We start from the raw sequence: 57,100 nt of genomic DNA, 5'->3' as shown, positions 1-57,100 counted from the left end.
AGGTGCACCGCTACGGAGCCCACCTCTTCCACACCTCGAACGAGACGGTGTGGGAGTACGTCAACCGCTTCACGACGTTCACGAACTACGTGCACCGCGTGTACTCGAACCACGCCGGCGTCGTGTACCCCCTCCCCGTGAACCTCGGCACGATCAACCAGTTCTTCCAGGCGGCCTACTCGCCCGACGAGGCCCGCGCGCTGATCCACGAGCAGGCCGGCGAGTTCGACGTCGCGACCGCCAAGAACTTCTACGAGAAGGGGGTCGCCCTCGTCGGGCGTCCGCTGTTCGAGGCGTTCTTCGCGCACTACACGGCCAAGCAGTGGCAGACCTCGCCCGAGAAGCTCTCCGGCGACATCGTGAGCCGCCTCCCCGTGCGCTACAACTACGACAACCGGTACTTCAACGACACGCACGAGGGCCTGCCCACCGACGGCTACACGGCCTGGCTCGAGCGCATGGCCGACCACGCCAACATCACGGTGAAGCTCGACACCGACTTCTTCGACGAGTCGCAGCCCTACAGCAAGAAGGCCGCGGTCGGCCAGGTGCCCGTCGTGTACACGGGGCCCGTCGACCGGTACTTCGACTACGCCGAGGGCTTCCTGCAGTGGCGCACGCTCGACTTCGAGCAGGAGGTGCTGAACGTCGGCGACTTCCAGGGCACCCCCGTCATGAACTACCCCGACGCCGACGTGCCGTTCACGCGCATCCATGAGTTCAAGCACTTCCACCCCGAGCGCGCCGAGACGTACCCGGGCGACAAGACGGTCATCATGCGCGAGTTCTCGCGCTTCGCCGAGAAGAACGACGAGCCGTACTACCCCGTCAACACCGACGACGACCGCGCGGGTCTCCTGGCGTACCGCGAGCTCGCGAAGGGCGAGAGCGACGTGCACTTCGGCGGCCGCCTCGGCACGTACAAGTACCTCGACATGCACATGGCCATCGGGTCGGCGCTCTCCATGTGGCGCAACGACTTCGGCGGATCGAACGACTGACGAGATCGGGATCGCGCGCGGTGAGCGAGCAGACGCCGCAAGGTGAGCGCCTCGGGGTGCGTCGCGTCGACGACGCCCTCGTGGTCCCCACGGTGCGCGATCCCGATGACGCCTCGATCCTCCGGGGCGGCGTGTACGGTGCCGACGGCTACGTCGCCGGCACCGCGATCAACCGCCGCTCGGGAGATCACGGGGAGCCGCTCCCCGCATCGCGCGTGCCCGCGACCGCGCGGGACGGCTCGGTCGTCGAGGGCGTCTTCGGCGGTCCGCTCACCAATCACTTCGGGCACTTCCTCCTCGAGTCGCTTCCGCGTCTCTGGTACGCGGCTCGGCACCCCGAGCTTCCGGTCGTCTGGGAGAACTCGGTCGACGCCCCGGGCGGCGTGGAGCTCCTCGGCTGGCAGCGGGAGATCCTCGACATCATCGGCGTGCGCAACGCTCACGTGGCCGTCGCCGAGCCCACGCGCTTCCCGATCCTGCACGTGCCCGACATCGGGTATCGGTACGACGACTGGATCCATCCGCAGCACGCGGCCTTCCTCGCGCAGTACGAGGGGCCCGCGCCGGAGCCGGGGCGCCGTGTGTGGCTCTCGCGCGGCTCGCTCGAGCGTGGGGCGCGTGACGAGTCGTCCGCGGTCGCCGAGCGCCACCTCGCCGACGCCGGCTGGCGGATCGTCGTCCCGGAGGCCCTGACCGTGGCCGAGCAGCTCGACGAGCTCTCGCGCGCCGAGACGATCGCGGGCGAGGAGGGGTCCGCCTTCCATCTCCTGCTGCTCATGCGCTCGGTCGCGGGGCGCCGCTTCCGGGTGATCCGCCGCCGCGGCCCCGAGCATCGCAACTTCCGCACGATCGGCGACGCCCGCGGCGTCGACCAGGAGTTCTTCTCGCTCGCCGGCGAGCGCATCGTCGAGGCCGAGGGGCGCGTCGTGCGCAAGTTCTCCCGTAACGCCGTCGCCCTGCTCGACGCCCTCGAGGTGCCGGTCGCGGCGCGGCGGCACCCGATCCGCGGAGACAAGGCGGCCGTCGCGCTCATCCGCTCGACGGGCGTCGACCGTCTCCTCGACATCGGCGCACGGCGCCTGTACGCGGCGCAGGTCTCCGGGGTCCAGACGGCGCTCGTCGTCTCGACGCGCCTCGAGGACGACCCGCGCGCCGTGGCGAAGCTCGCGGGGCGCGTCGACGAGCTGCCGTACGCGCTCTACGTCGAGACCTTCGTGACGGGGGATCGGCCGACCTACGGCATGATCCGGGTCGACGGCGGATCCGCCGCCGACATCGCGCGCGACGTCGCGGCCGCCGAGCCCAACGCGACGCCGGACACCGTGTGGGTGCTGCCCGACACGGACGACGGGCGAAGCGTCGCGTTCGACCTCGGTGAGCGAGTGGGACAGCGCGTCCAGCTCATCCGCGAGGGCGACGACGCTGCCATCGCCGTCGCGGGCGCCGACCTGGGGGAGCCGATCGAGCGGCCGGCTCCGGCGCCCTGGTACCGCGGCATCGTCTCGCGCCTGCGCCGCCGGTAGGGCGACGCGGCACATCACAGATCCACAAGCCGGGGCAACGACGCGCATACGGTCCTCCGGTTGCATGGCATGCATGCCCGCCTCATCTCATGAAGGGGCAGCGCCCGAGCTGCTCCTTCCCGAACGTTCTCGCCTGCTCCATATCGGCCTGCCCAAGACCGGCACGACGGCGCTCCAGCGCACCGCCGTCGCGCGGCACGGCGCGCTCAAGCGCGCGGGGGTCCTGTACCCGCGGGGCCTCACGAACCGCCACGACCACCTCATGCCCGTCGCCTCGCTCATGGGCATGCGGCTCGCCGAGACCGACGGCGTTCCGGGTCCCGAGCACTGGTCGGACCTGCGCCGGCGCGTCGACTCCGAGACCGAGCGCCGCGTCTGGATCTCGCACGAGTGGATCGCCGAGAGCGACGACGACCAGGCGCGGCGATTCCGCGACGAGCTCGGAGAGGACCTGCACGTCGTCGTCTCGGTCCGCCAGTTCGGCTCGATCCTGACCGCGACGTGGCAGGAGTTCCTCAAGACGACGATGCTGCACACCTTCGACGACTGGCTCGCCTACACGCTGACGGATCGCCCTGCGCCCGACCCGCACACGCGGTGGCAGGTGAAGCACGTCGCGATGCGCGCCGAGCAGGGCGCGATCGTCGAGCGCTGGGCGCGCGTCGTCGGCGCCGACAACGTCACGGTCGTCGTCGTCGACCCGGCGCACCGCGACAACCTGACGGGTGCGTTCGAGGGCATGCTCGGCCTGCCCGCGGGCATGCTCGACGTCGCCGACGACGGCGGCGTCGCGAACCGCGGCATGACGGTCGGCGAGGCCTCGCTCATGCTCGCGCTCAACGAGGCGTACGAAGCGCCGGAGACCTCCTTCGAGAAGCGGAAGGGGCGCCTGCCGATCGCGCTGCCGCAGGCGATCCTCGAGCGCCGGCCGCGCGGCGACGAGGCGGTTCTCGCGCTCCCGGGGTGGGCGGCCGACCTCGCCGACGCGGCGAGCCGGCGCCACGCGGACGAGATCGCCGCGACCGGCGTGCGGGTGGTCGGCGATCTCGACGCCCTGCGGATCGCGAGCCGGGCGACTGACGCGCCCCATCACAACGACGCGACCGACGTTCCCGTCGACGTGGCCGTCGCGGTCGCACGCGGGATCGTCCGCGACCACCGCGCGGAGCAGGCCGCCGCGGCGGCCGTGGCCACGACCGCCCTCGCGACGGCGCAGCGCGAGCAGGCGCGGCTCGCGGCCGAGCGCGACCGCCTGCGCCACGAGCTGCGGCTGCGCGAGGGCCCGCTCGTCGGCGAGCTGCGCGCCGCCGACCTCGTTCGGGAAGCGGCGCGGCGCGTCGCGCGGAGGCTTCGCGGCGGCTGAGCGGCCCCGATTAGGATCGGGGGAGGGCGCGCGCCGGACCGCGCGCCGCCGCCTTCCTCGAGAAAGACCCGCACGCCGCATGTCGACGCCCCCCGTGATCGCCGCGATCGTCCCCTGCTACAACGAGGAGGTCGCCGTCGGTCAGGTGATCGCCGACCTCCGCGCGGCCGTGCCCGAGATGGCGATCTACGTCTACGACAACAACAGCTCGGACCGCACGGCCGCGGTCGCCGCGGCCGCCGGCGCGATCGTGCGGCGCGAGGAGCGCAAGGGCAAGGGCAACGTCGTGCGCCGCGCCTTCGCCGATATCGACGCCGACATCTACGTCATGATCGACGGCGACGACACCTACGACGCCGCGGCGCTGCCCGAGATGATCCGCACGCTCCAGGACGGCCCGTACGACCACGTGCTCGGCGTGCGCACGCAGCCCGAGGGCGTCGAGTCGGCGTATCGATCGGGCCACGAGCTCGGCAACAAGGGCTTCAACCTGCTCGTCGGCAGCGTTTTCGGCGACGAGGTCGGCGACATGCTGAGCGGGTACCGCGTCATGTCGCGCCGCTTCGTCAAGAGCTTCCCCGCGGCGTCCCGCGAGTTCGAGATCGAGACCGAGCTCACGGTCCACGTGATGAGCCTGCGCGTGCCGCAGGCCGAGGTCGCCGTCGGATTCAAGGACCGCCCGGCCGGCAGCGAGAGCAAGCTCCGCACCTACCACGACGGCTTCCGGATCCTGAACCTCGTGATCCAGCTGATCCGCCACGAGCGCCCGCTGTTCTTCTACGGCATCGTCGGCGCCGTGTTCCTGCTCGTCGCCGTGATCCTCGGGATCCCGCTCATCGTCGAGTTCGCCCAGACGGGTCTCGTGCCGCGCTTCCCGACGGCCCTCGTCACGGTCGCGCTCGGCGTCGCGGGCGGCCTCGCCTGGGCGGTCGGCCTCGTGCTCGACGGTGTGCTCAAGGAGCGCCGCGAGGCGAGCCGCCTCGCGTACCTGCGCTACTCGGCCGCCTCGCGCTGACGCGCGGCCGGCGTCTCGTCGACGGCCTCGGGCTTCGGGGTGTGGGGGAAGACCCAGCGGTCGTACGCGACGTAGCGGAACGCCGTCGCGAGGATCTGGCCGATGAACGTGCCCGAGATGTTGTCCGAGATCGGGTCGTGCAGCCCGAGCACGTACCGCGAGACCCACAGCGGCGCGAGCTGCAGGAGGACCGCGAAGCCGTTGACGACGACGAAGATCACGTAGCGCGAGAGCTTGTGCGGCAGGTGCCGGTCGTTGAACGTCCAGTACCGGTTGCCGACGTAGGTGAAGAGCGTCGCGACGACGATCGCGATGATCTTCGCCCAGATGGGGTGCTCGAACATCGGCCCGTGCCCGGTGACCCAGAAGACGAGTCCGTTGTACGTCAGGAAGTCGATCACGAAGGCGATGCCGCCGATCGCGAGGAAGGCTCCCGCCTGACGAACCTTGGCGAAGAGGCCCTTCTTCGGCATGCGGATCTCCGGATCGTGGACGGGGGCGGACGACCCCGCCATCCTAATGACCGCCCTGCTGAGGATCCTGCGGACGCGGGAGCGGAGCCTCGCCCTGCTCCTGTCGGCGTGCGGGGGTCATCATGAGGCCGACGGCGAAGATCGCGCCGGTGACCATCGGGAGGATGTACCGGGGCAGGGCGACGGGGCTCGCGACGAGGAACAGGAGGGTGACGAACATCGGGATCGTCGCGAGAACGTGGAGTCCGCTCCGCCGGCGGATCGCCCAGGCGAGCAGGAGGAGGGGGATCCACGAGGAGAAGATCGCCTTGGAGAACAGGGGGTTCCCGTCTGCCGCGAGCGTGTAGAGCCCGTTGGCCGTCTCGCGCGCCCCGTCCAGGGCCTGAGGCTGGCTGAGACCGTCGACGAGCACCTGGACGTCGTCCGTCGTGACCTCGTCGTAGCTGCGCGACTCCCAGAAGTCGACGTACCGATCCAGGACGTCGGTCATCTGCATCGTCATCGGCGTCACGGGAGAGAAGTACTCGTATGTGTTCGCGGCGGTCGCCGACAGGTACGTGCCGGGGTAGCGCAGGAGCTCGGCGAACCAGACGCGGAGATAGGCGAGCTTCTCGCCGACCGGACCGTCGGCGTCCCAGCGGCCCTTGACGTTGTCGGATCGGGTCGGGTCGTACGCCTCACCGAGGCCGTCGTACCGCAGCACGGCGTCGATCGCTTCGCGCTCGTCTTCCGGCAGCTCGTCCCCGTGTTCCTGGACCGTGCGCGCCGTCTGCTGGACGAACACCGTCATGATGTCGGTCGACGTCGCGTCCTTGACTCCGATGGCCGGGAGGACGAGCATCGGCCAGACCCCGACGGTGACGACGAGGACGCCGACGGCCCCGGCCGCGAGGCGCAGCCGCACGCCGCGCGCGACGACGAACAGGAGGACGACGGCGCAGATGACGAGGAGGTAGACGTTGGTGCGCTTCGCCAGCACGAGGAGGGTGATCGCCGCGATGCCGCCCGCCGAGACCCACGGGCGCCGGAGGACGGCGCCCCGGGTGCGCACGATCTCGGTGAGGAACACGAGCGTCGGGAGCCAGAACACGTTGGCGAACGCGTCCTTGCTCATGACCGACGGTGCGAGAGCGAACACGGGGAAGACGGCGGCGACGACCGTCAGCGCCCACTGCGCGCACCTGGCGAGGCCGATGCGGCCCAGATAGGCGATGGCGAGGCCGACGCCCGCGGCGGTCGCGATCTCCTGGAGGACCAGGTAGGCGAACAGGCCGACGCGGTCGTCGCCCAGCGCACCGCCGAGACCCCAGAACCAGCCGAACACCATGGTGTCGAACCACGGGTGGTGGTTGACGGGCTCGGCGTACCCGATCCACTGCAGCCGCTGCGTCATCGTGTCGGAGTCGATGTTGCCCGGGTAGTGCACGAGGAGCCACGGCAGCCAGCCCGCGAGGACGACCCCGCCGTATGCGAGGAGTCGTCGTCCCAGGCGCACGGGTTCCTCAGCGGGGCGCGACGGGTCCCACATGCGGTCGAGGCCGCGGAACAGCAGCGACACGACGAGATAGAGGGCGATCGCGAGGAGCACGACGGCGATCGCGCTCGAGATCGCGCCTCCCCGGGATCCCGCGAACCAGGCTGCGCTCGCGGAGTCGTCGTACGAGGCGCCGAGGACCGTGAGGACCGAGAGAGTGAGCGAGAGAGAAGCCGCGGCCCAGTCGATCCGTTTCACGAGGTAAACCCTATTGGCGATCTCCTGCGACCACCCTGCGGATGGGCCCCTCGAGGGTCGTGGCGAACGTCTTCGTCATGTGATTGGTATCCCACCAGACGATGACGCCGCCGACGACCGACCGACAGACGTCGTCGGGGCAGATCCACGGGGTCGGATCGAAGATCGACACGTCGCGGCCGGAATCGGCGAGATGCTGGGCCGCGTCTGCCTCGGGGTCGGGCACCTCGGCGTCCGAGAGCGGCCTGTCGCACGCCTCGCCCGGCCCGTTCGCGGCGACGCACTCCGGCGCCGTCGACTGCTCGGCATCGCGGCGCGGGTCGTCGCGGAAGACGACGATCCGCGCCCCGGCGTCGCTCCACCGCGTCAGCACGCGGCCGTACGCGTCGACCTGCTGCTGCTGGTCGGCGTCGACCTGATCGTCGCCCTCGTATCCCGCGATGGGTCGCTGCGTGCGATTGCTCGTGAGGACGAGGTCGTAGCCGCCGTCCTCGACCGCCGGGATCGCCCAGTCGTTCCACGCAGTGCACCCCGCCGTGCGGTCGGCTTCGTCGAACACGATCGTGCGATCGACGGTGTGGCATTCGTAGGTCAGATAGGTCGTGATCGCGAGGTTCTCGTCCTTCGCGATCCGCTCGAGCGGCGGCAGATACTGCGCCGCGTGCGAGTTGCCGATCAGCGCGACCTGGGTCGCGTTCGGGTCGTCGCTGCCGTAATGGCACACGGTGTGCTCGGCGAAGTCGTCGGCCGACATGCAGTCGGTGTCGTACACGTCGGGCATGTCCTGCGCCGCGAAATCGGGGGGTGTGAGCAGGTCGTCCGTCGCGGGGTCGCAGCCGTCGTCGCCGACCGACGACGCGCCGAGGCACTCGGGCGGGTCCTCGAGCATCTGCTCGATCTCCTGAGCCGCGTGGTCCGAGTCGTAGCGCTGGACCTGCGCCCCGCCGAGCGACGCCGCGAGGACGCAGGCCATGCCGGCCGCGCTCACGATCGCGATCGTGCGGGGGCGCCTGCCCTTCAGGAGTCTTGGCGACTGCCGGACGAGGTCCTCGAGGTAGGTCGTGGAGAGCCAGGCCAGCAGGAGGCTCGCCGCGATGATCACGAGCTTGTCGAGGGTCGTGAGCGGGCGACCCGTGACGTACGGGAGGATCACGACGAACGGCCAGTGCCAGAGGTAGACGGCGTACGACACGCGGCCGAGGAATGAGACGGGGGAGAAGCGTCCGAAGCGCTCGAGCGGCGACGACGCTCCGCCCCAGATCGCGAGGGCCGCGCCGACGACGGGCAGCAGCGCCGTCGCGCCGGGGAAGGGGGTCGAGCCCGTGTAGGCGACGTCGGCGACGAGGATCGCGGTGACGCCGACGACGGCGGCGGTCGTCGCGCGGGCTCTGCTCGCCAGGGGCGGCGCGAACGCGAGGATGGCCCCGAGCCCGAACTCCCACGCGCGGGTGAAGGTGGAGAAGTACGCCTCGCTCGGGTCGGCGTGCATGAGCCACAGCGAGAAGGCGAAGGACGCGAGCGTCGCGGCGCCGATCACGAGGAACGCGACGCGGCGCCAGGCGAAGCGGCGGAACGTCCAGAACGCGGCGACCAGCAGGAGCGGGAGCATGACATAGAACTGCTCCTCGGCCGACAGCGTCCAGAAGTGCTGCACGGGCGAGGCGTTCTGATCGGACGCGAGGTAGTCGACGGCCTGCGCCTGCAGGTTCCAGTTCTGGACGTAGAGCGCCGACGCCGTGACGTCGCCGAGGAACTGCTGCCACGCCGTGCGCGGAACCCACACGATGACGGCGACGGCGGTCACGAGCAGCGTCGTGAGCGACGCAGGCAGCAGACGCGATGCCCGGCGCGCCCAGAACGTGCCGAGCGCGATGCGCCCCGTCTTCTCCCTCTCGCGGAGCAGGTGCGACGTGATGAGGTAGCCGCTGATGACGAAGAAGACGTCGACGCCGACGAAGCCGCCCGTGAGGCGGTTGGGCCAGAGGTGATACAGGAGGACGCTCGCTACCGCGATCGCGCGAAGTGCCTGAATATCAGCTCGGAAACCCGAACGGGGCCCGCTGGTGCGGGCCCCGTTCGGGTTCTGCGGCTTCTGCGCCATGGTGCTCAGCGTGAGAGCCCCCGGCGGATCCTGCGCGCGGCCCGCGACGGAAGCCCGCCGAGGGCGTCGTTCGCCTTGCGCGCGACGCGGCCCGCGGCACCGCCGGTCGCGCCGTTGGCGCGGCGAGCGATCTGCCGCGTGAGGGTGACGCCGCGCAGGTCGGCGGCCTCGGCCTCGGCGGCCTCAGCGCGCTTGGTCATGCGCCAGAGGTCCTTCTCAAGACGCGCGACGATCGGGTCGACGCGCACGATGCGCTGGTCGAGATCGTCGTGGTCGCGGAGGTCCGAGATCTTCGCCTCGTCGCCAGCGGCCCACTCGAAGCCCGACACGTCGGCGACGGCGTCGATGAGCGTGCGCTCGCCCGTCACGTACTTCGTCGCGCGGGCGACGGCGTAGGAGTTCCAGATCGTGACGGCCTCGTCGTTGCCGTGCCCGGGGGTGAAGTAGCGGACGGCGCCGTGCTGCTCCTGGTCGATCTTGCGGTACATCGCCTGGAGGCTCGTGCTCTCGAGCGCGACCGTGATCGGCATGTCGATGCGGAACGGCGATGGGAAGACCGTCTCGGGGCGCTCCTCGACGAACTTCACGCGGTTGTCGGTGCGGAACCACTCGCGGACGAGGTACAGCTCGTTCAGCGGATCCGCGAGCATGCGGCGCCGACCCTCGTGCAGCTCGCTCCACGGGCCGACGAGCACGACGTGGACGTCGGTCTGCGTGTTGTTGAGGATGCGGTCGATCGCGGGCCGCGCCCACTTCGCCGTCTCGGCGGTGACCTCGGTCACGACCGTGAGGAGGGGCACCTCCCAGATGCGGTTGTCGGCCGTGCGGCGGTAGCGGGGGATCGGCATGCGCTGCGCGAAGTGCACGTTGTTGTGCCACGCGACCTTCTCGCCCTGGTGCTGCACCGTGCCGGGGCCCATGTGCCAGGCGAGCGCCTCGTGCACGGGGATGAACACGGCGCCGGCCTGCCACAGCTGGTAGGCGATCTCGGTGTCCTCGCCGAGGTGGAGGCGCGTGTCCTGGCCGAAGGTCCGGTCGTACACCTCGCGCGTGACGGTCGCGGTCGCGCCCATGTGCGTCGAGTAGTTGCGGCCGTTCGAGTCGTTGAGCTCGTCGGTGCTGCGGTAGATCTCCATCGACCAGTGCTCGTACAGTTCGGCGGGGTCGTAGTCGTCGCGGATCGAGTCGTCGCGCACCTTCTCGAAGACCTGCTCGGGCGTGTAGTCCCAGGTCTCGATGAAGCCCTTGTCGCCGATCGTCGCCGCCTCGGGGATGAAGTGGGCCCACTTGGCGTGCTGGCGCACGTTGTCGCGGAACAGGATCATGTCGGAGTCGACCCAGTAGATGATGTCGCCCGTCGTGGCCTTGATGCCGATGTCGGTCGCGTTCGACCGGCCCCAGCCGTCGCTGACCTCGTGCACCCGGATGAGCCGCGTGTTCGGGTGGGCGTACTCGCCGATCTCGACGGGCTCCTCGCCGCCGCCGTCGTCGAGCACGACGACCTCGAGGAGATGCTCGGGGTAGTCCTGCGCCGCGAGCGACGCGAGCGTGAACTCGAGCGTCTTCGACTTGTAGGCGGGGATGATCACCGACACCGACAGCGTGGGCTCCCAGTCGTCGGGAACCGTGCCGTCGAAGACGTCTCGCCAGTGGTTGCGGAAGACGATGGGCTGCGCGTCGGCGTGCTGGCCAGGTCGAGTCACCCGGGAAGTCTATCGTCGCCGGTTTTCGCCTCGTTGAGGAGACACACGGGTCCGCGGCCCGGCGAATCGCAGAGTCCGTGGGGCGCGGATCCCTAGACTGGCGGGGCACCACTCGTCGAGACGACCAGGAATGACACCCATGCCGCTGTTCTCCCGTGGCCAGTCGGCCGACATCGCTCCCAGCCTCTGGAACGAGCGCGGGCCGTGGCCGGAGCTCGAGACGCCCGAGCAGGTCGCCGAGACCGCGGGATCCGATGACGCCGAGCGCACCGTCGCGCAGGTCGTCGTCAAGGACGTCGACATCCTGCGCCACCTCGCCCTCCCGCGCGAGGGCGCCCCGACGACGACCGACCTCACGGTGCGCATCGCGGTGTGGGAGGCCCCGACGCCGAGGTGGCGCGGATCGCTCGGCCAGGTCCGCGGGCTCGACCGCGTCGACGTGTCGTTCGACCCCGGGCGGCGCAAGGCGCTCGCGCGGGTCCTGACCTCGTCGCCCGTCCCGATCTTCGAGATCGCGAACGCCCTGATCCCGCTCTTCGCCCCCGCGACTCCGTTCGCGGGCGCAGGGTTCCCGCTCGTCGCCGTCGCCCCGGGCGCGGGCGACGCGGTTCTGCCTCTCCTCCCGAACCGCACGGTCCCTCCCGTCGAGCCGATGGTCGAGCGGCTGCAGGGCGTGGGGCTGCGCCGCGCCGACCTGCTCCTCGACGCCGAGCACGGCGTCGCCGACGCGGAGGACCTCGCGACGCACCGGCTCACGGTCGCCGAGGCGGCGCACGCCGTGCCGCGCACCGAGCGCCCCGTCATCGACCTCGCGGTCCACAACCCGATCGGCCGCGAGCTCGTCTTCAAGCCGTCGCGCTCCGCGGCCGCGCTCGTGATCGACGGCCGCACGGCGCGACTCGAGACGACGGAGGCCGACGTCCCCGCCTCGGACGCCGGCGACTTCGACGCGCCCGAGCCGTTCGCGTTCGACGTCGAGCGCCCGCTCCCCGCCGCCGCGGTCCGCCGCCTGCGCGGCATCGAGGACATCGATCTCTCCGGGCTCGGGTCGGTTCCCGAGGGCCTCGCGGCGCGCTTCGCCGAGATCGCCGCGACCGACACGATCCTCCACTCGCTCCCCGCGGGCGCGACGATCGCCGAGGAGGCGCTCGCCCCGGAGATCACGGACGCGATCCGCCGGCCCTACCGCCAGACGATGGGGCTCGAGCGCGAGCTGCGCTCCGTCGAGCTGCGCCGCGCGGCGATGCGCGAGCACGGCGGGTTCTTCCGCCTCGCGGAGGCCGCCCGGGCGACGACGGGCTATCGCCTCCTCCCGCGGGTGAGCGTGATTCTCTCGACGATGCGCCCCGAGCTGATCCCAGGCGTGCTCGAGATGATGGCGAAGCAGACCTACGCCGAGATGGAGGTCGTCGTCATCGTGCACGGCGTCCCCGCCCCCGACCTGTCGGGCGCCGACCTCGGCGACCTCGAGGTCCGGATCGTCGAGGTCGCGGGGGACGTCATGTTCGGCGCGGCGCTCGCCGAGGGCGTGCGGCGTTCGACGGGCGATCTCATCACGAAGCTCGACGACGACGACTGGTACAGCGAGCACCACGTGTCCGACCTGGTCCTCGCGCACCTCTACTCGCGCGCCGACATCGTCGGCAAGACGACCGAGTACCTGTTCTTCGAAGAGGTGAATCAGACGGTCCACCGCACCTTCGCGACCGAGCGCTACCACGACCAGGTCGCGGGCGGCGCGATGCTCCTCACGCGCTCGGCGTTCGACGCGCTCGGCGGGTGGCGGCCCACGCCCAACTCGACCGACCGATCGGTTCTGATCCGCGTCGAGACCCAGGGCGGCGTCGGCTACCGCACGCAGAGCCTCGGCTACATGTACATCCGGCACGCCGCGAAGCACACGTGGCCGCAGACGGGCAGCCAGCTCGTGCGCGGATCCTTCGAGCAGTGGCGCGGCTGGCGCCACCCCGAGGTCGGGTACTGAGCGCGCGCCGACGCTGAGGCGCCCCGACCCGCGGCGTTTCCTCGGCGCGGGTGCGGCATGATCGACGTGTGATATTCCGAATGCCGCGCGGCATCTCCTGGGCCGCGGCGAGCATCGGCGCGTTGGCCGCCGCCCTGGCTTTCGCGGCGGGCGGGAGCCCCGAGACCCTGCGCACGGCGTTCGACGACGCCGGAGGCGCCGGCCTCCTCCTCTTCGTCGCGGCCCTCGCCTCCGGCCGGTGGGTCCTCGCGCGGGCCTCGGCCGGAACGTGGGCATGGGCGGCCCCGCTCGGCGGCGCGTTCGCGCTGGCCGAGACAGCCGGGATCTCGCTCGCTCAGCCCGGCGCGGGCTTCGCCCCGATCGCGACGGCGGGGTCCGGGACCCTCGCCTGGTGGGCGCTGCACCTCGTCGGCGTCGGGTGGGCGGCGTCGTGCGCCGTGGCGGCGCTCCTCATCGCGCGCGATCGCGCCCGCGCGCGGGACACCGCGGGCCGCTCCGCCGACCGGTCGCGGCTCGGCCGCGCCGTGGGCGCCGTCGCGTCGGGCCGCCCAGCGGCTCTCGCGATCCTCGCCGGCGTGATCGCGGCCTCTCGCGTACCCGTCTACCTCCTGTGGTTCCCGGGCATCGTCCCGTTCGACACCTTCCGGTCGTTCGCCTCCGTCCGCACGGGGGAGTGGGAGCTGTACGAGCCCCTCGGCCACTCGATCCTCGTCGCGGGCATGGACTTCCTCGGCACGACCCTCGGCTGGGGCGACACGGCCGCCGTCGCGATCGGCGCGGCCCTCCAGATCCTCACGAGCTCGCTCGCCTGCGCCTTCATGCTCTGGCGCGTGGCCGCGTGGGGCGTCCGCCCGGGAATCTGGGCGGGCGCGTCCGCGTGGGTCGCCCTCTCGCCGGTCCTCGCCCTGTTCTCCGTCACGATCATCAAGGACTCGCCCTTCGCGAGCGTCCTCGTCGTCTTCCTCACCTGCGTCGGCGACCTCACGATCGCCCGCGGGGCGTCTGCGCGCCGGCGCCGCGTCATGTGGATCCTCCTCGGGGCGTCGGGCGCCCTCGTCGTCATGGCGCGGAACAACGGCGTGTACGTCGTCGTCCTCGGGCTCGTGATCCTCACGGCGCTCGCGTGGCGCCGTCGCCCCGCGCGCCCGATCGCGGTCCTCGCCGGCGTCCTCGTCGTCTTCGCCCTCTACTCGGGGCCGCTCGCCCACGCACTCGGGGCGCGGCCGGGCCCCGCCGCGGAGGCGTGGTCGCTGCCCGTGCAGCAGCTCGCCCGCATCGCGGCCGACGACCAGGATCGCCTGACCCCCGACGAGCGCGGCTTCCTCGACCGGATCTTCCCCGCGAACGGCGCCGACGGCATCGGCGCCCGGTACGACCCGTCCATCTCGGACTCCGTGAAGGCCGACGCGCATCACGGCTGGGCGCACGTCGGCACCGGCCCCGCGCTCGCGGGCTGGCTGCGCCTCGCCGCCGCGCACCCCGTCCCGGCGATCGAGGCGACGCTCGCCGGAACCGTCGGCTACTGGGCGCCCTCGGCGCCGTCGTACGACGGGATCCCGCTCCTCTCGAGCAACGACGTGCGCGACGTGCACCTCGACATCCCGTCGGGCCTTCCCGACGCCGGCGCCGTCCGTGCGGTGTACGAGTCGGGGATGCTGGGCGACGGCCTCCGCCGGATCCCGGTGCTCGGACTCCTCGTCTCGCCCGGCTTCGTGACCTGGGCCTGGATCGTGTGCGCCGCGATGGTCCTCCGCGAGCGCCGCTGGCGCGCCGCCGCGCTCTTCGTCCCCGCGGGGGTCCTGCTCCTCACCCTCGTCGCGGGGCCGGTGTCGGGCGGGATGCGCTATTCGCTCGCGCTGTTCGCGGCGCTCCCGCTCGCCGCGGGCGCCGCGTGCGCCGCCGTGCCCGGAGCCGCGGACGATCCCGCGCCGGGCGAGCGATCGGAGGCGCTGCGCCTCGCGGCCTGACTCAGGCCGGCAGCGTGCGCAGGGTCTTCGCGGGGACGCCGCCGACGATCACGTTGTCGGGCACGTCCTCCGTGACGACCGCACCGGCCGCGACGATGGATCCGCTGCCGATCGTGACGCCGCCGACGATCGTCGCCGACGCCCCGATCCACGACCCGTCGCCGATCACGATCGGGTCGTGGCGCACCGCGCCCGCCCGGCGCTCGGCGGGGCCGATCTCGTGCGTGTCGGTCACGAGGCGCACGAAGGGCCCGATGTTGACGCGGTCGCCGATCGTCGTGTGCGGGCGGATGTAGGCGTCGCGGTTGATGAACACGTCGTCGCCGACCGTCACGGGGCCCGTGAACTCGGTGCCCCGGTAGAACTTGGCGCGATCGCCGACGCGGATCGTCACCTCGTCGTTGTGGTTGAACTGCACGCGCTTGTCGATCCGCGCGTCGTCGCCGATCTCGAGCATCAGGCCGCGGGGGTCAGGGGCGGCATGACCTCGAAGCTCGCGTCGCGCGAGATCCGCCACCCGTCCCGCATGCCGCGCCACAGGTTGCCCCAGCCCTTCTTCGTGATCCGGCGCTCGACGAAGGCGAGGCGGATGAGCTCCTTCGCGAACGTCGCGGCCGTGCCGACCGCGAAGGCGAGCGGGCGGTAGTCGCCGTGCGCCCGGTAGTAGTGGCTCATGATGCCGCGGTTGCGCATGATGTAGTACCGGTACATGTCGCTCGAGGCGTTGAGGTGCCGCGTCCCCATGTCCCACTGCTTGATCTCGCGCGTGCGCTGCAGGACGAACTCGTCGACGATGACGCACGGCTCGTAGCGCGAGGCGAGGTACCCGTACATCGTGTCGTCCCAGTAGATGAAGAACCGGGGGTCGGGCAGCCCGATCCGCTCGACGAGCGAGCGGTTGATGAACATGCCCTCGAAGCAGCCCGAGTTCATCTCGCGGTAGTGCGAGTCGTCGAAGCCGGCCGGGGCGAAGGGGATCGGGATCCCGAGCGACGTCGACACGCGGTACTGCCAGTAGAACTCGGATCCGTCGTAGTCGTAGCGGCGGCCCTGGATGTGGTCGAAGCGGGGCGTCCACGCGCCCATGCGGGCGAGACCGTCGGGCAGCACCTCGACGTCGTCGTCCATGAGCCAGATCCACTCGGACCCGAGCTCGTACGCGACCTCCATGCCGGCGCTGAAGCCGCCGGATCCGCCCGTGTTCTCGTCGAGGCGGCGGTACACGATCTCGGATCCCGTCCGGCCCTCGTACGAGGCGACGAGCTCGGTCGTGTCGTCGGTCGACGCGTTGTCGACGATGACGACGTGCCCCGGCTTCGGGTCCATGCGGATCAGCGAGTCGAGCAGGCGCGTCAGCAGGTGCGAGCGGTTGTAGGTGACGACGACGATCGTCGCGGTCTTCGGGTCGAACGCGGTCACTTCTTCTCTCCGAACGTCTCGAGCCACGCGCCTTCCGACACGAGCTCGGGCAGGGCATCGCGGTAGGCGCGCTGCAGCTTCCTCCACTCGCGGCGCAGCCGGCGGTGCAGGCGCACCGACTCGACGAGCATCGCGCGGAACTTCGCGCGATCGCGCGTGTATATCTGCTTGCCGGATCCGTCGGCCGCGCTCACGAGCGCCGAGTCGAACAGGGGGACCCGCCACCAGTGGGCGTCCTCCTTGCCGAACTCGACCTCGGGCGTCTCGACGTTGCGCGGATCGGGCGCGTGGAGCCAGTGGTTCGCGATCGTCTTGGCCGTGAAGACGCGCAGGCGCATGCCCTCGGGGCTGTCGAACTCGTTGCGCCGGCGCAGGCGGAACACCTGGCGCCCGCGGCGCGAGTGCAGGACCTCGCTCGGATCCTTGTGCACGACCGTCTCGGGGTAGCGCTTCGCGATCTCGCGCGCCTCGGGCATGCGCGTGGTCAGCGTCCTCCGCATGTGCGCGGGACCCGACAGGATGTCGCGCAGCGCGAGGTGGCGCAGCTCGACGGGGTAGTACTGCATCGACATGAGGTGCTTGAGGTCGACGCGACGCGAGTGGCGCAGCAGCGTGCCGCCCTCGGGCGCCTCGGAGTGCAGCAGCGCCGAGACGATGCGGTTGCGCGCGTGGAAGTAGGCCTGCCAGTCGATCGCGTCGTCCTTGCCGACCCACGACACGTGCCAGAGCGCCGCCCCGGGGAGCGAGACCGTCGGGATCCCCGCCTCGCGCGCACGGAGGCTGAACTCGGCGTCGTCCCACTTGAGGAACGCGGGGAGCGAGAGGCCGACGGCCTCGATCGCCGCCTTCGGGATGAGGCACATCCACCAGCCGTTGTAGTCGGCGTCCATGCGCATGTGCAGGAGCGGCGACTGGCGCAGATTCGCCTCGCGGAAGTCGTGGGGCATCTGCTCCTGGTAGAGGTTGCGCCACATGAACGGGGCCTCGTCGACGACCTCCGCCCACGCGTGGAGGCGGGGGCGGTCGAGCAGGTCGAACATGTGCGCGCCGACGATCGTCGGGCGGGTCGTGTACCTGCCGAACATCACCGAGCGGCGGATCGACTCGGGCTCGATGCGCACGTCGTCGTCGAGCAGCTGGACGAAGTCGCTGTCCTCGCGCTTCAGGGTCTCGACCATCGAGCGGGAGAACCCGCCCGAGCCGCCGAGGTTCGGCTGCGTGATGACCTGCAGCTGCTCGCCGAGGCGCGACGCGATCTCAGGGAACGCGGGCTGAGCGTCGACGCGGTCGGTTCCCTGGTCGATGAGGAAGACGCGGTCGACGACGTCGAGCACGTCGGGCGAGTCGGCGAGGGCCGCGAGCGTGTCGACGCAGTAGGTCGGCTTGTTGTAGGTCGTGATCCCGAGCGACGCCCTGCCGAGCCGCGCGGGCTCGTGCTCGGTCGTCCACTGCGCGCCGAGGAGCTCGACGTCTTCCTCGCCGGACACGATGTCGAACCAGATCCAGCCGCCGTCCGAGAACTGCGTCAGCGCGATGTCGAACGACGACTCGGCCGCGCCCTCGACCTCGGCCGTGTCGATCCGCTGCTGGACGCCCGATCCGTTCGAGCGGTACACGAGCACGGTCGCGGTGCCCTGCGTGCGCACCGTCAGGCGGATCCGGCGCACGCTCGTCCAGTGCTGCCAGTACGCGGCGGGGAACGCGTTGAAGTAGGTGGCGAACGAGGTGCGCTCGCGGGCCGCGACGCGGGCCGAGGTGCGCCCCGTGATGTCGCCGATCTGCGCATTGTTCGTGACCCGGACGGGCTTCTCGTCGATGACCGACCACGTGTCGGGATCGATGTAGAGCGGCAGCAGGTCGGGGTCGCGGTCGGTGGGGAAGACCACGTTCTGCAGGACGAACGTCATGTGTGGCAGCTCCGGCGGGGTCGAGATCACGCCCCGTGCGCCGCGCGCCAGGGCGAACCCAGGCTACCCGTCCGTCGCGCGAGGGCCCTGAGGGCTGGCCGGTGGGATCCCCGGAGGGAGGGGGAGCGGGGCGGCGGGATCGATGCGCGTGCGCCAGGAGCGCTCCTGCCCCGCGCGCACCGCGCAGATCACGAGCAGCACCCACCCGAGGTTCGCGAGCGTGTAGCTCTCGAACACGCTCTCGACCGCGAGGGCGATGATCGTGAGCGGCAGCCAGGCGTAGACGACCGAGCGGCGGTCGGCGGCCGCGAGCCAGGCGCGCACGAGCGCGGTGCCGAACAGGACGACGAACAGGGCGAGGCCCACCCAGCCGAGCTGCAGGAGCACGTCGAAGAAGCTCGACAGCGCCGACCCGTTGGCGGTGCCGAGCGCGTAGTCGATGACGTTCGTGGGGAACGACGCGTCGTCCCAGGATCCGAACCAGCCCCACCCCGTGATCGGCTGGTAGGTGCTCCAGTCGAGGATCTGGTTCCAGAGGTCGGCGCGCGCGGCGAAGCCCGACCGCTCGGCGAGGAACCAGATGATCGGGTTGCGCAGCACGTAGGCGACGAGGAGGGCGAAGCCCGCGAGCGCCGCGATCGTGAGGTGCGTGCCGCGCCGCCGGACGGGCGGCGTCCGGCGGGCGACCGTCAGCGCGACGGTCGCGACGGCCAGCACCACGAGGACGACGAGCGCCGTCGGGGATCCCGAGAACACGACGAGGAGCCCGGCCAGCGCGATCGAGTACACGGCCGTGACGCCCGTGACGGATCGCGAGCGCCACTCGATCACGAACGCCACGAGGGCGAGCACGGCGACGAAGCCCAGGAGGTTGCGCGAGACGAAGATGCCCTGGATCGGGCCGCCCAGCGCGAGGTCGCCGCTGATCCCGAGGAACGGGAACGGCGTGTCGAAGATGATCCCCGACAGCACCTCGAGCGCGAGCGAGAGCGACAGGAGGGCGCGCAGCACGTCGCCGATCGCGCGCGCGATCTGGAGCGTGTCGCGGATGTGCGCGATCGTGACGCCGATGACGGCCCACCCCGCGAGCGCGATCCAGGCGGCGATGACGTGGCCGCGCGTCGACGGCAGGGTCCAGGCGACGCTCACGAGCGCCCACACGACGAACAGCACGAGGGTCGACGGGGCGAACCCGATGACCGAGAGCTCGTCGCGGCGCGAGACGAGGATCAGGATGCCGATCGCGGCGAGCATCGCGACGATCGCACCCATCGTGATGGGCCCGTTGGCGCGGTGGATGGCGGCGTTCCCGAAGGCGGCCGCGAGGGCCGCGAACGTGTACGCGCGAGCGAACGCCGCGGAGCGCACGACGTCGGCCAGGGCGGAGAGGGCCGTGCGGCGGATCGCCGCCATCAGGGCATCTCGCGGGCGACGGCGGGCTCGGCGGCGCGCGGCGCGCCGCGCGTGGGGGTCGGCGAGCCGATCGCCGCGGCGCGGTCGGGGTGGGTCAGGACCGGCGCGACCTTGATCGCGAAGGCGAACATCACGATGAGGAGCCATCCCCAGAGGATGAGGGGCAGAGGCGCCGCGGCGCCCGCGACGGGGAGCGCCCAGGCGACGAGGATCGGCGCGAGCGTCAGAGGGGAGAAGGCGCGGTCGGAGCGCGCGTCCCAGCGCGGCCGGTCGACGGCGAAGAACCAGGCGCGCCACACGAAGGAGGCGCAGGCGACGCCCGCGACGACGACGCCGGGGACGCCGAGGTGGGTCCACGCCGTCTCCCAGGCGCCGCCGACCCGCAGGGTGAGGAGGCCGGGGTTCGCGATCCGCACGGCGACGATGACGACGACGGCGAGCGCCGCGAACAGGAGGTAGGTGCGCGTGCGCCCGCCCGGGGTCGTCTGCTGGCGCATCACGAGCGCGACGGTGAGGATCGCGCCGACGAGCGCCGCCGCCGCGAACGCGATGGGCGATCCCGAGCGCACGACGAGCGCCGCGGCCACGACGAGCCACGCGATGCGGGCGAGGATCCGCTCGATCGACGCGTGCTCGACGACGCCGACGCGCAGGCGCACGCCGAAGACCGCGAGGGCGACGACGGCGAGGAGGCCGAGGAGGGGGGAGCGGTCGGTGACCTCGTGGATCCACTCGGTCTGCGCCCACAGCCCGACGATCGCGAGCACCACGGCGCCGCCGAGCGCCCAGCGCAGGGCGATCTCGAGCGCGCGGACGATCTCGCCCCACGTCAGCATGTCGGCCACGAAGATCGCGTGCGAGGTGAGGGCGACGAGGCCGGCCCCGACGATCGCGACGCCCGCGGGGTCGGGCGACCACGCGCACGACGCGAACACGACGACGATGAAGCCGAACGCGGCCCAGGGGAGCCGCCGCCACCGGAACGCGCGGGCGCCGCGGCGGCGCGCGATGCTCGGGATCCAGATGCCGAGGGTTCCGAGGGTCGCGATCGCCGCGACGATGCCCGTCCCGGCCGCGCCCAGGGGCGGAGCCCACCAGCCGGCCGTGAGCGCGAGGAAGAGCACGAGGGTCGCGTGCCAGCGCAGGAAGAGGTGCCGCGACCGCTCGCGCGCCGGGGCGCTGAGGGGCGCGGCGACGGGGTGTGCGGTGCGCGGCGCCATGGGGTTCAGACTACGGCGTGGGCCGCGCCCCGTGCCCAATAGGCTGGCCCCATGATCGTCACCCTCACGAACGCCCCCCGCGACTTCTCGTGGGGATCCCGCACGCTCATCGCCGCGCTCGAGGGGCGGCCGGCCTCCGCCGGCCCCGAGGCCGAGGTCTGGTACGGCGATCACCCGTCCGACCCGTCGGACGTGGGTGACGGATCCGGGCGCACGCTCGACGCGTTCCTCGCCGACGAGCACGTCGACCTCGGCGCGGCCGGCCGCCTTCCGTATCTCCTCAAGCTGCTCGCGGCCGGCGAGTCGCTGTCGATCCAGGTGCACCCGACGCGCGAGCAGGCGCGCGAGGGACGGGCGCGCGAGGCGTCGCTCCCCGAGGGCGCGCCGCGCAACTACGTCGACGACAACCACAAGCCCGAGATGGTCGTCGCGCTGAGCGATCGCTTCGTCGCGCTCAGCGGGCTGCGTGACCTCGCCGCGACGGGGCGCCTGCTCGCGGACATCGGCTCCGCCGCGGCGCCGCTCGCGGATCGGATCCGCGACGAGGAGTCGCTCGGCGAGGCCGTGCGCTGGCTCCTGTCGGGCGAGGCGCAGGAGACGGTCGACGCGATCGTCGGCGCGCTGCCCGACGCGCGCTCGGCCGAGTTCGCGGCCGACCTCTCGAATGCGCGCGCCAACGCCGAGACCTTCCCGGGAGACCCGGGGATCATCGTGGGCCTGCTCATGAACCTCGTCGTGCTGCGCCGCGGCGAGGGCCTCTTCCTCCGCGCCGGCCAGCTGCACGCGTACCAGGGCGGGCTGGGCGTCGAGGTCATGGCGGCGAGCGACAACGTCCTGCGCGGCGGGCTCACCCCCAAGCACGTCGACGCCGACGAGCTCATGCGCATCCTCGACCGCACAGCCGGGCCCGTCCCCGTCGTGCTGCCCGAGGCGTACGACACGGGCGCGCGCGGCGTCGACCTCTACCCGGCCGACATCGCCGACTTCCGCCTGCTGCGGGCCGAGGTCGCGGGCGGCGGGGCGGCGAGCCTCCCGCTCGCGGGCCACGCGATCGTGCTGTGCGTCGCGGGAGAGGTGCGCGTCGGCGGCGCGAGCGGCGCCGTGACGATCCGCCCGGGTCAGGCGGCGTTCGCGTCGGCAGACGAGGCGCTCCTCGACCTCTCGGGCGCAGGCGAGGTCTTCGTCGCGCAGCCGGGGGAGTGACCGCGCGGGCGCGTTCCCGACACGCCGATATGCTCCCAAGACCTTCAGCCCGGGGTTGAGGCGTCTACGATCTGCGACTTGAAATTCGCGAATCACACGGGTGTAATTACTTCGGGAAGGGCACGACACCGCACGACCGATTCTGGGGGAGAGATCGATGAGCGCACCGTTCTACAACAGCGAGGCACCGGCCGACTGGTTCGTCGATCCGGTCGAGCTCGGAGTCCCGGGGGTCCGCCCCGAAGGCGCCGACGACGCCGAAGGCGCCCTGTCGTGGCAGACCGACGCGCTGTGCGCCCAGACCGACCCCGAGGCGTTCTTCCCCGAGAAGGGCGGATCGACCCGCGACGCCAAGCGGATCTGCACGTCGTGCAGCGTCCGCGAGCAGTGCCTCGAATACGCCCTGCAGAACGACGAGCGCTTCGGCATCTGGGGCGGCCTGTCCGAGCGCGAGCGCCGGCGCGTGAAGCGCGCGGCCCAGGCTTCCTGACAGCCCCCTATGTCGGGCGATCCGGCCGCGTGTCTCTGACGGGCGCGCCGCCGCGGCCGCTTTAGGCTTGCCGGGTCATGCCCGCCCCCGTACACGTCGTCCTCGTCGCGCGCTCCTCGCCCCAGGCAGCGGCGCAATTCGAGCGCACCCTCTCGGCGCTCCGTTCGCAGACCGTTCCCCTCGCCGGTCTCACGGTCGTCGTCTGCGGCGATCCCGCGCCGCTCCGCTCCGCCGTCTCGGCGTCGGGCACCGGACGCGCCCACACGACAGGTGAGAGCGCCCCGTTCGCCGCCGCCGTGGGGCTCGCGCTCCCCGACGTCCCGGACGGCCGCGCCGTCTGGCTGCTCGACGACGCCTCCGTCCCCGAGCCGGGCGCCCTCGCCGGCCTCGTCGCCGCCCTCGAACGCCAGCCGTCCGTCGCGATCGCCGCGCCCAAGCTCATCGACATCGCCGACCCCCAGCAGCTCGTGTCCTTCGGCGTGACGATGTCGGCGACGGGCTCCTCGGTCGAGCTCGCGGGCGGCGAGTTCGACCAGGGCCAGCACGACGCCGACGACGACGTGCTCGGCGTCGACGCGCGCGGCGTCCTGCTGCGGGCCGACGTGCGCGACGGGCTCGCGCCGGATCCCGCGCTCCTCGGCGCCGACGAGGGCCTCGACATGGGCGTGCGCGCCCGGCTCGGCGCCCGCCGCGTCGCCCTCGCTCCCGCGTCGCGCGTCGCCGTCGAGCCGTCGCGGCAGCTGCCGCTCACGCGCTCCTACGTGTCGCGCGTCGCGCGCCTCCACAGGCGGCTCGCCTACGCGCCCGCCGTGTGGCTGCCGTTCGCGTGGCTCCTGCTCCTGCCCCTCGCGCTGTGGAGCACCGCCGTGTCGCTCTTCGCGAAGCGCCCGGGCGACGTCGTCCCCGAGTGGATGGCCGCCGCGACGGTCCTCGTGCGGATCCGGGCGATCGCCCGATCGCGCGCGCGGATCCGCCGCTTCCGCACGGGCGGATGGGACCAGGTGGATCCGCTCCGGCTCACGCGCGACGAGGCGCGGGAGCGGCGCATGAACGCCGACGAGCAGCTCGCCGAGGTGCGCGAGCCCCTGCGCTTCTTCACGGGAGGGGGCGCCTGGGCCGTCATCGCGGCGGCCGCCGTGAGCGTCGGCGTCTTCCTCGCGCTCCTCACCTGGCCCGACATCGCGGGCGGCGGGCTGCTCCCGCTGCGCCGCACGGTCCTCGGGCTCTGGAACGACGCGACCTTCGGGCTGCGCCCCGAGGGCCTCGACGTCGTCGCCGCGGCCGACCCGTTCGCGATCCTCGTCGCGATCATCGGCTCGCTCTCTCCCGCGGCGCCGTCGTTCGCCCTCGTGGTGCTGTGGCTCGCGGCCCTGCCCCTCGCCGTGCTCGGCGCCTGGTTCGCGGCGACGCGCTTCGCCGATCGGGCGCCGGCGCGGATCCTCGTGGCCCTCGCGTGGGGAGCGGCTCCCTCGTTCTGGGACGCGCTCATGCAGGGCCGGCCCGCGGCCGTCGTCCTGCACCTCGTGCTTCCGTGGCTCGTCTTCGTCGGTGCTGCGGCGCACCGCTCGTGGACGAACGCGGGGGCCGCCTCGCTGCTCCTCGCGGCGGTCCTCGCGTGCGCGCCCTCGCTCGCCCCCGCCGTCGCGCTCCTGTGGCTCGTGTCGCTCGTCTCCGCGATCGTCGGCGCCCGCCGCGCGATCGGCCGCATCGTGTGGGTCGCGATCCCGACGCTCGTCGTGTTCGCGCCGCTCGCGATCCAGCAGATCCGCCGGGGCACGCTCTGGGGGATCCTCGCCGACCCGGGCGTCGCGCTCGCGTCGGGCGGCGCGTCGGGCCTCGTCGCGATGGGCGCGGCCGACGGCTCCTACGACGAGTGGTCGCGCCTCCTGCAGTCGTTCGGCCTCGCGTCGGGCGACGTCCCCACCTGGTGGGTCCCGCTGCTCCTCGTCCCCCTCGCGCTCCTCGCGCTGGCGGCGCCCCTGACGGCGCGTCGCGGCGTCGCGCTCTACGCGCTCCTCGGCGCCGCGGCGGGCATCGTGACGGCCGTCGGCGCCGCGCACGTCGTCGTCGCGTGGTCGGGATCCGATGCCGTGTCGCTGTGGCCGGGTTCGGCTCTCAGCCTCGCGTGGATCGGAATCCTCGCGGCCGCCGCGATCACGGTCGACGGCCTCCCCGCGCTCACCCCCTGGCGCGCGCTCACCGTGACCGTGACGGTGGCCTGCGCGACGGTCGTCGTGATCCCGCAGCTCACGGCCCTGCACCGCGGCGACACCCCGCTCCACGCCGGAACCGACACGACGCTGCCCGCGTACGTCTCGGCCGAGGCGAGCGGCGACCAGGCGATCGGCACGCTCGTCCTCACGCCCCTCGCGAACGGCGGCATCCAGGCTGGGGTCGTGTGGGGCGCGAGCGAGACGCTCGGCGGCCAGTCGACGCTCGACAGCACGGCCGCGGCGCTCACCGAGGCCGACGAGACGGTCGCGTCGCTCGCGAGCGACATCGCCTCGGGGAGCGCGGGATCCGTCGCCGACCGCGTCGCCGATTCCGGCCTGTCGTTCGTGCTCCTGCGCGAGTCGGCCGGCGACCAGAACTCCGACCAGCGCACGATGTCGCTCACGACGCAGGCTTCGATGGATCAGCGATCGGGCTTCGTCCGGGTGGGCGAGACCGCTCGCGGCGTGCTGTGGCGCCTCGACGCGCAGCCGTCCGAGCGCGCGCCGCTCGCCGGCGAGGCCGCTTCGCTGTCGTGGACGCTCTCGCTCGTGACGCTCGCGATCATCGTGGCGGCGCTCCTGCTCGCCTTCCCGACCCGCTCCACGCGCCGCGCCGCCCGCGCCGTCCCGCGCGCGCTCGGTCCGTCGCTCGAGGAGGCATCATGAGCTCGACCCGCCTCCGATCCGCCCTCGGCGTCGCCGCCGGCGTCGTCCTCGCGGGCGCCGCGGTCGCGTCGGTGTTCGTGCCGTGGCCGCAGCTCGCCCCCGAGGGAACAGCGGCGCCGAGCGCCGAGATCACCCCGGCTCCCGCCGAGGCGACCCTCGCCTGCGACGGGCCGATCGTCGCGCTCGGCCGCGACGCGAGCGACGCCTCCGGGCTCTCGCTCGCCGCCGACATGCAGGTCACCTCGCTGAACGGCGACGGCGACGTGCCCACGTCCGACCAGGCGATCGATCTCTCGGGCGTCGGTCAGGGCGTCGAGATCACGCAGCTGCCCGACGGGCAGACCGCGATCCCCGTCTCGGGGTCGGCGTCGGCCGACCTCGCCGACGACGACCTCTCGGGCTTCGTCGCGTCGGCCTGCCGCTCGCCGCAGCCCGAGTCGTGGCTCGTCGGCGCGACGATCGCGACGGGCGTCACCGACATCATCGAGATCGCGAACCCGACCGACGTCGCCGCGACCGTCACGATCGACGTCTACGGGGTCGACGGCGCCTCGACGCCCGCCGCCGGGACGCTCGCGATCCCGGCGCACTCGCAGGTCGCGATCCCGGCCGCGGGGCTCGCGGGCACCGAGACGAGCCCCGTCTTCCGCGTCACCTCCGAGGGCGCCCCCGTCCGCGCGTCGCTCCAGTCGTCGACGGTCGAGCTGCTCGACGCGCGCGGCGCCGACATGCAGCCCGGCACGCTGCCCGACACGAGCCTCGTGATCCCGCACATCGAGGTCACCGACGCGTCCGCGTCCGACGAGAACCACCCGATGCAGCTGCGGCTCCTGGGCACCGAGGGCGCGGCGGGCGCGGCCCACGTGTCGGTCGTGCGCGAGGGATCCGGCGAGACGGTCTTCGAGTCCGACGTCGACCTCGCCGCCGACCAGCCCGTCACGGCGTCGCTCGAGGGCATCGATCCGGGCGCCTACGCGGTGCGGGTCGACGCCTCGACTCCCGTCGTCGGCGCGCTCGAGCAGACGATCGGCACCGACTACGCCTGGCTCACCCCGACCGAGGACCTCGGATCCGGCGGTCTCGTCTCCCTTCCCGCGACGCCGGGCGCGAACTGGGCGCTCTCGTTCGCGGCGTCGGCCGACGGCGACGCGCGGGTCACGGTCGAGCCCGTCTCGGGAGACGGCGACGCGCAGACCCTCGACATCGACGCGGGCACCTCGCGCAGCGTGTCGGCGGATCCCGAGACCACCTACCGGGTCACGGTCGAGAGCGGATCCGTGGCCGGATCCGCGAGCTACACCGAGGACGACGCCGTCGCGGCGTTCCCGATCGAGCCCGACGCGGCCGCGCCCGAGGCGCTCACGATCTACCCGTAGCTCAGTGCAGGTCGTCGACCCCGAGATCCCACGGGTCGACGCCCAGGTACTCGGCGGCGGCGCGGAACACGGCGCCCTCGACGAGCGCCCGGCGGTGGTACTCGTCGGTGCGGTTCAGGGGGACGCCGTGCGCCTTCGACAGGCGCTCGACGGGCACGCGGTAGATGAGGATCCGGTTCTTCTCGCGGTCGATCGACCAGCGCGGGACGTCCGCGCCCGTGTCGTGCAGGGGCATGCTCGCGACCTCGAAGCGCACGGGGCGCAGCTCGGGCCACGCGCCGCGGAGGAAGTCGACCGACGCCGTCACCGTCATGTCGAAGCGGTCGAAGCGCGACCCGACGGCGGGAACCGGCGGGCGCGTGAGCGCGCTGCGTCCCGCGCGCCCATGGCGCCCGTGGCGGGCCGATGCCGGCCGCGGATCCTCGGGCGTGCGGCGTGCGCGATCCCACCACTTCATTCCCTCAGCCTAGGGTCGGAATCCATGGACGAACGCATCTGCTCGAAGGTCGCCTGCGCGCGCCCCGCCGTGGCGACCCTCACGTTCGACTACGAGGGCCGGATGGCGGCGCTCGGGCCGCTCGGGCTCGGGAACGACCCGCACGCCCACGACCTCTGCGCTCTGCACGCCGAGCGCATGACCTTCCCCGAGGGCTGGGAGGTCCTGCGCTACGGCGAGGGGTGACGCGGGCGGTTCAGCCGGCGAGGCGCGCGGCGCGCTCCGCCTGCGCCCGGAGGGCCGTGCGATCCCGGTCGCGGCGGATCGCGGCGACGCCCTGTAACAGCAGCTCGGGGGCGACGGGCGGCAGGGGCGACACGAAGGGCGCGACCTCCTGGGCGAGCTCGGCCGCGAGGCGGGCGCGCACCGCCGGATCCATGCGCGCGGCTCCCGACGCGAAGCGCGTCACACGCAGGTCGACCCGCGCGGGCAGGCGCGCGGCGTCGGCGACCTCGGCCCATCCCGCGAGCTCGGGCGGCACGCCGGGCGCGGGCTCGGGGAGGCGAGGGGCCCGCGTGCGCTCGCTGTAGGTCCCGGCGACGAGGTCGCCGAGGCGCTGGCCGCGCGGCGAGAACATCGCGACGAGGAAGGCGATGCCGCCGAGCGACATGGCGATCTCGAGCACGCCGACGAGGGCGCGGATGAACGCGTGGCGAAAGCCGATCGCGCCGCCGTCGGATCGCACGATCCGGGCGCCTGCGGCGAGCCTTCCGAGGCTGCGCCCGCGCGTCAGCGTCTCGACCGCGACGGGGATCACGACGAACACGACGACGATCGCCGTGACCTGGTAGATCTGCACCGTGCCCTGGTCGAGGACGCCGGCGTCGGCGAGGGATCCGGCCGCCCACATGGCGAGGAACAGCAGCAGGTAGGCGATCACGAGATCGATGAGGCCGCCGAGCGCGCGCATCCCGACGCCGAGCGGCTGCAGGTCGAGCGCGACGGCCTCTCCCGTGAGGATCTCGTCCTCGGCCACGAGATCGCGGGGCCGGAACGCGGGCTGCGACATGCGTACAGTCAAACATGTGAACACCGACGCGCTCATCGACGCCCGGCGCTCCGAGTGGGACCGCCTCGACGTGCTCGCGCGGCGGCGCAGGCTCTCGGGGGCCGAGGCCGACGAGCTCGTGCACCTGTACCGCGCCGGGTCGGCCGATCTCGCCGAGCTCAAGACGTCGGGCGGCCGCAGCGCGGCGGGCGACTACCTGTCGGGGATCCTCGGCCGAGCGCGGCTGAAGCTCACGGGCGGACCCGACAACCTGCTGCGGACCCTTCCGCGCTTCTTCGTGTGGCAGCTGCCGGCGGCGCTGTACCGGATCCGCTGGACGTCGCTCGCCGTGACTCTCGGGTTCGTCGCCGTCGTGGCGCTCGTCGCGCTGTGGGCCGGATCCGATCCCGCCTACATGGCCGCGCTCGGCGACGAGTCGTCGCTGTCGCAGTACGCGAACGAGGACTTCATCGCGTACTACAGCGACCATCCCGAGGGCGTGTTCGCCGGGATGGTGTGGACGAACAACGCGTGGATCGCGGCGCAGTGCGTGATGTTCGGGATCACGGGGATCTGGCCCGTGTACTCGCTCGTCGTCAACGCGACGGGCCTCGGCACGTCGGCCGCCGTCATGTTCTGGTACGGCCGCGGATCCGACTTCCTGCTGTACATCCTTCCCCACGGTCTGCTCGAGATGACGTGCATCTTCGTCGCCGGGGCGGCGGGGCTGCGGATCTTCTGGGCGTGGATCGCGCCCGGAGCGCGCTCGCGGGGCGCCGCCCTCGCGGAGGAGGGGCGAGCGCTGGCGACGGTCGTCGTCGGTCTCGCGATCGGTCTCGCGATCTCGGGGCTCATCGAGGGGTTCGTCACACGCCAGGAGTGGCCGCACGCGATCAGTATCGGGATCGGCGCGGCCGCGCTCTTCGCCTGCCTCGCCTACGCGCTGATCCTGGGCCGCCGGGCGACCCGCCGGGGCGAGACGGGCGACCTGACGGAGTACGAGGCGGGCACCCCGCGACTCGTCGCGGGGTAGCGGCGCCCCGCGCGGGGGTCGGCCTTGCGGCGGCCATCCGCCCTTCGCACGGCCGGATCCGCCTCAGCTGGCCGTACGGGGGCGGTTCTCCGTGCGAGGGTCGTCGCTCGCGCGGTGTTCTGCGCTGGTGGCGGGATCTCCGCGTGTGGCTCCCTTTTCCGGCGGCCGTTCGCCCTTCGCGCGGCCGGATCCGCCCGAAAAGGCCGCGCGGGGGCGGTTCTCCGCGTGAGGGTCGTCGCTCGCGCGGTGTTCTGTGCTGGTGGGGGGATCTCTGCGCGTGGCTCGGCCTTCGCGCGGTGTTCTGGGCTGGTGGCAGGATCCCCGCACCAAGGACGACGTTCCGGCGGCCATTCGCCCTTCGCGCGGCCGGATCCGCCTCAGCTGGCCGTACGAGGGCGGTTCTCCGCGCGAGGGTCGTCGCTCGCGCGGGTTCCTGCGTTCTTCATTGCTCTGAAAGCTGGGGCGGCGGGGCTGGAATCTCGGCACGCTGCTGGCGCTGGTGAGGGGTCCCCCGCGCGGGGGTCGCCCTTCCGGCGGCCGTTCGCCCTTCGCGCGGCCGGATCCGCCCGAAAAGGCCGCGCGGGCGCCGATCTCCGCGCGAGGGTCGTCACTCGCGCGGGCTTCTGCGTCTTCATTGCTGGGGAGGTTGGCGCAGCGGGAGTGCACTCTGGCGCTGATGAACGGATCTCCGCGCGTGGCTTGGCCTTCCGGCGGCCATTCGCCCTTCGCGCGGCCGGATCCGCCGCAGCTGGCCGCGCGAAGCGCAGCTGGCCGCGCGAAGCGCAGAAGGCCGCGCGAAAGGGCGAGGCAGCGCGGGGATCCGTCTACCGGGCCTCAGTCGTGTCGAACAGCGCACGGTACGCGAAACCGGCCAGGAGCGCGCCGACGATCGGGAAGACGATGAACACCCACAGCTGCGACAGCGGAAGCACGCCGCCGTAGATCGCCGTCGCGATCGAGCGCGCCGGGTTGACCGACGTGTTGTCGACGGGGATCGCGACCAGGTGGATCAGGGTCAGCGTCAGGCCGATCGCGAGGCCCGCGAACGGGGTGCCGCGGTCGGGGTGGGTGACGCCGAGGATCACCGTGACGAACACCGCCGTCAGCACGACCTCGACGATGATGGCGGCGGGGAGCCCGAAGCCGCCGGGGGAGAGCGCGCCCCAGCCGTTCGACGCGAAGCCCGCATCCTGGGCCGCGATGAGCCACCCGTCGGGGCCGAACAGCCCGATGAGCATGAGGATCGTCGTCGCGATCGCGCCGCCGACGACCTGCGCGACGATGTACTTCCACACGTCGGCCCAGGGGAACCGACCCGCCGCCGCGACGCCGATCGTGACGGCCGGGTTGAAGTGCCCGCCCGACAGGGGTCCGAAGGCGTATGCGCCGACGACGACCGTCAGGCCGAACGCCAGGGCGACCGCGAGATATGTGATGCCGGGCACGAAGGATCCGGCGTCGTTGCCGAAGTGCGAGGAGAACAGCGCGACGCCGACGGCGGCGAAGACGAGCAGGAACGTCCCGGCGGCCTCGGCGACGAGCTTCGCACCGGTCGTGGGTGTGGGGGGCGTGGTGTCGGCCATGATGCGGATCCCTTCCGTCGCGGCGCGATTCGCCGTCTGACCGAATCGTGGCATACGAAAGGGCCGGGCAGAGGTGCGATCCTCCGCCCGGCCCCGTCGGCGCGTCGCGTTACGCGAGCTTGGCCCTGATGCCGGCGACGATCTTCTCGTCGACCTGGCCCCAGTACCAGAAGAAGCGCTCCTTGACGCGGTCGACCGTCAGCCCGGCGTACTGCCCGGCGAGGGTCTCGTGGAAGCGGTCCTTCGCCTCGGCGTCGAACACGTCGTTGTACAGCGTGCGGGCCTGACCGAAGTCGTCGTCCTCGCTGTGCAGCGTCTGCGCCGATCGCACGAGGGCGCCGTCGGACTCCCACGACGCCTCGACGGCGCGATCCGCGTCGGCGTGCGGGCCGCCGAACGAGTTGGGCGCGTAGACGGGGTGCTCGGCCGGATTGAAGTGGTACTGCATGTTGCCCTCGTGCATGTAGTTCGCGGTGGGGGCGGCGTGCGGCCGGTTGACCGGCAGCTGGTTGTAGTTCGTGCCGATGCGGTAGCGCTGCGCGTCGGGGTACGAGAACACACGCGCCATGAGCATCTTGTCGGGTGAGATCCCCGTGCCGGGAACCTGGTTCGCGGGCGAGAACGCGGCCTGCTCGATCTCGGCGAAGAAGTTCTGCGGGTTGCGGTTCAGCTCGAACGTGCCGACCTTGATGCGGGGGTAGTCGCTGAACGGCCACACCTTCGTCATGTCGAACGGGTTGAAGCGGTAGTCGGCGGCGTCGTCGTACGGCATGACCTGCACGTACACGTCCCACTTCGGGAACTCGCCCCGATCGATCGCCTCGTAGAGGTCGCGACGGTAGTAGTCGGCGTCCTCGCCCGCGATCCGCTCCGCCTCGTCGGCGGGCATGTTCACGACGCCCTGGTGCGAGACGAAGTGGTACTGGATCCAGAAGCGCTCGCCCTCGGCGTTCACCCACTGGTAGGTGTGCGAGCCGTAGCCGTTGAGGTGGCGCCACGACTTCGAGAGGCCGCGGTCGCCCATGAGGTAGGTGACCTGGTGGGCCGACTCGGGGGACAGGGTCCAGAAGTCCCACTGCATGTCGGCGTCGCGGAGGGCGGATCCGCCGAGGCGCTTCTGCGAGTGGATGAAGTCGGGGAACTTGATCGCGTCGCGCAGGAAGAACACCGGGGTGTTGTTGCCGACCACGTCGAGGTTGCCCTCGCTCGTGTAGAAGCGGAGGGCGTAGCCGCGCACGTCGCGCCAGGTGTCGGGGGATCCCTGCTCGCCGGCGACCGACGAGAAGCGGATCAGGACCTCGGACTCGGCGCCCGGCTGGAAGACCGCCGCGCGCGTGTACTGCGACACGTCCTCGGTGACGGTGAACGTTCCGAAGGCGCCGCCGCCCTTGGCGTGCGGGTTGCGCTCGGGCACGCGCTCGCGGTTGAACGAGGCGAGCTTCTCGACCAGGTAGCGGTCGTGCAGGGCCGTGATCCCGTCGGGACCGTTCGTGAGCGAGTGCTCGTCGCTCGTGACGGGCGTCCCCGTCTGGGTCGTCGTGTAGTCGATGTCAGCCATTGCCGTTCCTTTCGCAGCGGGCGCAGATGGCACGGAAGGTCACGCTCGCCTCGAGGACGCGCATGCCGTGGGTGTGGGAGGGTTCGAGGCAGGGGGCCTCGCCGACGACGCACTCGACGTCTTCGACGCGGCCGCAGATGACGCACTGGATGTGGTGGTGGTTGTCGTGGGCCGCCACCTCGTAGAGCGCGCTCGCCGCTCCGGGGAGGCTCACGCGCTGCGCGAGCCCGGCCTCGGTGAGGTCGCCGACGACGCCGTGCACGGTCTGCAGGGCGATGCCGGCGATGGATCCCTGCACCTCGCGGTGCAGTTCGTCGGCGGAGGCGTGTGGGTGGCGCGCGAGGGCGTCGAGCACGGCCACCCTCTGGGCCGTGACGCGCAGCCCCGCCCGGCGCAGCTGATCTGCGGGGTCGGTCGTCACGGGTGCGGGGGTCATCGAGACCACCCTACCCGCTCTTTTGAATCATTCGCAAAAGAGAACGATGAGTGAATTCGATGTTTCGACTGCGTGGCGAAGCCGCGCAGTCGAAGCGCGGTGCGACGACGGGCGGACGTCACCGAACGAGACTAGGAAATACCCGATCCAGATCGTTTTCAGCTCTTGCCATTCGAACATTCGTTCTATACGATGGAGCCATGACCGCCCCGGCGCCCGACATCACCTCATGGGACATGGATCCCATCGAGCGTGAGCGCGCCCTCGAGGCGCTCGACGTGCTGCGAGTCGCGCAGGAGATGCGCGCCGGGGCCGACGCTCTGATGGCATCCGCGCATGCTGTGCTGAACGCGATCTCGACCGCACAGTCGGAGCGCATGCCGAAGAACGCGGGAGCCGACCACGGCCTCCCGTTCCGGTCCATGGCCGAAGAGGTCGCCTCCGCAACGCACGTGTCCCGTGGGATGGCCGCCGACCGGATGCACGACGCGTCGACCCTGACGACCATGTACCCGGTTCTGCACCACGCCCTGCGTCGGGGCCAGGTGTCCGACGCGCACGTCCGCGCGATCCTCGCCGAGGGTCAGCGCCTCCATCACGACGACGATGCCCGTCGGGCATACGAGAGGGGGATCATCGAGTTCGCCGCCGCGTCGACGGCCGGGCAGACGCGCCGCGCGGCGAGGGCCATCGCCGACAAGCTCTCACCCCGCGAGTTCGAGGAGATCCACGCGCAGGCGAAGACGCGCCGCCGGGTCACGGTGCGGGATCTCGACGACGGGATGAGCGAGCTGTACCTTCTCGGCGAGTCCACGATCGTGAACGGCGTGTTCGACCGTCTGACGGTCATGGCACGGAAGGTCGCGTACGCGCACCGTGCCGAGCACCAACGTGAGCAGGCCGCAGCCGCCGGCGAGCCCGTCGACGCGGACAAGAGGTTCCCCTTCGACCCGAACCGCCGCACGCTCGACCAGATCCGCGCCGACCTGCTCGCAGACATCCTGCTGACGGGCGCACCGAACGCGCATCAGGCTCACACGCCCGGTGACACGGCGTTGGACGAGATCCGCGCCACCGTCCAGGTGATCATCCCCATCGACCGATTGATCGACATCGACTCGAACACGGGCCAGCCGCTGTTGGAATCGGATCAGCCGATCAGTGCGGAGGCCGCGAAACGACTCGCGGGCCGGGCGCCCACGTGGGATCGGATCTTCATCACCCCATCCGGGCAGGTCCTCGCGACCGACAAGTACCGGCCGACTCGGGATCAGCGAAGACTCCTCCTCGCCAGGGATGGGACGTGTCGCTTCTCCGGATGCACGGCGAAAGCCCGTTCCTGTGACATCGACCACACGCACGACTACGCGTCGGGCGGTCAGACGACCCTCGACAACATGGGATGCCTCTGCGAGTCACACCACGTGCTGAAGCACAACACCCCGTGGAAGGTGAAGCAGACCGGCAACGGGGTCTACGAGTGGGTGTCGCCGCTCGGGTTCACGCGCGTGACGAAGCCGGGGTCGACGGTGCGCTTCCGCGACCTCACGGCCGAGCCCGCCCCGTTCTGACGGGCGCATTCGCGTCCTCGGCCCATCGCGGGTCGTACGGCGAGAGCGCGGCGGGGTTCACGTCACAGCCGCCCGGCCTTCTTCAGCGCGAGGTAGCGGTCGGCGATGCGCGGAGGGAGGAGCTCGGGGGTGTCGGCGATCGCCTCGGCCCCCGCCCGGGCGATCGCGCCGGCGACGCGCTGCGCGTCGTGGGACGCGGCCTCGGCCGCCGCGGCGCGGTACAGCTCCGAGACGGATCCGCCCGCCCGCGCCGTGTCGCCGAGAGCGTGATCCGTGACAGCGCCGACGAGCACGGTCGTGCCGGATCCCGGGATCGCCTCGAGCGAGGTGAGGAAGGCGCGCGAGGCGGCGACGTCCTCCTGGGCCGTGAGCACGACGAGCAGGCTCGGTCGTCGGGCGAGCCGCAGCGCCTCGGCGAACGCGCGGTCCCAGTCGGTGTCGATGAGCCGCGCGTCGACGGGCGCGAGCGCGTCGCTGATCTCGGGAAGCAGCCGCGCGCCGTCGACCCCCGTCACGCGAGCGCGCACGAGGCGGTCGAACGCCAGCAGGTGGACGTGATCGCCCGCCCGGGTCGCGAGGGCGGCGAGCAGCATCGCGGCCTCGAAGGTCGCGTCGAGGCGCGTCTCGTCGCCGACGCGAGCGGCGGCGGTGCGGCCGGTGTCGATGAGGATCGTGACGTGCCTGTCGCGCTCAGGGCGCCACGTGCGCAGCATCGTCGTCGTCGACCGGGCCGTCGCGCGCCAGTCGATCGACCGGACGTCGTCGCCGCGCACGTACTCGCGCAGCGAGTCGAACTCGGTTCCCTGCCCGCGCACGAGCAGGCTCGTGGATCCGTCGAGCTCCCGGAGGCGCCGCACGCGGCTCGCGAGGTGCCGCCTCGCCCGGAACGGGGGGAGCACGCGCAGCGCGCCGGGCGCCGGGATCGTCGCCTGGCGGCCCGCGAAGCCCAGCGGGCCGAGGGCGCGCACCGCGACGAACTCGCTGCGGAGCTCGCCGCGCCGGCGCGGGTGCAGCGCGGCCGACACGACACGCGACTCGCGGGCGGGGATCACGAGCCGCGGCCTGTCTCCCGGGTGGCCGGCCGTCGGCTGCCACGCGTCGCGGATCCGCACCCGGAGGGTCCGCGATCCGTCGTTCACGACCTGCAGCCGCGTCGGGACCTCGTCGCCCAGCCGCGCCCGCGCCGGGACGTCGCGCACGAAGCGCAGCGCGGCGGGGGAGGGCGCCGCGAGGGCGTCGACCCCGAGGATCGCGGCGCACACGAGCGCCCACGCGATGAGGGTCAGCCACGCGTCGATGCCGGCCGCCTGGAGCACGACGATCGGCACGACGCCGACGGCGACGAGGATCGGCGCGCGCCCCGACAGGAACATCAGCGCGGGACGGCGGTCTGCCGCAGGACCGACGTGAGGACGGCGTCGACCGTGACGCCCTCGATCTCGGCGTCGGCGCGCAGCTGGATGCGGTGGCGCCACACGGGGGTCAGCATCGCCTGCACGTGGTCGGGCGTGATCGCGGGGTAGCCGCCGAGCCACGCCCACGCCTTCGACGCCGCGAGCAGCGCCGTCGCCGCGCGGGGGCTCGCGCCCACCTCGACGGAGGCGGCCGCGCGCGTCGCGCGGGCGAGGTCGACGATGTACGCGAGGACGTCCTCGGTCGCCTCGACGGCCGCCGCCGCGCGCTGCGCCGCGAGGATCTGCTCGGCCGTCACGACCGCCTCGACCTCGTCGAGGTCGCGCGGCGAGAAGCCCGCCGCGTGGCGGCGCAGGACGTCGATCTCGGCGTCGCGCTCGGGCACGCGGATCGCGAGCTTGAGGAGGAAGCGGTCGAGCTGCGCCTCCGGAAGCGTGTACGTGCCCTCGTGCTCGATGGGGTTCTGGGTCGCCGCGACGAGGAAGGGATCCGGCAGCGGCCGGGTGACGCCGTCGCTCGACACCTGCCGCTCCTCCATCGCCTCGAGCAGCGCCGACTGCGTCTTCGGAGGCGTGCGGTTGATCTCGTCGGCGAGCAGGACGTTCGTGAAGACGGGCCCCTCGCGGAACTCGAACTCGCCCGCCTTCGCGTCGTAGAGGAGGGATCCCGAGACGTCGCCCGGCATGAGGTCGGGCGTGAACTGCACGCGCTTCGTGTCGAGGCCCAGCGCGCGGCTGAACGCGCGCACGAGCAGCGTCTTCGCGACGCCCGGGACGCCCTCGAGCAGCACGTGTCCGCGCGCGAGGAGGGCGATGAGGAGGCCGCTCACGGCGCCCTCCTGGCCGACGACGGCCTTGCCGACCTCGGCGCGGACGCGCGAGACGGCCTCGCGCAGGGGATCGTTCTCGGTCATCGTGGGTGTCCTTCCCCGGATTCGGTCACGTCGTGTTCGAGGGCGCGCAGCCGGGAGCCGAGCTCGGCGAGCCGCGCGTCGTCTGCGGGATGGTCGGCGAGGAGCGCGGCGACCTCGCGGGGATCCCTCCCCGTCGCCCCGGCGGCCGCGTGGGCGACCTGTTCGACGTCGGCGCCGGGCGCGAGCGCGAGGCGGCGCGCGATGCGCGACATCGCGCCGTCGCGGATCGCCTGCCAGGCGTGATCGGGATCGCGCGCGTCGCGGTAGAGGCGAGCGCGCCCCTCGAGCGTCTCGCCCGCCCGCACGGTCACGGGCAGGGTCTCGGCGACGAGCGGGCCGAAGCGGCGCCCCCGCCAGATCGCGCACGCCAGCGCGACGACGGCCGCGAGCACGATCGCGGGAGAGACCCACCGCGGCGTGAGGTCGCCGAGCGTCGGCGGCGCGCCCGTCGCACCCGCGTCGGCGGGGGAGGGCGTGTACCAGACGATGTCGCCGGCGCCCTCGAGGAGCCCGAGGGCGAGCGCCGCGTCGCCGCGCTCGTCGAGGCGCCCGTTGGCGAAGACGGCCGACCCGTCGACGAACGTGACGATCGAGTCGGCGTCGACGCGGGCGCGCACGAGCCCGTAGCCGTCGCCCGAGGGGTAGCAGGCCGTGATGCCGTCGAGGGAGAGGGGAACGAGCGTCCTGCCCGCCGTGATCGGCCCGGCGTTCCGCGCGACCGGCAGGTCGCACGCGGGGCGGAGCGCCTCGTCGCCCGACCACCCCGTCGTGGCTCCCGGGACGACGGCCGAAGCGGCGACGGCGTCGGCGTCGAGCACGATCGTGTGGGCGGCGTCCGCCGCGAGATCCGCGAGGACCTCGGGATCCAGGAGGGTCGCGTCGGTCACGACGAGCGTCGATCCGCTCCCGACCGCGTCGCGCGCGCCCGCGAGGTCGTCGGCCTCCTCGACCGCGAAGCCGTCCTCCTGCGCGAGCGTCGTGACCGCCAGCGCGCCGTCGTAGCGCGGGCTCTCGGCGCCGAGGGGGACGGGCGCGCTCCACTCGCGCGACACGAGCATCGCGACGACGGCCGCCGCGACGACGAGGAGCGCGACGACGATCCAGGCCCACACGGCGCGCCTCCGGGATCCCGCGGGCCGCTCCGGGGCTTCGGCGACGTCGACGAGGCTCACGAGAGCACCGAGCCGGGGGCCGTCGCGGGCCGGGCGGCCGCGATCGCGTCGTCGAGCGCGGCGACCTCGTCGTGCGACGCGGACGTCGCGTGGCGGCGCAGGTAGCGCACGTCGTCGAACGCGCGCGACGCGGCGCAGAGCCCTGCCGCGTGATCCGGGAAGGGGCGGGAGGCGGCCTCGGCGAGGGCGCGGGCCGTCATGCCGGGAGGGGCGTGCAGCACGCCGCGCTCGTCGAGCCCGCGGGCGATCGCGCGGAAGCGCAGCACGAGCGCGGCGTCCCAGTCGCCGCGCGAGGCGGCGGAGGCGGCGTCGGCGCGCAGCTGGGCGGCGGTCCGGAGGTCGTCGCCGATCACGCTCGAGGAGACGCTCGTCGCCGAGCGCCTGTCGCGGCGGGGGACGCCCCAGATCACGATCGCGACGACGACGAGCGCGACGACGACCGCCACGATGAGCGCCGTGACGAGGGGGCTCCAGGATCCGCCGGCGAGCTGCGGGTTCAGGAGGCGCATGATGAACTCGCCGATCGCCTGTGCGACGCGGTCGAACACCGTCGGCTCGGCCTCCGCGTACACGCGCTTCGCGAGCTCCTCGGCGGCGCGGTCGCGCGCGTCGTCGGGGTCGGGGAGCGCGGCGAGCGCGATCACGGCGGCCGACGTCATACGGGAGGTGCGGGGGGAGCGGGCGGGCCCGCGGGAGGCGCGGGGAGCGGCGGCACGGGAGGGATCGGCGCCGGCGGGAGGGGCCCCGCGCCGGGAGGCGGCGCGTACTGCGACGGCGCGGCGCCGGGCTCGTACGGATACGGGTCGGCGCCCGAGTCTCCCGACTGCGCCGCCTCGACGTATCGCTGCATGCGCAGGTCGATCCCCTCGTCGCGCATGCGCGCGTCGATGTACGACAGCACGCCGGCCGACGTCGTGACGATCATGAGCACGCCGGCGAGGACGATCGAGATGACGAGCGGGACGAACACCGTGACGATGCCTGCGGCGATCGCGAGCCCCATGTCGTCGCTCGCGCCGCCGAACGGGGCGAGCGTCACGACGATGAGCGGCATGAGGATCTCGACCATCACCGAGATGACGATGCTCGCGCCCTGCGAGATGAGGAACATCATCGCGAAGACCCCGAGCGTCGGCCAGAAGCGACCGCGCGTGAGGCGCCACGAGCGGCGGATCGCCCGGATCGGGCCCGTGTGCTCGAGGACGATGACGGCGGGAACGTAGTAGAGCTTCGTTCCGAGCCAGAGGTAGAGCGCGAATCCTCCGAGGAGGGCGAGGATCCCCCAGAGGATCCCGACGACGAGCCCGGCCTCGTCGGGGGCGAACGCGACGATCGCCGCGATCGGGGCGACGAGGAGCGCCATGGCGACGAGAGCGGCCGCGAGCGCGAGGAACGAGTACCCGACGAGCGGCCAGAACGCGCGGCCGGCGCGCTTCCACAGGCGCGCGAGCGGCGCCTTCTCCGCGAGGGACGCATGGCCGACCTCGGCGACGATGACGGCCTGCACCACGATCGTCACGGCGCCGATCAGGAGGGAGAGCACGATCGTGCCGACCGCGACGATCGCGATGCCGCCCGCCATGAGCTGGTCGTACTCGTCGGAGAACGGATCCACGGTGTCGGTGCGCGAGAAGGCGAGGAACGTCAGCCCCACGACGGCCGCCATCAGGACCGTGTACGCGACGAGCTGGATCCCGATCCCGAACAGGAGGAGGACCTTCGGATTCCCCTTGAGCACGGCGAACGATCGGCCCATGATCTGGCCGAATCCGAACGGATACAGCGGCACGAGGCCCTGACGCGGCGCCGGTGCCCAGGAGGTGTCGGTCATCACCGCCATCGTTGCATACCCTGTTAGGCATGACTGGTCGCATTCTCGTCGTCGACGATGACGCCGCCCTCGCCGAGATGATCGGCATCGTGCTCGCGGGCGAGGGCTTCGACGCCGCCTTCTCGTCCGACGGGGCCCTCGCGGTCGACGCCTGGCGCCGCGAGAAGCCCGACCTCGTGCTGCTCGACCTCATGCTCCCGGGCAAGGACGGCATCCAGATCTGCAGCGAGATCCGCGCCGAGTCCGGGGTTCCGATCATCATGCTCACGGCGCGCACCGACACGGCCGACGTCGTCGCGGGCCTCGAGGCCGGCGCCGACGACTACATCGTCAAGCCCTTCAACCCGACCGAGCTCGTGGCGCGGATCCGCACCCGCCTGCGCCCCGTCGCGGCCGAGGCGGCGCCGTCGCTGCGCATCGGGGACGTCGTGATCGACGTGGCCGCGCACGAGGTGCGCCGCGGCGACGAGCTGATCTCGCTGACGCCGCTCGAGTTCGAGCTGCTCGTCGCGCTCGCCTCGAAGCCGCAGCAGGTGTTCACGCGCGAGCAGCTGCTCGAGCAGGTGTGGGGCTACCACTACAAGGCCGACACGCGGCTCGTGAACGTCCACGTGCAGCGCCTGCGCTCCAAGATCGAGATCGACCCCGACAGCCCTCGCGTCGTCATGACGGTGCGCGGCGTCGGGTACCGCGCCGGCGCCGCGGCGTAGTCGCGCGATGGCTCGGCTCGCCGCGCGCATGCGCCGCCTGTGGCGCTGGTTCCCGCGCACGTGGCGACGCTCGACCCGCGCGTGGCGGCACTCGCTGCGCTTCCGCATCGTCCTCATCACGACCGTCTCGACGACGGCGGCGATCCTCGTCGCGATCGTGTGGGCGGCGCTCGCGATCCAGACCGACCTCTTCAACGCGCGGCGCGACGAGGTCCTCGCCGACACGAACCGCGCCGTCGAGTTCACGCAGGAGGGGCTCAACGCAGCCGACCCCGCGACCGACCGCGCCGCGATCCAGACCCTGACGAACACGATGCGCGAGAACCTCGTGACGTCGTCGTCGACGAACCTCATCGTCGGCTTCCCGATCGAGGACCAGTCGACGGCCGACGCGCCCGCGGCGTTCCGCACGCGCAACGACCTGTTCGACGCGTCGATGATCTCGAGCGGGCTGCGCGAGCAGGTCGTCGCGCAGCCGAGCACGCAGTGGTGGCAGTCGATCGGCCTTCCCGGCGACGGCGGCCGCGAGGTCCCGGCGATCGTCGTCGGGCAGACCCTCGAGATGCCCAACGTCGGCGTCTTCGAGATCTACCTCGCGTACTCGATGACCGACGTCGCCCAGACGCTCGCCTTCGTCCAGATCACGCTGTGGATCACGGCGGGCGCCCTCGTGATCATCGTCGCGGCCGTGATGTGGCTCGTCATGCGCAGCGTGTCGATCCCGATCATCGACGTCGCCAAGACGAGCGCGCGCTTCGCCGCGGGCGACATGACGGCCCGACTCGCGGTGCAGGGCGAGGACGAACTCGCGACGCTCGCTCGCTCGTTCAACGGCATGGCGGACAGCATCGAGGCGCAGATCCGCGAGCTCGCCGAGCTGTCGCTCGTGCAGCAGCGCTTCGTGTCCGACGTCTCGCACGAGCTGCGCACGCCGCTCACGACGATCCGGCTCGCGGCGGGGATCCTGCACGGTGAGAAGGCGTCGTTCGCGCCCGTTCCGGCGCGCTCGGCTGAGCTGCTCCACGACCAGGTCGGCCGCTTCGAGGAGCTGCTGAACGACCTCCTCGAGATCAGCCGCTACGACGCCGGATCCGTGCAGCTCGAGCGGGAGTCGACGAGCCTCAGCGAGATCGCGGCCGACGTCGTCGAGCAGATGCGCGACCTCTCCGAGCGCAACGGATCCGAGCTCCGTCTGCGCGCCTCGGACGGCGACGACATCGTCGAGGTCGACCCGCGCCGCATCCGCCGGATCCTGCGCAACCTCATCGGCAACGCGATCGAGCACGGCGAGGGCGAGCCCATCGAGGTGTCCGTCGCGGCCGATGCGTCTGCCGTCGCCGTCGGTGTGCGCGACTACGGCCTCGGCATGAAGCCCGAGGACGCGGCTCGGGTCTTCGACCGCTTCTGGCGCGCCGATCCGTCGCGCCAGCGCACCATCGGCGGCACGGGCCTCGGCCTGTCGATCGCGCTCGGCGACGCGAAGCTCCACGGCGGATCGCTCGAGGTGTGGTCGCAGCCCGGCGTGGGCTCGCACTTCGTCCTCACGCTGCCGCGGGGGTCGCGCCCGCTCGGGACGCACCCGATCGCGGTCGACCCGCCGCCCGCGCTCGACGTCAGCGACCAGCCCGTGCGCAGCGGGCCCGCGACCGACACCCTGATCGTGGCACGCGAGAAGCCCGACGAGGAGGACGCATCATGAGGGCTCTCCACCGGATCGCGGCGGCCGCGGCCGCCGTCGCCGCCGTACTGGGGCTCGCGGCGTGCGCGGGCCTGCCGACGACGGGCTACGTCGAGCCGGGCGACCAGGTCGGCGTCGTGTCCGACGACGCCAGGTGGCAGATCACGCCGGACGGCCCCGTCGAGGGTGCGTCGGCCGAGGCGATCGTCCTGGGCTTCCTCGGCGCGGGCGAGGGCCCGGCCGACGACTGGGCGACGGCGCGCGAGTTCCTGAGCGACGACTTCGCGAAGACGTGGGATCCGTCGGCCGGCGTCACGATCGAGAGCATCAACGACCGCGTCGTCGGAGACTTCTCGCCCGACGAGAGCGCCGACGCGGGGAGCGTCACGGCCCGGATCACGGCCACGGCCACGGTCGACGCCATGGGCGCGTACCACCCCGTCACCGACGGGTCGCGCGTCGACCAGGTGCAGTTCCAGCTCGTCCGCGAGGACGGCGAGTGGCGGATCTCCTCGGCTCCCGACGGCGTCGTCGTGCAGAGCGAGAACTTCCGCACGATCTTCGCGTCCGCCGCGCTCGCGTTCCCCGCCGTCGCGGGCGACCAGTACGTTCCGGACGTCCGGTGGGTCCCCGACACCGCGGGGCAGGCGCAGCGCCTCGTCGAGCTGCTGCTCGGCGGGCCGTCGCCGTGGCTCGCGGCGTCGGTCACGACGGCGTTCGACGGAATCGAGCTCGGATCACGCGGCGTCTCGATCGACGACACCTCGGCCACCGTCGACCTCTCGTCGGCCGCGCGCGACACGACGTCGGACGCGCGCGCCGTCATGGCGGGGCAGCTCCAGCAGACCCTCGCGTCGGTCGGCGTCACCTCGGTCTCCGCGACGTCGGGCGGCAGCCGCCTCGCGCTGCCGAACGTCACGGTGCAGACCGCGACGCCCGACGCCCGAGCGCTCGTCCTGACGGAGGACGGCTTCGGGTTCCTCGGCGGGTCGGACCTGACCGACATCGACGGCCTGTCGGACGCGGTCGTCGAGGCGGCGGGCGTCTCGAGCCCCGACCCCGCCGTGCAGATCTCGGTGTCGGCCGACCAGCAGACGGCGGCGATCCTCACGAAGTCGGGCGCGATCCGTCGGGTCACGGCCGACGGCGAGGTCACGACGCAGATGACGGCGTCCGACGGCGCGAGCATCGCGCTCGACCCGTTCGGGTACACGTGGGCGGGCTGGGACGACGGATCCTCGAACCTCGCCTACATCGCGCCCGACGGCACGACGATGACGAGCGCTCCGACGCTCGAGGAGTACAGCGGCATCACGACGCTCGAGGTCTCGCGCGACGGCATGCGCCTCGCGATCGCGGGTCGGCTGGGCGACGACGACGTGATCTCGATCGTCGGCATCCAGCGCGACGCGGACGGCGTCGTCACGGGGCTGTCGGATCCGATGGTCGTCGGCACGACAGACGAGCCCGTGCACCAGATCGGGTGGGTGACCGACCGCATCGTCGCGGCGGCCGTCGAAACCGGCGACGACCGCACCTCGGTCGTCGAGCAGACGGTCGGCGGCCTCGCGGAGCGGATCTCGGCGCCGTTCGAGGTCGTCGGGCTGGCCTACGGCAACCCGACCTCCAACGAGCGCGTGCTCACGTCCGACGGCGACCTGTACGTCCGGCGCACGACGACCTGGCTGCGCTCGGGCGGCGGGGTGGTCGTGCTCGCGACCCAGCTGGGCGCGCCGGCCGAGTAGGCCCGTCCACAAGCGCGGATCCGACTGTCCTGTCCCCAGAACGGCGCCCCGGCGGCCGCGGGCGGGCACGCTGGGGCGATGGATCCCGCCCCGCTGCGCTCGGCCCTCGCCGAGGCGTTCGCCCTGCTCCTGCCGGTCGCGTGCGGCGGGTGCGACGCCCCGGGCGTCGCGCTCTGCCCCGCCTGCCGCGCGGCGCTCGGCCCGCGCGTCGAGCGCGCCGACGTCGCCGGCCTCGCCGTCCACGCGGCGCTGCGCTACGAGGGGGTGTCCGCCGCCGCGATCCGGGCGCTCAAGCAGCGCGGCCGCACCGACCTCGCGCGGCCGCTCGGGCGGGCGCTGCGGGCGGCGCTCGCCGCCGTGGGCGACGGGGAGCACGGCCTCGTCGCGGTCGTCCCGCCGACGAGCAGGGCGGCGATGCGCCGCCGCGGCTACCGGGTCGTCGACCTCCTCGTGCGCCGCGCGGGCGTGCGGCCGGCCCGCCTCCTGCGGTACGCGCGGCGGGTGGGCGACCAGCGGGCGCTCGGGCGCGCCGAGCGCCGCCGCAACGTCGCGGGATCCATGCGCGCGACGGGCGCGGCGGAGGGCGCCCGCGTCGTCCTCGTCGACGACGTCGCGACGACCGGATCCACGCTCGCGGAGGCGCGCCGGGCGCTCGAGGAGGCAGGCGCGATCGTCGTCGGAGCGGCCGTCGTGGCGGCCACTCCGCGTCGGTAGGCGACGCATATGAACCGCAGGGGAGGAAAAGGCGTGACACGGGTGGCCTGAGCATCTACGGTGGGTGAACACCAAGCGACCGAGGGTTCGCTCAGTCCGGGCGAACCGGAATGGGAGGCACAGGATGGACACCAACATCACGGGCGTGGGCGTGAGCATCACCGACCGTTTTCGCGACGTCGTCGACGACAAGATCTCGCGCATCGAAACCCTCGCCTCGAAGGCCGAGCGCCTCGACGTCAAGGTGACGCAGACGGCGCACAGGCAGGGCCGCGTCGAGGAGGCCAAGGTCGAGCTGACCGTCACGGCGAAGGGCAAGATGGCCAGGGCCGAGGCCAGGGCCGAGGACAAGTTCGGGGCGCTCGAGACGGCCCTCGACAAGCTGGCGACCCAGCTGCGCCGCGCGAAGGAGCGCAAGGTCACGGATCGCCAGCGCCCCCGCAGCGCCCACCTCGAGAAGACCTCGGGATCCCTCGCGGGCATCGACATCACCCCGGCCGACGTCGACACCCTGCACGCCGTCGCGACGGGGACGGTCCCCGTCCAGCCCGTCGAGGACGACGCGCCCTACTCGCCGGTCGTCATCCGCACGAAGACGTTCGGCCCCGAGTGGATGACGGTCGAGGAGGCCGTCGACCGCATGGAGCTCGTCGGCCACGACTTCTTCCTCTTCGTCGACGCGCGCACCGATCACCCGAGCGTCGTCTACCGCCGCGTCGGCTGGGACTACGGCGTCATCTCGCTCGAGACGCCCGCCCCGCCGCAGGTCGAGCAGCGCCTGGCGTCCTAGCAGTCGCCTCGGCGGGCTCGTCAGTCGAAGATGTCGCCGATGAGCCCGCCGAGGAGGGCGCCGCCGATGAGGCCGCCCATGATGTCGCCGCCCGTCATGCCGCCGCCGCGGCGGCCGTATCCGCCGCCGTAGCCCCCGCCGCCCCAGTCGTTCGGGCGGGAGGAGTCGATGTCGCGCTGGGCGTACTGCAGGGCCTCGTTCGCGAGCTCCGTCGTGCGGCGGGCGAGGCGCTGGGCCTCCTCGCGGGTGTCCTCGTCCTCGATGAGCTCGTCGATGTCGAGGCGCGTGCGCTCGGCCTCGGTGAGGCGGGTGCGGGCATCGGCGCCGATCCAGCCGCGGTGGCCCGTGATGAGGTTGCGGGCGATCGCGATCGCGCGGTCGGCGGCGTCGACCTCGTGGCGCACGTGCGCGAGCGACGGGATGGGGCGCGCGGCCCGCTCCCGCGCCTTCTCGACGGCGCGGTCGAGCGCCGCGTTGGCGGCGCTGATACGCGAGAGGTCGGCGAACGGGTCGCTCAGCTGCCCCGGTGCGGGAAGGGCCCGGAGCGCGCCCTCGAGGGAGGCGATGGCCTCGGGGACCCCGGAGGTCTGGGGGCCCTGGCGTGCCGCCGTGACGTCGGCGCGGGAGTCGGCGATCACGTCGGCGAGCGTCGTCTGGGCGCGCATCGCCTCGATCTCGAAGTCGTCGACGGCGTCGAGGATCGTCGTCGCGCGGCGCACCGCCTCCGTCGCGGTCTCGAGCGCCACCATCGCCTCGTCGCGCCGGCCCGCCTCCTTGCGGCGGACCACGACATCCGCCGAGTGGTCCGCGAAGTCGAGCAGCTGCTCGGTCTCGCCGGAGTTCGCGCCGATCCGGTGCATCGCCTCGGGGGAGTAGCGCGCGCGGAGGCGCTCGACCGTCTGCTTCGCGGCGGGGATCCGCTCGCGCAGGGCGGCGGCCTCGTCGCGCACGCGCTGCAGCGTCCGAGGCGCGTCGCGCACCTTCTCGACGCGCTCGCGCAGCGACTCGGTGCGCTCGTCGAGCACCTGATCGGCCCACTCGCACAGCTGCACGATGCGCGCGTTGCGCGTGCGCAGCTCCTCGGGGGTGTCGGGGATGTCGTCGTGATTCAGCTGGTGCAGCTGGAACGCTTCGCGCATGTGGGTCGCGACGGCGTCGAGCCCCTCGCGCAGGTCCTTCGTCGCGGCGTCGCCGAGCTCGGCCTGCGCGAAGCCCAGCTCGTCGCGCGTCGTGCGGATCCGCTCGTCGGTCTTCACAAGCGCGTTCTGCGCCTTCCGCGCGAGAACGGCATCGTTCTCCTGCTGCTGCGCCTCGGCCTGTTCGCGCTCGCGACGCCGCCTGCCCCAGATAGCCATGAGGCGAGTCTATTTCGCGCGCTGATGAGCGGGATCCGCATCGGGAAGGCCTCCGCGCGTTCATAGACACGCGCGCATAGGATGGGCGGGTATGCCCTGCGCCCGAACGCGCGGGGCGATCCGATCGAGGAGTCATACGTGGCCAATCCGCTGGAGAAACTGCTTCGCGCCGGTGAGGGGCGACTGCGCCGCAGGCTGCAGCGCGTCGTCAACGCGGTGAACGCGCTCGAGGACGACTTCGCGAAGCTCACCGACGAGGATCTGCGCGGCGAGACGGCCGAGCTGCGCGCGCGCTACGAGGCGGGCACGTCGCTCGACGACCTCATGCCCGAGGCCTTCGCGGCCGTGCGCGAGGCGGCGAGCCGCACGCTCGGCATGCGCCCGTACGACGTCCAGGTCATGGGCGGCGCGGCGCTGCACCTCGGCAACATCGCCGAGATGAAGACCGGTGAGGGCAAGACGCTCGTCGCGACGATGCCGGCGTTCCTCAACGCCGTCGCGGGCAAGGGCGTCCACGTCATCACGGTCAACGACTTCCTCGCCTCGTACCAGGCCGACCTCATGGGGCGCGTGTTCCGCGCGCTCGGCATGACGACGGGCATCATCGTGTCGGGCCAGACCCCCGCGGTGCGCCGCGAGCAGTACGCGGCCGACATCACGTACGGCACGAACAACGAGTTCGGCTTCGACTACCTGCGCGACAACATGGCCGCGAGCCGCGACGACCTCGTGCAGCGCGACCACTTCTACGCGATCGTCGACGAGGTCGACTCGATCCTCATCGACGAGGCCCGCACGCCGCTCATCATCTCGGGCCCCGCCTCGGGCGAGGCGAACCGCTGGTTCACCGAGTTCGCGAAGATCGCCCGCACCCTCGAGGAGGGCGTCGACTACGAGGTCGACATCAAGAAGCGCACGATCGGCGTCCTCGAGCCGGGCATCGAGAAGGTCGAGGACCACCTCGGCGTCGACAACCTCTACGAGTCGGCGAACACCCCGCTCATCTCGTTCCTCAACAACTCGATCAAGGCCGTCGCCCTCTTCCACCGCGACCAGGACTACGTCGTCATGGACGGCGAGGTCATGATCGTCGACGAGCACACGGGCCGCATCCTCGCGGGCCGCCGCTACAACGAGGGCATGCACCAGGCGATCGAGGCGAAGGAGGGCGTGCAGGTCAAGGCCGAGAACCAGACCCTCGCGACCGTCACGCTGCAGAACTACTTCCGCCTGTACGACAAGCTCTCGGGCATGACGGGAACGGCCGAGACCGAGGCCGCCGAGTTCATGTCGACCTACGAGCTCGGCGTGCTCCCGATCCCGACGAACCGGCCCATGATCCGCAAGGACGAGCAGGACGTCATCTACCGCACCGAGAAGGGCAAGTTCGACCGCGTCGTCGAGGACATCGCCGACCGCCACGAGAAGGGCCAGCCCGTCCTCGTCGGAACGGTCAGCGTCGAGAAGAGCGAGCTCCTCTCCTCGCTCCTGCGCCAGAAGGGGATCCGCCACGAGGTCCTCAACGCGAAGAACAACGCGCGCGAGGCCGAGGTCGTCGCCGTCGCCGGCCGCCTGGGCGCCGTGACGGTCGCGACGAACATGGCGGGCCGCGGAACCGACATCATGCTCGGCGGCAACACCGAGTTCCTCGCGGTGCAGAAGATGAAGGAGAAGGGGCTCGACCCCGCCGAGACGGAGCCCGAGGTCTACGAGGCCGAGTGGGACGCCGTCTTCGCCGAGGTCAAGGAGTCGGCCAAGGACGAGGCCGAGAAGGTCCGCGAGGCCGGCGGCCTCTACGTCCTCGGCACCGAGCGCCACGAGTCGCGTCGCATCGACAACCAGCTGCGCGGTCGCGCCGGCCGCCAGGGCGACCCCGGCGAGAGCCGGTTCTACCTGTCGCTCGAGGACGAGCTCATGCGCCGCTTCCGCTCGCCGCTCGCCGACGCGATGCTCGCCCGCACCGACTTCGACGACACGCAGGTCATCACGGGCCGCGCGATCTCGGGCCTCATCAAGAGCGCCCAGGCGTCGATCGAGGGCCGCAACGCCGAGTCGCGCCGCAATGTCCTCAAGTACGACGACGTGCTGAACCGCCAGCGCCTCGCGATCTACAAGGACCGCCGCGTCATGCTCGAGGGCGACGACATCCAGGAGCGCGTCCAGCACTTCCTCGAGGACACCCTGAACCAGGTGATCGACGACCACACCTCGTCGGGTCACAACGAGAACTGGGACTTCGACGCGCTCTGGACCGACCTCAAGCAGATCTACCCGATCGACGTGACGATCGAGGAGGTCGTCGCCGAGGCGGGCGGCCGCCGCGGCGGCATCGACCAGGCGGGCCTCAAGCGCGAGATCCTGAGCGACGCGAAGATCGCATACGAGAAGCGCGAGGAGAAGCTCGGGTCGCCCGCGATGCGCGAGCTCGAGCGCCGCGTCGTGCTGCAGGTGCTCGACCGCCGCTGGCGCGACCACCTCTACGAGATGGACTACCTCAAGGACGGCATCGGCCTGCGCGCGATGGCGCAGCGCGACCCGCTCGTCGAGTACCAGCGCGAGGGCCACTCGATGTACCAGTCGATGATGGGCCAGATCCGCGAGGAGTCGGTCGGCTACCTGTTCAACCTCGAGGTGCAGGTGAACAGCGGCGAGGGCGGCGCCGAGGTCGAGGCGAAGGGCCTCGAGACGCAGCAGCCCGACGCGCGCCAGCTCGCCTACTCGGCCCCGGACGAGGACGGCGACGTCGAGGTGCGCCGCGAGGACGGCCAGGTCAACCGCGCCGCCACGCAGCGCGCGCAGGCGACGGACGACGGCGACGGCCGCAAGCCCATGAACCGCGAGGAGCGCCGCCGCCAGGGGAAGAAGAAGTAGCGAGCGCCACTAGGGTGGGTTCATGAACCTGCGACCCCTCGATCAGTCGGCCAAGCTCCAGAACGTCCTGTACGAGATCCGGGGCGCAGCGCTCGCGAAGGCCGACGAGCTCGAGGCCGCAGGCCACACCGTCCTGAAGCTCAACACGGGCAACCCTGCGATCTTCGGGTTCGAGGCGCCGTTCCAGATCGTGCGCGACATGGTGCGCGCCGTCCCGACGGCCCACGGCTACACCGACGCCCGCGGCATCGTCGAGGCGCGGCGCGCGATCGTCTCCCGCTACGAGAACGTCCCGGGATTCCCACGCTTCGACGTCGACGACGTCTACCTCGGAAACGGCGTGTCCGAGCTCATCACGATGACGACCCAGGCGCTCCTCGACGAGGGCGACGAGGTCCTCATCCCGTCGCCCGACTACCCGCTGTGGACGGCGATGACGAGCCTCTCGGGCGGAACGCCCGTGCACTACGCGTGCGACGAGTCGAACGGGTGGCAGCCCGACCTCGACGACATCCGCGCCAAGGTGACGCCGCGCACGAAGGCGATCGTCGTCATCAACCCGAACAACCCCACGGGCGCCGTGTACTCGCGCGAGATCCTCGAGGGCATCGCGCAGATCGCCCGTGAGAACTCGCTGCTCCTGCTCTCCGACGAGATCTACGATCGGATCCTCTTCGACGGCGCCGAGCACATCCCGATGGCATCGATCGCGCCCGACCTCCTGTGCATCACGTTCAACGGCCTGTCGAAGACCTACCGCGTCGCGGGGTACCGCTCGGGGTGGCTCGTGATCACGGGGCCGCGCGAGCACGCCAAGGGCTTCCTCGAGGGCGTGCAGCTCCTCGCCTCGACGCGGCTGAGCCCCAACGCCCCCGGTCAGCACGCGGTGCTCGCGGCGCTCACGGGGGTCCAGTCGATCGACGCGCTCATCGCGCCGACGGGCCGCCTGCACGAGCAGCGCGACATCGCGTGGCAGGGGCTCAACGCGATCCCCGGCGTCTCGTGCGTCGAGCCGCGCGGCGCGCTCTACGCGTTTCCGCGCCTCGACCCCGAGGTGCACGAGATTCACGACGACAAGAAGCTGATCTACGACCTGCTCCTCTCGGAGCACATCCTCATGGTCGAGGGCACCGGCTTCAACTGGCCGACGCCCGACCACCTGCGCGTCGTGACGCTTCCGGAGCCGCGGGTGATCGGCGAGGCGATCGAGCGCCTCGGAAACTTCCTCGCGTCCTACCGCCAGTAGCGGGCGTCAGAGCACGGCGAGCGACGCGGCGCGCCAGCGGCCGTCCGCGCCCTCGAGCCGCACCGCGATCGCGCGCGTGCGGCGCGGGGTCGCGACGACCGCGACGCCCTCGACGACGCCGTCGGCGGGCGAGGAGTGGTGCGCCGACTGCACCTGGTAGGCGGGATGGTGCGCGCTCTCTCCCCGGGCGCTGCGGGCGCGCGCCGCGAGGTTCGCCCGGACGAGCAGCGCCTGATAGGGCCCCTCGTCGAGCCAGCGCGCGAGCTGATCGACGTCGCGCACGCCGGCGATCACCTCGAGGACGCCTCCCGCGAGCGACGTGATGAGGGGGAGGGGATCCGGCAGGTCGGCCGTGCGGGTGGGCTGGCGCGCGAAGAAGTCGCGCACGTCTTCGGTGCGGCGGTTGGACCGGGCGGCAGTCATGCGGTCCACCGAACCACGCGACTGGGATACCGGGTAGACGTTTATATGCCTGTGGGTGGGCTGATCGTACGTTATGCACGAGCTGTACGCTGTCCCGATGCGCGACGGCAGGTGGGATCACCTCTTCGACGACCTCGAGCACCAGTTCGCGGCCGAGATCGACGCGGCCGAGCACGAGCTCGCCGCCGAGACGGAGCGCGTGCGGGTCGCCATGACCTCGCTCGCCGAGCGCCTCGCGGCGCGCGGCGTGGGCGCGCCCGTCGCGATCGAGATCGCGGGAGGGGAGGCGCTGCGCGGCGCGGTCCTCGCTGTCGGTTCCGACTGGATCGCCCTCGCTCCCGAGGGCGGGTCCGGCCTCGACATCGTCCCGCTGCACGCCGTGCGGGGGATCTCGCTCGCGGGCGCGGCGGCGGGGGCGGATCCGCTCACGGCTCGCATGCGCTTCGGCTTCGTCCTGCGCTCGCTCGCGCGGCGGCGCACGGCCGTGGCGGTCGCGCGGCCGGGCACGGGCGACCTGCAGGGGACTCCGGCGCTCGTCGGATCCGATCACCTCGACATCGCGGTGCACGACGCGGGGTCGGCCCCTCGCGCGAGCGAGGTCGCGCGCGTCGTCACCGTCCCGTTCGCCGCGATCTCGCGGGTGCGCGTCGACAACCGCGCCGACGCTGAGGTCTGACCCGTCAGATCGAGATGTGCGAGCCCCAGACCTCGGGCATGCTCGCGGCGTTCGACTGGCGCCACAGGGCGTGGCGGCGGGTCATCTCGTTCTGGTCGTCGACGTACTCGCGCACGCTGTCGCGCTCGATGCGCCACCGCGGGGGATCGCCCAGGCGCGTGCCGCGGAGGGCGCCGTCGGAGACGAGCCGGATCACCTCGTCGGGCTCGAGGGAGAGGAGCTCGGCGACCTGCGCGGGGGTGAAGAACTGCGCGGTGCGATCCGTCGACATGTCCCCATTATGAAGCGGCGGCCGCCCTCGGGACAGCGCCGGAGAGGCCCTGTGGATAATTTTCGAGGCACGATCGCGATCTCTGCCACGATCGGCTCCATGGCAAGCACCCCGAGAGCGTCCCAGCGCCGGCCGTGGGCCGATCCGCGCCTCCTCCTCGGCCTCGTCCTCATCGGGGCCTCGATCGCCGGAGTGTGGTGGGTCGTGCAGTCCGCCCGCACGACCGAGCCGGCGCTCGCGGCGGCGGGCACGATCGTGCCGGGCCAGACCCTCACGGCGTCCGACGTCGTCGCGGTCGACGTGCAGCTCGGCTCGTCGGCCGACGGCTACCTCAACCCCGCGGCGCTCGAAGACGGCCTCGTCGCGACGCGCGCGCTCGCCGCGGGCGAGCTCATCCCCGTGTCGGCGACGGGCGCGGCGGCCGACCTCGACGTCACGACCCTCGTCGTGCAGAGCGCACTCGAGGTGCCCGTCGGCGTCCAGGCCGGCTCGAGCGTCGAGCTCTGGGCCGCGGCGCCCGTGGGACCGGGGGAGTACGACGAGCCCGCGCTCATCGTCCCCGACGCCGTCGTGGGGCAGGTGATCGAGGACGACGGCGTCGTGAGCCAGGCGGGCGCGAAGCTCGAGCTCGTGGTGCCCCGCGACGCGGTCGCGGTCGTCCTCGCGAACGTCTCCGGCGGATCGGCGCTGTCGGCGGTCCCCGTCGCGGGCGGCGGCCGATGAGCGCGATCGTCGCGGTCGCCGAGCCCCACGGCTCGCGCCTGGCGGCCGAGCTCGCCGACGAGGGCGTCGACGTCGCGGCGCTCGTGCGGCCCGACGACCTCCTCGCCGCGGTCGGCGACGCGTCGGCGCGGGTGTGGGATGCGCTGCGCGAGGCCGACGCGGTCGTCGTCCACGCGACCCGCTCCGTCCTCGTCCCCGACGTCGTCGCGATGTGCGACAGGTCGGGCGCGCGCATCGTCGCCCTCGCCGATCGCGGGGCCGAGCGGCGCGCGGTCGCGTCGTTCGGCCTCCCTCCCGCGCTTCCGCTCTCAGCCGACGCGTCCGAGGTCGCGGCCCGGCTGCGGCAGGCCGACCTCGCGGCGCCCGAGCCCGAGGAGCCGCGCCCCGACGGCGGGGTGACGGTCGTGTGGGGGCCGCACGGGGCGCCGGGCCGCACGACCCTCGCGATCGCGCTCGCCGCGGCGCGGGCGCGCGAGGGATCCCGCGTCGCCCTCGTCGACGCCGACACGCATGCTCCGTCGGTCGCGCAGCGCCTGGGCCTCTCCGACGAGGCGCCGGGCTTCGCCTCGGCGTGCCGACAGACCGACTACGGGGTGCTCGACGGGCCCGAGCTCACCCGCCTAGCGGCGCCGCTCGACGTCGCCCGCCATCCCGTCGAGGTGCTCACGGGGATCAACAGGCCCGCGCGCTGGCCCGAGCTCTCGGCGCGCCGCGTCGGCGCCGCGCTGGGGGTCGCGCGCGGGTGGGTCGACGACGTGATCGTCGACGTCGCGGCGCCGCTCGAGGCCGACGAGGAGATCGTGAGCGACATCGCCGGGCCGCGCCGCAACGCCGCGACCCTCGCGTCGCTCGCGGCGGCCGACCGCGTCGTCGCCGTCGCCTCGGCCGACGCCGTGGGGATCGCGCGGTTCGTGCGCGGCGTCGAGCGGGTGCGCGAGGTCGCGCCGCAGGCGAAGATCGTCACGGTCGTCAACCGCATGCGGGGCGGCGCGCTCGGCGTCGACGGCGCGGCGCAGGTGCGCCGCACGCTCGCGCTCCTCGCCGACGTCGAGGGCCCGCACCTCGTGCCGCAGGACGCGCGCGCGGCGGATCAGGCGCTCCTCGAGTCGCGTCCGATCCTCGCGCGGCGGCGACGCACCGCGATCGGCACGGCGGTGCAGCGACTCGCGGCTACGCTGTGAAGGGTGTCGACCCTCAGCGATCTGCTCACAGCCCAGGGCCGTCTCGGCGAGACGGACATCGAATGGCTCCACCGCGTCAACGGCGACGGGCAGCTGCTCGCCGATCTCGCGTCGGCCGACATCGTGATCTGGGGCGCCGGGTCGGATGACTCGTTCCAGGCCGTCGGCCACGTGCGCCCGAGCGGATCCGCGACGCTCTTCTACCGCGACATCGTCGGCGAGAAGGTGCGCCCGCAGTGGGTGCGCCAGGTGCGCGAGGCGTTCACGACGGGCGAGATCGTCGACTCGTCGAGCCCCGAGTGGTTCGAAGAGACCCCCACGCGCGTCAAGGCCGTGCCGATCGTGCGCCGCGACGGATCCGAGCGCCGGACGATCGCCGTCCTCACGCGCCACACGAACCTCAGCGAGGTGCGAGCGCCCTCGCGCCAGCAGCTGACCTTCGACGAGTGCGCCGAGGCGATCTTCAGCATGATCGCGACGGGCGACTTCCCCGACGCCGAGGCGCCGACGGGCCCCCGACGCGGCGCCCCGCGCGCGGGCGACGGCCTCATCCGCCTCGACGCCGACGGCGTCGTGACCTTTGCGAGCCCCAACGGCCTCTCGGCCTTCAACCGCATCGGCTTCGTCGACGAGCTCGAGGGCGAGACGCTCGCCGACGTCGCTCGCGAGATCATGCCTCCCGAGCGCGACGCGTCGGCCGACGAGGCCTCGCTTCCGCAGCTCCTCACGGGCCGCACCTCGTGGCGCAGCGACATCAAGGCCCGCGGCGTCACGGTCGCGCTGCGCATCATCCCGCTCCGCGACCACGGGGTGCGCATCGGCGCGATCGTCCTCTGCCGCGACGTCAGCGAGCTGCGCAACCAGGAGCAGGAGATCCTCACCAAGGACGCGACGATCCGCGAGATCCACCACCGGGTCAAGAACAACCTGCAGACCGTGGCGTCGCTGCTGCGGATCCAGGCCCGCCGCACCACGAGCGACGAGGCGCGCCAGGCCCTGACAGAGGCGATGCGTCGCGTCGCGTCGATCGCGGTCGTGCACGACACCCTGTCCGAGGGACTCTCGCAGAACGTCGACTTCGACGAGGTCTTCACGCGCGTGCTGAGGCTGGCCGCCGAGGTCGCGACGACGCAGAACACCGTCGCGCACACGCACACGACGGGATCCTTCGGCACGCTCCCGAGCGAGTACGCGACGCCGCTCGCGCTCGCCCTCACCGAGGTCGTGACGAACGCCGTCGAGCACGGCTTCGCGGGGCAGGAGGGCAGCGTCGAGATCGTCGCCGACCGCGGCACCCAGGACCTCACGGTCCGCGTTCGCGACACCGGAACGGGCCTGCCCGAGGGTCAGGTCGGGCGCGGGCTCGGAACCCAGATCGTGCGCACCCTCATCGAGGGAGAGCTGAGCGGGACGATCTCGTGGTCGTCGATCTCCGATCCCGGAACCGACTTCGACGGCGGGACCGAGGTCACGATCCAGTTCCCCCTGCGCAGCAAGAAGGTCTGACGCGAAGAACCCCCGCCGCGGCGGGGGTTCTGTCGTCGGGGGAGTCAGCTGGCGCGGCGGGCGCGCGCGGCCCGGCGCTTGAGGGCGCGGCGCTCGTCCTCGCTGAGGCCTCCCCACACGCCCGAGTCCTGACCGGTCTCGAGGGCGTACTGCAGGCAGACCTCGGTCACCGTGCAGCGGGCGCACACCGACTTGGCCTTCTCGATCTGGTCGACGGCCGGGCCGGTGTTGCCGACCGGGAAGAACAGCTCGGGGTCAACGGTGAGGCAGGCGGCCTTGTCACGCCAATCCATGCGGTGGTGCTCCTTGCGAGGTGGGGTCTTTCAGTGGGGGCTCAGCTGTCGCCGTCGGGCCGACTAAGCTGGTCGATGTGCGGTTCCGGCCGGAGACGGAGCCCCACCGCGCTGTGGGAAACACACCGTTAACAATTTTCGTACAGGTGATGCCGTGTGGCAAGGGTTTTCTTGAACATCCAGGTCGCGCACGGTTTCGAAAGGCCCTCATGACGCACGCAGCACCCGTCCGGCGGCCCGTCGCGCTCGCCGCGGCGGCCCTGCTCGGCCTCGAGGCGGCAGGACTCCTCGTCCTCGCGATCGTGCAGGTCTTCGACCTGTTCGCGGGCGACGCAGCGATGGTCCCGAGCGCCATCGCGCTCATCTTCATGACGCTCGCGGCCGTCGCGGCCGTCGCGGCCTTCGCCGTCGGCGTCCCGCGCGGCCTGACCTGGGCGCGCTCGGGCGGCGTCGTCGCGCAGGTGCTCCTGTTCGCGATCGCGGTCGGATCCGTGACGGGCGGCGCCGGCCACTGGGGCATCGCCGCGGCGCTCGCGATCCCCGCCGTCGCGGGCTTCGCGCTCGTGATCCTCTCGACGCGGCCCGGCTCGTCCGAACAGCGCGGCTGAGCGCGGCCGTCGCGGGGCCCGGAGGGATCCGGGCCTTCTTCGTGCGCCCGGGAATAACCGGCGCCGCCCCGCGTTGAACTTGATACACCGCGACTCAACTTCCCTGGTCGAGTCGCATCGGATCACGTTTCACGAGGAGTCAGACGCACATGGCCGACACGAACTTCCCCCAGGACGCGGACTCGCTCGGCGAGCTCTGGTCGCGCTTCCTGCAGGGCGATCGTGCGCGCTCGGGGCGCTCCATCGACATCGGACGCCACCTCAGCGCGCGCACGCACGCCATCATCCAGAACGCCGGCGCATACGCGATCGGCCGCGGTCAGCACGAGGTCGACGCGCTGCACCTGCTCCGCACGCTCGTCGACGAGCCGCAGATCGCGGCGCTGCTGTCGGCGATCGACGTCGACGGCGGCGAGGTGGCGGAGGCCGCCGAGCAGTCGCTCCCGCAGGAGCGCGAGCCCGCCGACGTCGAGTCGGCGCAGATGACCTCGGCGGTGCAGCGCGTGCTGTTCCAGTCGCTGCAGGTCGCGCGCTCGTCGGGCTCGAC

Annotated in this window: 48 protein-coding genes and 1 pseudogene (2 of these 49 only partly in view); 26 read left to right on the top strand and 23 right to left on the bottom strand. The window is 72.3% G+C overall.

The window, feature by feature from the left end:
• From glf to H576_RS0100720, 4 genes are all read left to right on the top strand, one after another.
• Positions 1–1,001, top strand: partial view of a UDP-galactopyranose mutase gene (gene glf, locus H576_RS0100735; protein WP_029149323.1) — the 3' portion only. Its footprint begins 154 nt before the window's first position; only the last 1,001 of its 1,155 coding nucleotides appear in the window; its start codon lies beyond the left edge, outside the window; its stop codon occupies positions 999–1,001.
• 20 nt (positions 1,002–1,021) lie between these two features.
• Positions 1,022–2,524 carry a glycosyltransferase 61 family protein gene (locus H576_RS15990; protein ID WP_029149322.1) on the top strand — a complete coding sequence of 501 codons (1,503 nt, stop codon included), beginning with the start codon at positions 1,022–1,024 and terminating at the stop codon, positions 2,522–2,524.
• Positions 2,525–2,597: 73 nt separating this feature from the next.
• Positions 2,598–3,887, top strand: a complete 1,290-nt coding sequence (locus tag H576_RS0100725) for a hypothetical protein (protein ID WP_029149321.1) — start codon at positions 2,598–2,600, stop codon at positions 3,885–3,887.
• Between the two features lie 79 nt (positions 3,888–3,966).
• On the top strand, positions 3,967–4,902 hold the full coding sequence (locus tag H576_RS0100720; protein ID WP_029149320.1) for a glycosyltransferase: 936 nt from the start codon (positions 3,967–3,969) through the stop codon (positions 4,900–4,902).
• Here H576_RS0100720 and H576_RS13795 read toward each other — a convergent pair.
• Genes H576_RS13795 through H576_RS0100700 form a run of 4 tightly spaced genes read right to left on the bottom strand, consistent with a single transcriptional unit; the run spans position 4,881 to position 10,911 of the window.
• The gene (locus H576_RS13795; RefSeq protein WP_036318784.1) at positions 4,881–5,375 is read right to left on the bottom strand and encodes a GtrA family protein; all 495 of its coding nucleotides are present in this window, start codon (positions 5,373–5,375) and stop codon (positions 4,881–4,883) included. The two genes, H576_RS0100720 and H576_RS13795, sit on opposite strands and share 22 nt — an antisense overlap.
• Before the next feature lie 43 nt (positions 5,376–5,418).
• A complete protein-coding gene (locus tag H576_RS0100710; RefSeq protein WP_029149319.1) occupies positions 5,419–7,107 on the bottom strand; it encodes a DUF6020 family protein in 1,689 nt (562 codons plus the stop codon).
• Between the two features lie 10 nt (positions 7,108–7,117).
• Positions 7,118–9,208, bottom strand: coding sequence for an acyltransferase family protein (locus tag H576_RS13790; protein WP_051171958.1), 2,091 nt, complete (start codon positions 9,206–9,208; stop codon positions 7,118–7,120).
• Between the two features lie 5 nt (positions 9,209–9,213).
• The gene (locus H576_RS0100700; RefSeq protein WP_029149318.1) at positions 9,214–10,911 is read right to left on the bottom strand and encodes a glycosyltransferase family 2 protein; all 1,698 of its coding nucleotides are present in this window, start codon (positions 10,909–10,911) and stop codon (positions 9,214–9,216) included.
• A gap of 139 nt (positions 10,912–11,050) precedes the next feature.
• Here H576_RS0100700 and H576_RS15985 point away from each other — a divergent pair, with 139 nt between their 5' ends.
• Entirely contained in the window at positions 11,051–12,895 is a 1,845-nt protein-coding gene (locus H576_RS15985; RefSeq protein WP_029149317.1) for a glycosyltransferase family 2 protein, read from the top strand.
• A gap of 80 nt (positions 12,896–12,975) precedes the next feature.
• Complete coding sequence (locus H576_RS0100690; protein ID WP_029149316.1) at positions 12,976–14,862, top strand: DUF6020 family protein; 1,887 nt, start codon at positions 12,976–12,978, stop codon at positions 14,860–14,862.
• A 1-nt stretch (position 14,863) separates the two neighbouring features.
• Here the strand turns inward: H576_RS0100690 and H576_RS13780 are convergent, their stop codons facing one another.
• From H576_RS13780 to H576_RS0100665, 5 genes are all read right to left on the bottom strand, one after another.
• Positions 14,864–15,319 carry a DapH/DapD/GlmU-related protein gene (locus tag H576_RS13780; protein WP_051171956.1) on the bottom strand — a complete coding sequence of 152 codons (456 nt, stop codon included), beginning with the start codon at positions 15,317–15,319 and terminating at the stop codon, positions 14,864–14,866.
• Positions 15,319–16,281 (bottom strand): glycosyltransferase family 2 protein, encoded by a 963-nt coding sequence (locus H576_RS0100680; RefSeq protein ID WP_029149315.1) that lies wholly within the window; start codon positions 16,279–16,281, stop codon positions 15,319–15,321. The genes H576_RS13780 and H576_RS0100680 overlap by 1 nt, the downstream gene beginning before the upstream one ends.
• A complete protein-coding gene (locus H576_RS0100675) occupies positions 16,278–18,188 on the bottom strand; it encodes a glycosyltransferase (RefSeq protein ID WP_029149314.1) in 1,911 nt (636 codons plus the stop codon). Before H576_RS0100675 ends, H576_RS0100680 begins: the two co-directional genes overlap by 4 nt.
• A gap of 63 nt (positions 18,189–18,251) precedes the next feature.
• Positions 18,252–19,601: an O-antigen ligase family protein gene (locus tag H576_RS13775; protein ID WP_156888049.1), complete on the bottom strand. Its 1,350-nt coding sequence runs from the start codon at positions 19,599–19,601 to the stop codon at positions 18,252–18,254.
• On the bottom strand, positions 19,601–20,821 hold the full coding sequence (locus H576_RS0100665) for a hypothetical protein (RefSeq protein WP_029149313.1): 1,221 nt from the start codon (positions 20,819–20,821) through the stop codon (positions 19,601–19,603). The genes H576_RS13775 and H576_RS0100665 overlap by 1 nt, the downstream gene beginning before the upstream one ends.
• 51 nt (positions 20,822–20,872) lie before the next feature.
• Between H576_RS0100665 and manA the strand changes: the two genes are divergently transcribed.
• From manA to H576_RS15980, 4 genes are all read left to right on the top strand, one after another.
• Positions 20,873–22,024 carry a mannose-6-phosphate isomerase, class I gene (gene manA / locus H576_RS0100660; protein WP_029149312.1) on the top strand — a complete coding sequence of 384 codons (1,152 nt, stop codon included), beginning with the start codon at positions 20,873–20,875 and terminating at the stop codon, positions 22,022–22,024.
• Positions 22,025–22,181: 157 nt separating this feature from the next.
• On the top strand, positions 22,182–22,514 hold the full coding sequence (locus tag H576_RS0100655) for a WhiB family transcriptional regulator (RefSeq protein ID WP_051171954.1): 333 nt from the start codon (positions 22,182–22,184) through the stop codon (positions 22,512–22,514).
• Positions 22,515–22,591: 77 nt separating this feature from the next.
• On the top strand, positions 22,592–25,393 hold the full coding sequence (locus H576_RS0100650) for a glycosyltransferase (RefSeq protein WP_029149310.1): 2,802 nt from the start codon (positions 22,592–22,594) through the stop codon (positions 25,391–25,393).
• Positions 25,390–26,769 carry a DUF5719 family protein gene (locus H576_RS15980; RefSeq protein ID WP_029149309.1) on the top strand — a complete coding sequence of 460 codons (1,380 nt, stop codon included), beginning with the start codon at positions 25,390–25,392 and terminating at the stop codon, positions 26,767–26,769. The genes H576_RS0100650 and H576_RS15980 overlap by 4 nt, the downstream gene beginning before the upstream one ends.
• A gap of 1 nt (position 26,770) precedes the next feature.
• Here H576_RS15980 and H576_RS0100640 read toward each other — a convergent pair whose 3' ends face one another.
• The gene (locus H576_RS0100640) at positions 26,771–27,226 is read right to left on the bottom strand and encodes a hypothetical protein (RefSeq protein WP_029149308.1); all 456 of its coding nucleotides are present in this window, start codon (positions 27,224–27,226) and stop codon (positions 26,771–26,773) included.
• Between the two features lie 24 nt (positions 27,227–27,250).
• Here H576_RS0100640 and H576_RS0100635 point away from each other — a divergent pair, with 24 nt between their 5' ends.
• Positions 27,251–27,451 carry a DUF3499 family protein gene (locus H576_RS0100635; RefSeq protein WP_029149307.1) on the top strand — a complete coding sequence of 67 codons (201 nt, stop codon included), beginning with the start codon at positions 27,251–27,253 and terminating at the stop codon, positions 27,449–27,451.
• A 10-nt stretch (positions 27,452–27,461) separates the two neighbouring features.
• Here H576_RS0100635 and H576_RS0100630 read toward each other — a convergent pair whose 3' ends face one another.
• Positions 27,462–28,274, bottom strand: coding sequence for an RDD family protein (locus tag H576_RS0100630; RefSeq protein WP_036318557.1), 813 nt, complete (start codon positions 28,272–28,274; stop codon positions 27,462–27,464).
• 16 nt (positions 28,275–28,290) lie between these two features.
• On the opposite strand from H576_RS0100630, the gene H576_RS0100625 reads away from it, so the two are divergent.
• On the top strand, positions 28,291–29,286 hold the full coding sequence (locus H576_RS0100625) for a stage II sporulation protein M (RefSeq protein WP_029149305.1): 996 nt from the start codon (positions 28,291–28,293) through the stop codon (positions 29,284–29,286).
• 824 nt (positions 29,287–30,110) lie between these two features.
• On the opposite strand, the gene H576_RS0100615 is transcribed toward H576_RS0100625, so the two are convergent.
• The 3 genes from H576_RS0100615 to H576_RS13765 form a co-directional block, all read right to left on the bottom strand.
• Positions 30,111–30,869, bottom strand: a complete 759-nt coding sequence (locus H576_RS0100615) for an aquaporin (protein WP_029149304.1) — start codon at positions 30,867–30,869, stop codon at positions 30,111–30,113.
• A gap of 109 nt (positions 30,870–30,978) precedes the next feature.
• Positions 30,979–32,427, bottom strand: a complete 1,449-nt coding sequence (locus H576_RS0100610) for a catalase (protein ID WP_029149303.1) — start codon at positions 32,425–32,427, stop codon at positions 30,979–30,981.
• Positions 32,420–32,863 carry a Fur family transcriptional regulator gene (locus H576_RS13765; protein WP_036318768.1) on the bottom strand — a complete coding sequence of 148 codons (444 nt, stop codon included), beginning with the start codon at positions 32,861–32,863 and terminating at the stop codon, positions 32,420–32,422. The genes H576_RS0100610 and H576_RS13765 overlap by 8 nt, the downstream gene beginning before the upstream one ends.
• Positions 32,864–33,063: 200 nt before the next feature.
• Here H576_RS13765 and H576_RS15975 point away from each other — a divergent pair, with 200 nt between their 5' ends.
• A complete protein-coding gene (locus H576_RS15975; RefSeq protein WP_051171952.1) occupies positions 33,064–34,434 on the top strand; it encodes an HNH endonuclease signature motif containing protein in 1,371 nt (456 codons plus the stop codon).
• A gap of 62 nt (positions 34,435–34,496) precedes the next feature.
• Here H576_RS15975 and H576_RS0100595 read toward each other — a convergent pair whose 3' ends face one another.
• Genes H576_RS0100595 through H576_RS13745 form a run of 5 tightly spaced genes read right to left on the bottom strand, consistent with a single transcriptional unit; the run spans position 34,497 to position 39,763 of the window.
• On the bottom strand, positions 34,497–35,807 hold the full coding sequence (locus H576_RS0100595; protein WP_029149302.1) for a DUF58 domain-containing protein: 1,311 nt from the start codon (positions 35,805–35,807) through the stop codon (positions 34,497–34,499).
• Entirely contained in the window at positions 35,807–36,760 is a 954-nt protein-coding gene (locus H576_RS0100590) for an AAA family ATPase (protein WP_029149301.1), read from the bottom strand. The genes H576_RS0100595 and H576_RS0100590 overlap by 1 nt, the downstream gene beginning before the upstream one ends.
• Positions 36,757–37,932, bottom strand: a complete 1,176-nt coding sequence (locus tag H576_RS13755; protein WP_051171950.1) for a DUF4350 domain-containing protein — start codon at positions 37,930–37,932, stop codon at positions 36,757–36,759. Before H576_RS13755 ends, H576_RS0100590 begins: the two co-directional genes overlap by 4 nt.
• Complete coding sequence (locus H576_RS13750) at positions 37,929–38,591, bottom strand: DUF4129 domain-containing protein (RefSeq protein WP_051171948.1); 663 nt, start codon at positions 38,589–38,591, stop codon at positions 37,929–37,931. The genes H576_RS13755 and H576_RS13750 overlap by 4 nt, the downstream gene beginning before the upstream one ends.
• A complete protein-coding gene (locus tag H576_RS13745) occupies positions 38,588–39,763 on the bottom strand; it encodes a DUF7847 domain-containing protein (protein ID WP_036318552.1) in 1,176 nt (391 codons plus the stop codon). Before H576_RS13745 ends, H576_RS13750 begins: the two co-directional genes overlap by 4 nt.
• 29 nt (positions 39,764–39,792) lie before the next feature.
• Between H576_RS13745 and mtrA the strand changes: the two genes are divergently transcribed.
• The 5 genes from mtrA (at position 39,793) to hpf (ending at position 45,400) form a co-directional block, all read left to right on the top strand.
• Complete coding sequence (mtrA, locus tag H576_RS0100570) at positions 39,793–40,473, top strand: MtrAB system response regulator MtrA (RefSeq protein WP_029149300.1); 681 nt, start codon at positions 39,793–39,795, stop codon at positions 40,471–40,473.
• Positions 40,474–40,480: 7 nt separating this feature from the next.
• A complete protein-coding gene (gene mtrB / locus H576_RS13740; protein WP_156888047.1) occupies positions 40,481–42,172 on the top strand; it encodes an MtrAB system histidine kinase MtrB in 1,692 nt (563 codons plus the stop codon).
• On the top strand, positions 42,169–43,896 hold the full coding sequence (locus H576_RS0100560) for an LpqB family beta-propeller domain-containing protein (protein ID WP_029149299.1): 1,728 nt from the start codon (positions 42,169–42,171) through the stop codon (positions 43,894–43,896). The genes mtrB and H576_RS0100560 overlap by 4 nt, the downstream gene beginning before the upstream one ends.
• Before the next feature lie 78 nt (positions 43,897–43,974).
• Entirely contained in the window at positions 43,975–44,610 is a 636-nt protein-coding gene (locus H576_RS0100555) for a ComF family protein (RefSeq protein ID WP_029149298.1), read from the top strand.
• 124 nt (positions 44,611–44,734) lie between these two features.
• Positions 44,735–45,400, top strand: coding sequence for a ribosome hibernation-promoting factor, HPF/YfiA family (gene hpf / locus H576_RS0100550; protein WP_029149297.1), 666 nt, complete (start codon positions 44,735–44,737; stop codon positions 45,398–45,400).
• Between the two features lie 20 nt (positions 45,401–45,420).
• Here the strand turns inward: hpf and H576_RS0100545 are convergent, their stop codons facing one another.
• On the bottom strand, positions 45,421–46,755 hold the full coding sequence (locus H576_RS0100545) for a hypothetical protein (protein WP_029149296.1): 1,335 nt from the start codon (positions 46,753–46,755) through the stop codon (positions 45,421–45,423).
• Positions 46,756–46,893: 138 nt separating this feature from the next.
• Here H576_RS0100545 and secA point away from each other — a divergent pair.
• Both secA and H576_RS0100535 read left to right on the top strand, forming a co-directional pair.
• A pseudogene (gene secA / locus H576_RS13735) lies at positions 46,894–49,542 on the top strand (preprotein translocase subunit SecA); the annotation flags it as partial.
• 106 nt (positions 49,543–49,648) lie between these two features.
• Positions 49,649–50,872 (top strand): pyridoxal phosphate-dependent aminotransferase, encoded by a 1,224-nt coding sequence (locus H576_RS0100535; protein ID WP_029149295.1) that lies wholly within the window; start codon positions 49,649–49,651, stop codon positions 50,870–50,872.
• A 6-nt stretch (positions 50,873–50,878) separates the two neighbouring features.
• On the opposite strand, the gene H576_RS0100530 is transcribed toward H576_RS0100535, so the two are convergent.
• Entirely contained in the window at positions 50,879–51,295 is a 417-nt protein-coding gene (locus tag H576_RS0100530) for an Rv3235 family protein (protein ID WP_029149294.1), read from the bottom strand.
• Between the two features lie 97 nt (positions 51,296–51,392).
• Here H576_RS0100530 and H576_RS0100525 point away from each other — a divergent pair, with 97 nt between their 5' ends.
• Positions 51,393–51,971 carry a hypothetical protein gene (locus H576_RS0100525; RefSeq protein WP_036318751.1) on the top strand — a complete coding sequence of 193 codons (579 nt, stop codon included), beginning with the start codon at positions 51,393–51,395 and terminating at the stop codon, positions 51,969–51,971.
• A gap of 4 nt (positions 51,972–51,975) precedes the next feature.
• On the opposite strand, the gene H576_RS0100520 is transcribed toward H576_RS0100525, so the two are convergent.
• The gene (locus tag H576_RS0100520; protein ID WP_029149292.1) at positions 51,976–52,242 is read right to left on the bottom strand and encodes a helix-turn-helix domain-containing protein; all 267 of its coding nucleotides are present in this window, start codon (positions 52,240–52,242) and stop codon (positions 51,976–51,978) included.
• 99 nt (positions 52,243–52,341) lie between these two features.
• Between H576_RS0100520 and H576_RS0100515 the strand changes: the two genes are divergently transcribed.
• The 3 genes from H576_RS0100515 to H576_RS0100505 are packed head-to-tail and all read left to right on the top strand — an operon-like array spanning position 52,342 to position 55,652.
• On the top strand, positions 52,342–52,965 hold the full coding sequence (locus H576_RS0100515; protein WP_029149291.1) for an SAF domain-containing protein: 624 nt from the start codon (positions 52,342–52,344) through the stop codon (positions 52,963–52,965).
• Positions 52,962–54,146 carry a nucleotide-binding protein gene (locus tag H576_RS13730; RefSeq protein ID WP_051171944.1) on the top strand — a complete coding sequence of 395 codons (1,185 nt, stop codon included), beginning with the start codon at positions 52,962–52,964 and terminating at the stop codon, positions 54,144–54,146. Before H576_RS0100515 ends, H576_RS13730 begins: the two co-directional genes overlap by 4 nt.
• A 3-nt stretch (positions 54,147–54,149) precedes the next feature.
• Positions 54,150–55,652 carry a sensor histidine kinase gene (locus H576_RS0100505; RefSeq protein ID WP_029149290.1) on the top strand — a complete coding sequence of 501 codons (1,503 nt, stop codon included), beginning with the start codon at positions 54,150–54,152 and terminating at the stop codon, positions 55,650–55,652.
• Positions 55,653–55,696: 44 nt separating this feature from the next.
• Here H576_RS0100505 and H576_RS0100500 read toward each other — a convergent pair whose 3' ends face one another.
• Positions 55,697–55,945 (bottom strand): WhiB family transcriptional regulator, encoded by a 249-nt coding sequence (locus tag H576_RS0100500; protein WP_005048317.1) that lies wholly within the window; start codon positions 55,943–55,945, stop codon positions 55,697–55,699.
• Positions 55,946–56,154: 209 nt separating this feature from the next.
• Here H576_RS0100500 and H576_RS0100495 point away from each other — a divergent pair, with 209 nt between their 5' ends.
• Positions 56,155–56,553, top strand: coding sequence for a hypothetical protein (locus tag H576_RS0100495; RefSeq protein ID WP_029149289.1), 399 nt, complete (start codon positions 56,155–56,157; stop codon positions 56,551–56,553).
• Positions 56,554–56,702: 149 nt separating this feature from the next.
• A protein-coding gene (locus tag H576_RS0100490) for an ATP-dependent Clp protease ATP-binding subunit (RefSeq protein WP_029149288.1) crosses the window boundary here: on the top strand, positions 56,703–57,100 show its 5' portion. Its footprint extends 2,119 nt past the window's final position; 398 of the gene's 2,517 nt are visible here — the first part of the coding sequence; it begins with the start codon at positions 56,703–56,705; its stop codon lies off the right edge, out of view.

The sequence above is a fragment of the Microbacterium indicum DSM 19969 genome (assembly GCF_000422385.1).
In the GTDB taxonomy this organism is placed as follows: domain Bacteria; phylum Actinomycetota; class Actinomycetes; order Actinomycetales; family Microbacteriaceae; genus Microbacterium; species Microbacterium indicum.
The sequence above is the reverse complement of the archived record's forward strand: the minus strand, read 5'-3'. Positions and strand labels throughout refer to the sequence as shown.

Bases quoted from the DNA above. Each gene is read 5' to 3' on its own strand.
- H576_RS0100725 (WP_029149321.1), top strand. From the start codon at position 2,598: ATGCCCGCCTCATCTCATGAAGGGGCAGCGCCCGAGCTGCTCCTTCCC.
- H576_RS0100720 (WP_029149320.1), top strand. From the start codon at position 3,967: ATGTCGACGCCCCCCGTGATCGCCGCGATCGTCCCCTGCTACAACGAG.
- H576_RS13795 (WP_036318784.1), bottom strand. From the start codon at position 5,375: ATGCCGAAGAAGGGCCTCTTCGCCAAGGTTCGTCAGGCGGGAGCCTTC.
- H576_RS13790 (WP_051171958.1), bottom strand. From the start codon at position 9,208: ATGGCGCAGAAGCCGCAGAACCCGAACGGGGCCCGCACCAGCGGGCCC.
- H576_RS15985 (WP_029149317.1), top strand. From the start codon at position 11,051: ATGCCGCTGTTCTCCCGTGGCCAGTCGGCCGACATCGCTCCCAGCCTC.
- H576_RS0100690 (WP_029149316.1), top strand. From the start codon at position 12,976: ATGCCGCGCGGCATCTCCTGGGCCGCGGCGAGCATCGGCGCGTTGGCC.
- H576_RS13780 (WP_051171956.1), bottom strand. From the start codon at position 15,319: ATGCTCGAGATCGGCGACGACGCGCGGATCGACAAGCGCGTGCAGTTC.
- H576_RS0100675 (WP_029149314.1), bottom strand. From the start codon at position 18,188: ATGACGTTCGTCCTGCAGAACGTGGTCTTCCCCACCGACCGCGACCCC.
- H576_RS13775 (WP_156888049.1), bottom strand. From the start codon at position 19,601: ATGGCGGCGATCCGCCGCACGGCCCTCTCCGCCCTGGCCGACGTCGTG.
- H576_RS0100665 (WP_029149313.1), bottom strand. From the start codon at position 20,821: ATGGCGCCGCGCACCGCACACCCCGTCGCCGCGCCCCTCAGCGCCCCG.
- manA (WP_029149312.1), top strand. From the start codon at position 20,873: ATGATCGTCACCCTCACGAACGCCCCCCGCGACTTCTCGTGGGGATCC.
- H576_RS0100655 (WP_051171954.1), top strand. From the start codon at position 22,182: ATGAGCGCACCGTTCTACAACAGCGAGGCACCGGCCGACTGGTTCGTC.
- H576_RS0100650 (WP_029149310.1), top strand. From the start codon at position 22,592: ATGCCCGCCCCCGTACACGTCGTCCTCGTCGCGCGCTCCTCGCCCCAG.
- H576_RS15980 (WP_029149309.1), top strand. From the start codon at position 25,390: ATGAGCTCGACCCGCCTCCGATCCGCCCTCGGCGTCGCCGCCGGCGTC.
- H576_RS0100640 (WP_029149308.1), bottom strand. From the start codon at position 27,226: ATGAAGTGGTGGGATCGCGCACGCCGCACGCCCGAGGATCCGCGGCCG.
- H576_RS0100635 (WP_029149307.1), top strand. From the start codon at position 27,251: ATGGACGAACGCATCTGCTCGAAGGTCGCCTGCGCGCGCCCCGCCGTG.
- H576_RS0100630 (WP_036318557.1), bottom strand. From the start codon at position 28,274: ATGTCGCAGCCCGCGTTCCGGCCCCGCGATCTCGTGGCCGAGGACGAG.
- H576_RS0100615 (WP_029149304.1), bottom strand. From the start codon at position 30,869: ATGGCCGACACCACGCCCCCCACACCCACGACCGGTGCGAAGCTCGTC.
- H576_RS0100610 (WP_029149303.1), bottom strand. From the start codon at position 32,427: ATGGCTGACATCGACTACACGACGACCCAGACGGGGACGCCCGTCACG.
- H576_RS13765 (WP_036318768.1), bottom strand. From the start codon at position 32,863: ATGACCCCCGCACCCGTGACGACCGACCCCGCAGATCAGCTGCGCCGG.
- H576_RS15975 (WP_051171952.1), top strand. From the start codon at position 33,064: ATGACCGCCCCGGCGCCCGACATCACCTCATGGGACATGGATCCCATC.
- H576_RS0100595 (WP_029149302.1), bottom strand. From the start codon at position 35,807: ATGTTCCTGTCGGGGCGCGCGCCGATCCTCGTCGCCGTCGGCGTCGTG.
- H576_RS0100590 (WP_029149301.1), bottom strand. From the start codon at position 36,760: ATGACCGAGAACGATCCCCTGCGCGAGGCCGTCTCGCGCGTCCGCGCC.
- H576_RS13750 (WP_051171948.1), bottom strand. From the start codon at position 38,591: ATGACGTCGGCCGCCGTGATCGCGCTCGCCGCGCTCCCCGACCCCGAC.
- H576_RS13745 (WP_036318552.1), bottom strand. From the start codon at position 39,763: ATGACCGACACCTCCTGGGCACCGGCGCCGCGTCAGGGCCTCGTGCCG.
- mtrA (WP_029149300.1), top strand. From the start codon at position 39,793: ATGACTGGTCGCATTCTCGTCGTCGACGATGACGCCGCCCTCGCCGAG.
- mtrB (WP_156888047.1), top strand. From the start codon at position 40,481: ATGGCTCGGCTCGCCGCGCGCATGCGCCGCCTGTGGCGCTGGTTCCCG.
- H576_RS0100560 (WP_029149299.1), top strand. From the start codon at position 42,169: ATGAGGGCTCTCCACCGGATCGCGGCGGCCGCGGCCGCCGTCGCCGCC.
- H576_RS0100555 (WP_029149298.1), top strand. From the start codon at position 43,975: ATGGATCCCGCCCCGCTGCGCTCGGCCCTCGCCGAGGCGTTCGCCCTG.
- hpf (WP_029149297.1), top strand. From the start codon at position 44,735: ATGGACACCAACATCACGGGCGTGGGCGTGAGCATCACCGACCGTTTT.
- H576_RS0100545 (WP_029149296.1), bottom strand. From the start codon at position 46,755: ATGGCTATCTGGGGCAGGCGGCGTCGCGAGCGCGAACAGGCCGAGGCG.
- H576_RS0100535 (WP_029149295.1), top strand. From the start codon at position 49,649: ATGAACCTGCGACCCCTCGATCAGTCGGCCAAGCTCCAGAACGTCCTG.
- H576_RS0100530 (WP_029149294.1), bottom strand. From the start codon at position 51,295: ATGACTGCCGCCCGGTCCAACCGCCGCACCGAAGACGTGCGCGACTTC.
- H576_RS0100525 (WP_036318751.1), top strand. From the start codon at position 51,393: ATGCGCGACGGCAGGTGGGATCACCTCTTCGACGACCTCGAGCACCAG.
- H576_RS0100520 (WP_029149292.1), bottom strand. From the start codon at position 52,242: ATGTCGACGGATCGCACCGCGCAGTTCTTCACCCCCGCGCAGGTCGCC.
- H576_RS0100515 (WP_029149291.1), top strand. From the start codon at position 52,342: ATGGCAAGCACCCCGAGAGCGTCCCAGCGCCGGCCGTGGGCCGATCCG.
- H576_RS13730 (WP_051171944.1), top strand. From the start codon at position 52,962: ATGAGCGCGATCGTCGCGGTCGCCGAGCCCCACGGCTCGCGCCTGGCG.
- H576_RS0100500 (WP_005048317.1), bottom strand. From the start codon at position 55,945: ATGGATTGGCGTGACAAGGCCGCCTGCCTCACCGTTGACCCCGAGCTG.
- H576_RS0100495 (WP_029149289.1), top strand. From the start codon at position 56,155: ATGACGCACGCAGCACCCGTCCGGCGGCCCGTCGCGCTCGCCGCGGCG.